54 protein-coding genes (1 of these 54 running past the window's edge) are annotated in these 57,671 nt (G+C 31.9%); 40 read left to right on the forward strand and 14 right to left on the reverse strand.

All coding sequences use genetic code 11. The features are described 5' to 3' along the window. Positions 1 to 282: 282 nt before the first annotated feature. Positions 283 to 972: a HisA/HisF family protein gene (locus Q4Q16_RS01445; RefSeq protein ID WP_303345664.1), complete on the forward strand. Its 690-nt coding sequence runs from the start codon at positions 283 to 285 to the stop codon at positions 970 to 972. Here the strand turns inward: Q4Q16_RS01445 and Q4Q16_RS01450 are convergent. Further along, positions 964 to 1,143 carry a hypothetical protein gene (locus Q4Q16_RS01450; RefSeq protein ID WP_303345665.1) on the reverse strand — a complete coding sequence of 60 codons (180 nt, stop codon included), beginning with the start codon at positions 1,141 to 1,143 and terminating at the stop codon, positions 964 to 966. The genes Q4Q16_RS01445 and Q4Q16_RS01450 overlap by 9 nt on opposite strands. Before the next feature lie 89 nt (positions 1,144 to 1,232). Between Q4Q16_RS01450 and Q4Q16_RS01455 the strand changes: the two genes are divergently transcribed. The 6 genes from Q4Q16_RS01455 to Q4Q16_RS01480 all read left to right on the forward strand — a co-directional run bounded on the left by Q4Q16_RS01455 (position 1,233) and on the right by Q4Q16_RS01480 (position 13,373). Further along, positions 1,233 to 2,081: a cation diffusion facilitator family transporter gene (locus Q4Q16_RS01455; RefSeq protein WP_303345666.1), complete on the forward strand. Its 849-nt coding sequence runs from the start codon at positions 1,233 to 1,235 to the stop codon at positions 2,079 to 2,081. A gap of 250 nt (positions 2,082 to 2,331) precedes the next feature. Further along, complete coding sequence (gene pdxS / locus Q4Q16_RS01460) at positions 2,332 to 3,216, forward strand: pyridoxal 5'-phosphate synthase lyase subunit PdxS (RefSeq protein WP_303345667.1); 885 nt, start codon at positions 2,332 to 2,334, stop codon at positions 3,214 to 3,216. 19 nt (positions 3,217 to 3,235) lie between these two features. Further along, positions 3,236 to 4,045, forward strand: a complete 810-nt coding sequence (locus tag Q4Q16_RS01465) for a PfkB family carbohydrate kinase (protein WP_303345668.1) — start codon at positions 3,236 to 3,238, stop codon at positions 4,043 to 4,045. Positions 4,046 to 4,181: 136 nt separating this feature from the next. Beyond that, entirely contained in the window at positions 4,182 to 10,973 is a 6,792-nt protein-coding gene (locus Q4Q16_RS01470) for a DUF3320 domain-containing protein (RefSeq protein WP_303345669.1), read from the forward strand. Between the two features lie 7 nt (positions 10,974 to 10,980). After that, complete coding sequence (gene uvrC / locus Q4Q16_RS01475; RefSeq protein WP_303345670.1) at positions 10,981 to 12,732, forward strand: excinuclease ABC subunit UvrC; 1,752 nt, start codon at positions 10,981 to 10,983, stop codon at positions 12,730 to 12,732. A gap of 101 nt (positions 12,733 to 12,833) precedes the next feature. After that, positions 12,834 to 13,373, forward strand: a complete 540-nt coding sequence (locus tag Q4Q16_RS01480) for a zinc ribbon domain-containing protein (protein ID WP_303345671.1) — start codon at positions 12,834 to 12,836, stop codon at positions 13,371 to 13,373. Here the strand turns inward: Q4Q16_RS01480 and Q4Q16_RS01485 are convergent. Continuing rightward, complete coding sequence (locus Q4Q16_RS01485; protein WP_303345672.1) at positions 13,370 to 13,669, reverse strand: hypothetical protein; 300 nt, start codon at positions 13,667 to 13,669, stop codon at positions 13,370 to 13,372. The two genes, Q4Q16_RS01480 and Q4Q16_RS01485, sit on opposite strands and share 4 nt — an antisense overlap. Positions 13,670 to 13,756: 87 nt before the next feature. On the opposite strand from Q4Q16_RS01485, the gene Q4Q16_RS01490 reads away from it, so the two are divergent. The 16 genes from Q4Q16_RS01490 to Q4Q16_RS01565 all read left to right on the forward strand — a co-directional run bounded on the left by Q4Q16_RS01490 (position 13,757) and on the right by Q4Q16_RS01565 (position 31,946). Next, positions 13,757 to 15,460, forward strand: a complete 1,704-nt coding sequence (locus tag Q4Q16_RS01490; protein ID WP_303345673.1) for an ATP-binding cassette domain-containing protein — start codon at positions 13,757 to 13,759, stop codon at positions 15,458 to 15,460. A 2-nt stretch (positions 15,461 to 15,462) separates the two neighbouring features. Beyond that, positions 15,463 to 15,888 (forward strand): universal stress protein, encoded by a 426-nt coding sequence (locus tag Q4Q16_RS01495; protein WP_303345674.1) that lies wholly within the window; start codon positions 15,463 to 15,465, stop codon positions 15,886 to 15,888. 122 nt (positions 15,889 to 16,010) lie between these two features. Further along, positions 16,011 to 16,178 (forward strand): 4Fe-4S binding protein, encoded by a 168-nt coding sequence (locus Q4Q16_RS01500; protein ID WP_303345675.1) that lies wholly within the window; start codon positions 16,011 to 16,013, stop codon positions 16,176 to 16,178. A gap of 4 nt (positions 16,179 to 16,182) precedes the next feature. Continuing rightward, a complete protein-coding gene (locus tag Q4Q16_RS01505; RefSeq protein ID WP_303345676.1) occupies positions 16,183 to 17,361 on the forward strand; it encodes an NAD(P)/FAD-dependent oxidoreductase in 1,179 nt (392 codons plus the stop codon). Between the two features lie 10 nt (positions 17,362 to 17,371). Continuing rightward, positions 17,372 to 18,340, forward strand: coding sequence for a UDP-glucose 4-epimerase GalE (galE, locus tag Q4Q16_RS01510; RefSeq protein ID WP_303345677.1), 969 nt, complete (start codon positions 17,372 to 17,374; stop codon positions 18,338 to 18,340). 174 nt (positions 18,341 to 18,514) lie between these two features. Further along, positions 18,515 to 19,936: an amidophosphoribosyltransferase gene (purF, locus tag Q4Q16_RS01515; protein WP_303345678.1), complete on the forward strand. Its 1,422-nt coding sequence runs from the start codon at positions 18,515 to 18,517 to the stop codon at positions 19,934 to 19,936. A gap of 6 nt (positions 19,937 to 19,942) precedes the next feature. Next, on the forward strand, positions 19,943 to 21,190 hold the full coding sequence (locus Q4Q16_RS01520; RefSeq protein ID WP_303345679.1) for a U32 family peptidase: 1,248 nt from the start codon (positions 19,943 to 19,945) through the stop codon (positions 21,188 to 21,190). After that, entirely contained in the window at positions 21,183 to 21,977 is a 795-nt protein-coding gene (cfbC, locus tag Q4Q16_RS01525) for a Ni-sirohydrochlorin a,c-diamide reductive cyclase ATP-dependent reductase subunit (RefSeq protein WP_303345680.1), read from the forward strand. Before Q4Q16_RS01520 ends, cfbC begins: the two co-directional genes overlap by 8 nt. Before the next feature lie 5 nt (positions 21,978 to 21,982). Then, complete coding sequence (locus Q4Q16_RS01530) at positions 21,983 to 22,462, forward strand: methylated-DNA--[protein]-cysteine S-methyltransferase (RefSeq protein WP_303345681.1); 480 nt, start codon at positions 21,983 to 21,985, stop codon at positions 22,460 to 22,462. Beyond that, positions 22,459 to 22,986, forward strand: coding sequence for a YgjV family protein (locus Q4Q16_RS01535; RefSeq protein ID WP_303345682.1), 528 nt, complete (start codon positions 22,459 to 22,461; stop codon positions 22,984 to 22,986). Before Q4Q16_RS01530 ends, Q4Q16_RS01535 begins: the two co-directional genes overlap by 4 nt. A gap of 57 nt (positions 22,987 to 23,043) precedes the next feature. After that, on the forward strand, positions 23,044 to 23,394 hold the full coding sequence (locus Q4Q16_RS01540; RefSeq protein ID WP_303345683.1) for an arsenate reductase family protein: 351 nt from the start codon (positions 23,044 to 23,046) through the stop codon (positions 23,392 to 23,394). 367 nt (positions 23,395 to 23,761) lie between these two features. Continuing rightward, entirely contained in the window at positions 23,762 to 24,133 is a 372-nt protein-coding gene (locus Q4Q16_RS01545; RefSeq protein WP_303345684.1) for a helix-turn-helix domain-containing protein, read from the forward strand. 565 nt (positions 24,134 to 24,698) lie between these two features. Then, positions 24,699 to 28,898 (forward strand): Ig-like domain repeat protein, encoded by a 4,200-nt coding sequence (locus Q4Q16_RS01550; RefSeq protein WP_303345685.1) that lies wholly within the window; start codon positions 24,699 to 24,701, stop codon positions 28,896 to 28,898. 180 nt (positions 28,899 to 29,078) lie between these two features. Continuing rightward, on the forward strand, positions 29,079 to 30,356 hold the full coding sequence (gene serS, locus Q4Q16_RS01555) for a serine--tRNA ligase (protein WP_303345686.1): 1,278 nt from the start codon (positions 29,079 to 29,081) through the stop codon (positions 30,354 to 30,356). Between the two features lie 69 nt (positions 30,357 to 30,425). Then, complete coding sequence (locus tag Q4Q16_RS01560; protein ID WP_303345687.1) at positions 30,426 to 31,058, forward strand: flavodoxin family protein; 633 nt, start codon at positions 30,426 to 30,428, stop codon at positions 31,056 to 31,058. Between the two features lie 129 nt (positions 31,059 to 31,187). Then, positions 31,188 to 31,946 carry a hypothetical protein gene (locus Q4Q16_RS01565; RefSeq protein WP_303345688.1) on the forward strand — a complete coding sequence of 253 codons (759 nt, stop codon included), beginning with the start codon at positions 31,188 to 31,190 and terminating at the stop codon, positions 31,944 to 31,946. Between the two features lie 70 nt (positions 31,947 to 32,016). Here Q4Q16_RS01565 and Q4Q16_RS01570 read toward each other — a convergent pair whose 3' ends face one another. Continuing rightward, positions 32,017 to 32,502 carry a DUF308 domain-containing protein gene (locus tag Q4Q16_RS01570; protein WP_303345689.1) on the reverse strand — a complete coding sequence of 162 codons (486 nt, stop codon included), beginning with the start codon at positions 32,500 to 32,502 and terminating at the stop codon, positions 32,017 to 32,019. A 59-nt stretch (positions 32,503 to 32,561) separates the two neighbouring features. Between Q4Q16_RS01570 and Q4Q16_RS01575 the strand changes: the two genes are divergently transcribed. Then, entirely contained in the window at positions 32,562 to 33,080 is a 519-nt protein-coding gene (locus Q4Q16_RS01575) for a nitroreductase family protein (RefSeq protein ID WP_368660203.1), read from the forward strand. After that, positions 33,067 to 34,245, forward strand: a complete 1,179-nt coding sequence (locus Q4Q16_RS01580; protein WP_303345691.1) for a MalY/PatB family protein — start codon at positions 33,067 to 33,069, stop codon at positions 34,243 to 34,245. The genes Q4Q16_RS01575 and Q4Q16_RS01580 overlap by 14 nt, the downstream gene beginning before the upstream one ends. On the opposite strand, the gene nudC is transcribed toward Q4Q16_RS01580, so the two are convergent. Beyond that, positions 34,216 to 35,010, reverse strand: a complete 795-nt coding sequence (gene nudC / locus Q4Q16_RS01585; protein WP_303345692.1) for an NAD(+) diphosphatase — start codon at positions 35,008 to 35,010, stop codon at positions 34,216 to 34,218. The genes Q4Q16_RS01580 and nudC overlap by 30 nt on opposite strands. Positions 35,011 to 35,082: 72 nt before the next feature. On the opposite strand from nudC, the gene Q4Q16_RS01590 reads away from it, so the two are divergent. Beyond that, on the forward strand, positions 35,083 to 35,586 hold the full coding sequence (locus tag Q4Q16_RS01590; protein WP_303345693.1) for a ferritin: 504 nt from the start codon (positions 35,083 to 35,085) through the stop codon (positions 35,584 to 35,586). A 168-nt stretch (positions 35,587 to 35,754) separates the two neighbouring features. Then, positions 35,755 to 36,738, forward strand: a complete 984-nt coding sequence (locus tag Q4Q16_RS01595; RefSeq protein ID WP_303345703.1) for a beta-ribofuranosylaminobenzene 5'-phosphate synthase — start codon at positions 35,755 to 35,757, stop codon at positions 36,736 to 36,738. A 178-nt stretch (positions 36,739 to 36,916) separates the two neighbouring features. On the opposite strand, the gene Q4Q16_RS01600 is transcribed toward Q4Q16_RS01595, so the two are convergent. Next, positions 36,917 to 37,357 carry an ACT domain-containing protein gene (locus Q4Q16_RS01600; RefSeq protein WP_303345704.1) on the reverse strand — a complete coding sequence of 147 codons (441 nt, stop codon included), beginning with the start codon at positions 37,355 to 37,357 and terminating at the stop codon, positions 36,917 to 36,919. Further along, complete coding sequence (locus Q4Q16_RS01605) at positions 37,358 to 38,659, reverse strand: phenylacetate--CoA ligase family protein (RefSeq protein ID WP_303345706.1); 1,302 nt, start codon at positions 38,657 to 38,659, stop codon at positions 37,358 to 37,360. It abuts the gene before it with no gap. A 212-nt stretch (positions 38,660 to 38,871) separates the two neighbouring features. On the opposite strand from Q4Q16_RS01605, the gene Q4Q16_RS01610 reads away from it, so the two are divergent. The 4 genes from Q4Q16_RS01610 (at position 38,872) to Q4Q16_RS01625 (ending at position 40,978) form a co-directional block, all read left to right on the forward strand. Beyond that, positions 38,872 to 39,582, forward strand: coding sequence for a DUF2162 domain-containing protein (locus Q4Q16_RS01610; protein ID WP_303345708.1), 711 nt, complete (start codon positions 38,872 to 38,874; stop codon positions 39,580 to 39,582). Positions 39,583 to 39,598: 16 nt separating this feature from the next. Further along, positions 39,599 to 40,243: a MotA/TolQ/ExbB proton channel family protein gene (locus Q4Q16_RS01615; RefSeq protein WP_303345710.1), complete on the forward strand. Its 645-nt coding sequence runs from the start codon at positions 39,599 to 39,601 to the stop codon at positions 40,241 to 40,243. A gap of 7 nt (positions 40,244 to 40,250) precedes the next feature. Then, complete coding sequence (locus Q4Q16_RS01620) at positions 40,251 to 40,571, forward strand: DUF2149 domain-containing protein (RefSeq protein ID WP_303345711.1); 321 nt, start codon at positions 40,251 to 40,253, stop codon at positions 40,569 to 40,571. A gap of 89 nt (positions 40,572 to 40,660) precedes the next feature. Continuing rightward, entirely contained in the window at positions 40,661 to 40,978 is a 318-nt protein-coding gene (locus Q4Q16_RS01625; RefSeq protein WP_303345716.1) for a transcription factor S, read from the forward strand. A 39-nt stretch (positions 40,979 to 41,017) separates the two neighbouring features. Here the strand turns inward: Q4Q16_RS01625 and Q4Q16_RS01630 are convergent, their stop codons facing one another. The 8 genes from Q4Q16_RS01630 to Q4Q16_RS01665 all read right to left on the reverse strand — a co-directional run bounded on the left by Q4Q16_RS01630 (position 41,018) and on the right by Q4Q16_RS01665 (position 48,519). Next, complete coding sequence (locus Q4Q16_RS01630; RefSeq protein WP_303345718.1) at positions 41,018 to 41,689, reverse strand: phosphate uptake regulator PhoU; 672 nt, start codon at positions 41,687 to 41,689, stop codon at positions 41,018 to 41,020. 22 nt (positions 41,690 to 41,711) lie between these two features. Further along, positions 41,712 to 42,464, reverse strand: coding sequence for a phosphate ABC transporter ATP-binding protein PstB (gene pstB / locus Q4Q16_RS01635; RefSeq protein WP_303345720.1), 753 nt, complete (start codon positions 42,462 to 42,464; stop codon positions 41,712 to 41,714). Positions 42,465 to 42,486: 22 nt separating this feature from the next. Beyond that, a complete protein-coding gene (gene pstA / locus Q4Q16_RS01640) occupies positions 42,487 to 43,338 on the reverse strand; it encodes a phosphate ABC transporter permease PstA (protein ID WP_303345721.1) in 852 nt (283 codons plus the stop codon). After that, positions 43,335 to 44,213 (reverse strand): phosphate ABC transporter permease subunit PstC, encoded by an 879-nt coding sequence (pstC, locus tag Q4Q16_RS01645; protein ID WP_303345723.1) that lies wholly within the window; start codon positions 44,211 to 44,213, stop codon positions 43,335 to 43,337. The genes pstA and pstC overlap by 4 nt, the downstream gene beginning before the upstream one ends. Positions 44,214 to 44,238: 25 nt before the next feature. Beyond that, on the reverse strand, positions 44,239 to 45,054 hold the full coding sequence (locus Q4Q16_RS01650) for a phosphate ABC transporter substrate-binding protein (protein ID WP_303345725.1): 816 nt from the start codon (positions 45,052 to 45,054) through the stop codon (positions 44,239 to 44,241). 317 nt (positions 45,055 to 45,371) lie between these two features. Further along, positions 45,372 to 46,259 carry a PhoU domain-containing protein gene (locus tag Q4Q16_RS01655; RefSeq protein ID WP_303345727.1) on the reverse strand — a complete coding sequence of 296 codons (888 nt, stop codon included), beginning with the start codon at positions 46,257 to 46,259 and terminating at the stop codon, positions 45,372 to 45,374. Positions 46,260 to 46,391: 132 nt separating this feature from the next. After that, entirely contained in the window at positions 46,392 to 47,552 is a 1,161-nt protein-coding gene (locus Q4Q16_RS01660) for an MFS transporter (RefSeq protein WP_303345729.1), read from the reverse strand. 10 nt (positions 47,553 to 47,562) lie between these two features. Then, positions 47,563 to 48,519, reverse strand: a complete 957-nt coding sequence (locus tag Q4Q16_RS01665) for a PLP-dependent cysteine synthase family protein (RefSeq protein ID WP_303345730.1) — start codon at positions 48,517 to 48,519, stop codon at positions 47,563 to 47,565. Positions 48,520 to 48,678: 159 nt separating this feature from the next. On the opposite strand from Q4Q16_RS01665, the gene Q4Q16_RS01670 reads away from it, so the two are divergent. From Q4Q16_RS01670 to Q4Q16_RS01710, 9 genes are all read left to right on the forward strand, one after another. Beyond that, complete coding sequence (locus Q4Q16_RS01670; RefSeq protein ID WP_303345732.1) at positions 48,679 to 50,238, forward strand: ClC family H(+)/Cl(-) exchange transporter; 1,560 nt, start codon at positions 48,679 to 48,681, stop codon at positions 50,236 to 50,238. A 107-nt stretch (positions 50,239 to 50,345) separates the two neighbouring features. Continuing rightward, positions 50,346 to 50,864, forward strand: coding sequence for a hypothetical protein (locus Q4Q16_RS01675; protein WP_303345734.1), 519 nt, complete (start codon positions 50,346 to 50,348; stop codon positions 50,862 to 50,864). A gap of 266 nt (positions 50,865 to 51,130) precedes the next feature. Beyond that, complete coding sequence (mch, locus tag Q4Q16_RS01680) at positions 51,131 to 52,102, forward strand: methenyltetrahydromethanopterin cyclohydrolase (protein ID WP_303345735.1); 972 nt, start codon at positions 51,131 to 51,133, stop codon at positions 52,100 to 52,102. 251 nt (positions 52,103 to 52,353) lie between these two features. Further along, complete coding sequence (locus Q4Q16_RS01685) at positions 52,354 to 53,187, forward strand: DUF4013 domain-containing protein (RefSeq protein WP_303345737.1); 834 nt, start codon at positions 52,354 to 52,356, stop codon at positions 53,185 to 53,187. Positions 53,188 to 53,291: 104 nt separating this feature from the next. Further along, a complete protein-coding gene (gene rbr, locus Q4Q16_RS01690) occupies positions 53,292 to 53,837 on the forward strand; it encodes a rubrerythrin (protein ID WP_303345739.1) in 546 nt (181 codons plus the stop codon). Positions 53,838 to 53,920: 83 nt separating this feature from the next. Next, on the forward strand, positions 53,921 to 54,466 hold the full coding sequence (gene rbr / locus Q4Q16_RS01695; protein WP_303345741.1) for a rubrerythrin: 546 nt from the start codon (positions 53,921 to 53,923) through the stop codon (positions 54,464 to 54,466). Between the two features lie 167 nt (positions 54,467 to 54,633). Beyond that, positions 54,634 to 56,049, forward strand: coding sequence for a nicotinate phosphoribosyltransferase (locus Q4Q16_RS01700; protein ID WP_303345744.1), 1,416 nt, complete (start codon positions 54,634 to 54,636; stop codon positions 56,047 to 56,049). Between the two features lie 4 nt (positions 56,050 to 56,053). Next, on the forward strand, positions 56,054 to 57,034 hold the full coding sequence (bsh, locus tag Q4Q16_RS01705) for a choloylglycine hydrolase (RefSeq protein WP_303345746.1): 981 nt from the start codon (positions 56,054 to 56,056) through the stop codon (positions 57,032 to 57,034). Between the two features lie 199 nt (positions 57,035 to 57,233). Beyond that, positions 57,234 to 57,671: the beginning of a C1 family peptidase gene (locus tag Q4Q16_RS01710; RefSeq protein WP_303345747.1), read on the forward strand. It continues 3,204 nt past the right edge of the window; only the first 438 of its 3,642 coding nucleotides appear in the window; its start codon is at positions 57,234 to 57,236; its stop codon lies beyond the right edge, outside the window.

Here is a 57,671-nt window from a genome sequence, read left to right on the forward strand (position 1 = left end):
TCTGTTTTCATTTATTAAAATTTGAAAATTATTGTATTTTATTCAATATTCGCCATTTATATTGAGAATTATTTATTCAAGTATACTTTAATTTTTATAAAATACAGTAACATTTATATACTATGTTGATTAACTTAATTAATAGAGACATGAACTGTTAGTTATTCTCTAAATTGATCATTATTTTTTATTGGAGATGAAGTTAAAAAACATTTAACTCATCTCACTTCCTTCATGTTTTTTTTTAAAATTATTAATACTTCTTTTACCTAATTATTATTCATGATTAAAAAAATTCCTGTTATAGATTTAAAACAGCACCAAGCAGTAAGCGGTAAATCTGGAAATAGAGATACATACCAATTATTAAAGACAGTTTTTGCATCATCTTCCAATCCCGTTGAAATAGCTCAGGGATTAAAATTAAACGGTGCAGACGAAATGTATATTGCAGATTTGGATTTGATAGAATCTGTTGGACATAATATCAATGATATTAAAATGGTTAACACGATTTTGCCTGTAATTTTCGATGGGGGAGTTAAGAATTGTGAAAGCTTTGACTTTTTCATTGATTATGCATATAAAATTATTGTCCCAACAGAAACACTTGAAAGTATTGACGAGATGAAAAAGATTTTTGAAAAATATCCCAAAGAAAGAATTGTAGTAAGTGTCGACATTAAAGATGATGAGCTGTATGCAAAAAATCTGGATTTGGGTTTAGTGGAATTTAAAGAGATTTTAAAAGAGATTAATCCTAATGAAATTATCCTTTTGGATATTTCTGGTGTAGGAACCGAAAAAGGATATAATAAAAAATTGCTTGAAGAATTCAAAGATTTTAAAGAAAAATTAATAATGGCCGGAGGGCTAAACAAAGAATCTTTAAATGAATTGGAGGCAATGGGAATAAAAAAAGTATTGATAGGAACTAGCCTACATTCTGGTGAAGTTAAATTGTTAGACTAGAACGCTTAAAACTACATAAGGGAATATACATGCTATAATAACTAAAACAACACCTAATATTAGTTTGGTATTGTCATTTTCTAATGATCCGGAAATAATCATTACAAATCCAAAAAATCCAAGGATTACCGGAAGAATATGGGAAAAAATTGTTGTTCCAATCATTGTCATTTTAAATCACTACTATAATTTTCATTTTTTAATTATATAAATATAACTTTAATAAGTTTTTTATTATTGGAATTTCAAATATTAAATATATGAGAATCGATGTACATCATCATCACAAAAATGCAAGCGAGAATCTGGCTTTTGTTTTCTTTATGAATCTGGCTTTTAATATTATCGTCATTGTTGGAGGTATTGCAACAAACAGTATGGCGATACTTGCTGATTGTATTCATGACATGTCCGATACTATTTCCATTGCTTTTTCATGGTTTTTGGAACATATTGCTCAAAAGGATTCCAGTGATAAATATTCCTACGGTTATCAGAGGTTTTCGATTCTTGGTGCAGTAATAGTTTCTGTTTTTGTTATTTTTATGGCATTCATCATTCTTTCTGAAGCAGTTCCTAGATTATTTGCACCTGAAAGCGTTGATGCAGGAGGTATGCTTGCTGTTGCAGTTATCGGAATAATATTTAAATCAATTTCTGTTCACAGATTACATGATGGCGAAACATTTAGCGAAAAAGCTATTTTATTTCATCAGCTTGGTGATGTTTTTGAATGGGTGGCCATTTTAATTTTGAGTCTGGTTTTGATGTTTTGGGATGGCGCATCTTATTTGGATCCTTTCATATCAATAGGCATTGCTTTGTGGCTGTTATTTAATCTCGGAAGGAACTTGTATAAGTCTTTTGAGGTTTTACTTCAAAAAACACCGAATCATTTTGATGTTGAGGAATTTAAACAGGGTGTTTTAAATATTGAAGGGGTAAAATCTTTTGATGATTTTCATGTATGGTCACTTGACGGCATTGATTCGGTTTTAACATTAAAAGTTTCAATTGAAAATTTTAATAATCAGGAAAAAATAAAAAAGGAAATTCATAATTTGTCATCTGAGTATCATATTGTTGATATTACTGTCGAATTTGATTAAATTTGTTATTTTTATATAAATTTTTAGATAAAAATCCATTTTTTTTAAACGATTAGTAGATAATCTATTAATTTTTTCCAATCAAAATTTGATAAAATATAAAAATAATAATATACTATTAAAAACAATTATTTACTTGGTGTAATTACATGATTGCCTTTAAAAAAGCAGGGTGTTTTGCACTTGTTAGACAAATTTTATAATATAAATTATATTGTTAATTTATTTGTTGAATTATGGTGAATTTTACATGGTAAAAAAAGGAACTGATGTATTAAAAGAAGGCTTCGCTAAAATGACAAAAGGCGGAGTTATTATGGATGTAGTAAATGCAGAACAAGCAGGAATTGCAGAAGATGCCGGTGCTGTAGCTGTAATGGCTCTTGAAAAAGTACCTGCAGATATCCGTGCTGCCGGAGGAGTGGCCAGAATGGCTGATCCGACTATTGTGGAAGAAGTTGTAGATGCAGTATCTATTCCTGTTATGGCAAAAGCTAGAATTGGTCATATTGCCGAGGCGCAAATCTTGGAGACTCTTGGTGTGGACATGATTGATGAAAGCGAAGTTCTCACACCAGCTGATGAAGAGTATCATATCAATAAAAAAGAATTCACTATTCCTTTTGTATGCGGTGCACGTAACTTGGGTGAAGCGTTAAGAAGAATCGATGAAGGTGCTGCAATGATTCGTACTAAAGGAGAACCTGGTACAGGAAATATTGTGGAAGCAGTACGTCACATGAGAATGGTAATGGGTGAAATAAGAACTATTCAGGGAATGGAAGAAGAGGAAATCTGGAAATATGCAAGAAAAATTGAAGCACCAATTGACCTTGTTAAACAAACTGCAGAACTTGGAAAATTGCCTGTTGTAAACTTTGCAGCAGGAGGTATTGCAACACCTGCAGATGCGTCTTTAATGATGCAGTTAGGTTCAGATGGAATCTTTGTAGGTTCAGGTATTTTCAAATCAAACAACCCTGAAGCGTTTGCAAAAGCTATCGTAGAAGCAACTGCTAATTATGATAAGCCTGAAGTATTGGCTGAAGTATCTAAAGGATTAGGTCAGGTAATGAAAGGTATTGAAATGTCAAATTTAACCGAAGCAGATAGAATGCAAGACAGAGGAATTTAAATTCCTCATATTTTTTTTCATGACTCTTGTTGTAATAGGACCGGTGACAAATGATTTGATTTGCATCGGAGAGAATAACTTTCGCAAAACCGGCGGGGCAACATATTATCAGTCATTTATCTTTGATGAGTTTTACAAAGATTACCTGGCTATTGTAAACTGCAGCGATGCGAAGATAGTCAATGATTTTCCAGATTCGGATAAGGTTAAAGTTGTCTTAAAAGATGACACTCATTTTTTTATAAATAATTATCCTGATATGGATAATCTTGATTACAGAGAGCAATTAAGCAATTTTGCCCAAATTCCAATTTTTCCAGGTGATTTGGAAGGATTTTTACCTGAAAAAATTGACGGATTTGTTATCAATCCTTTAAACAGATTTGATTTTCCACTAGAAACAATCGAATATTTGAAAAGTTTCAATGTTCCTGTTTTTATTTCAATACAGGGATTTTTAAGAGTTCCTGGCACTGAATCAAATAACAGTTACAGTATAAAATTAGATAACTATGGCATGTTAACCGATATTTTATCAGGAGTTAATGCAATATTTTTAGATGAGTCAGAAGCAAACATAATTGGCCTTGACCATGATGTGGATGAGATGGTAATAACTGATGCAAGCAAAGGCTCCAGAGTTATTTGCGATGAAGAGGTAAAAATCGAAGCTGTAAAATGCGATAATATTGTGGATTCCACAGGTTGTGGCGATACGTATATGGCATCTTATATTGTCAAAAGATTGAATAATTATTCAATTAAACAATCAGGGGAATTTGCTTCTTTAATTGCAAGTAAAAAATTAACAAAGTTTGGTCATTATTGAAGCGTTATTTTTCTTTTGTTAAGTGATTTTTAAGATAATATTTTAATCTTTTACTTAAATCATAAACTTTATTAATTAATATTTAAATACTTATATAATAGTTTTCTTAATTTTTTAAACACTACAAAGGGGCATCATGTTAAATAAATCATCAAATATAATTGAAAAGGAATTTAAGAATTTACGTAAGGAGCTATTGGACTTAACTTTAAGAAATCCTCTTCTTAACTTTAAAACAAGAGCTAAAACCATTACTATAGTAAATCAATCTCCCATTAATCTTTTTCAAACATTAGTTTTACAAAAGAATAAGATGTATTTTGTAGCTAATAAAAAAGACAAAAAGGAAGACAAGTCATCGGTTTGGGATCATATTCCATTTGATTTTTCGAAGTTTTCCGACGGAGATAAGAAGTTAGCTACTGATTTGACTCCAAAAGAGCTCCAAAAAAGATTATATTACATCAATAACCAAGCTAAAACAATGCTTCAGGAACAGGGTTATAATATCTTATATTTAGCAGTCGGTTTTTTGGAATGGAAAGATAAATCAAAACCAAGACAAAAAAACAGTGCTCCTTTGGTTTTAATTCCGGTTGCAATGGAAAGGAAAAAGGTTGGGGAATCATTTAACTTAGAATGGACAGGAGAAGATATTCAAACCAACATTTCACTTAAGGCCAAATTACTGGAAGCAGGTATTGACTTTCCGGATTTTGAGTTTAAAAAATACGGTGAAGTCATTGACCACTATATAGCCAGCGTCCGCCGTGCAGTTGGCAGAATGAATGGGTGGGAAGTTAACAGTAATGTTGCTTTAGGTTTCTTTAGCTTTACAAAATTTGTAATGTATAATGATTTAAACCCTGAAGCATGGGAATCCAATGTGGATTTGACTAAAAATGAATTAATTCAGGCTATTTTTAATCCTGCTAAAAATAATCAGGATGTTTTCAGAGAAGAGGATATTGATTCAAGTCTTGAATACAGGGATATGTATCAGGTTTTAGATGCTGATTCATCACAGATTGCAGCTATTCAGGATGTTAAAGCCGGAAACAATCTTGTTGTTGAAGGGCCTCCGGGAACAGGTAAATCACAGACAATTGTGAATTTGATTGCTGAGCTATTGGCTGAAGGCAAATCTGTTTTATTCGTATCAGAGAAGATGGCCGCACTTGATGTGGTGAAAGATAGGCTGGCTGCAGTTGGGCTCGGTAAATTTGTTTTGGAATTGCATTCACATAAAACAAGAAGGAAAAAATTCCTTAAAGATTTACAAAAGGCTACTAATGTAAGAAAACAGGAGCCGTTGAATATTGACCAGACAATTCGTAAGTTGGAAACTTTACGACGTCAGCTTGATGATTATTCCCAGATTATTCATAAGCCATTATTTGCCGTAAACTTCTCAGCATTTCAATTATATGGTATGAAAGAATCTGCTGATGATCATTTTGCAACTAAAGGTATGATAATGCCGTTGGTCAGATTTGAAAATCCGGATTCCATTACTTTAAAAGATTTGGATGACATGAAAATAGCTTTGGAAAACTTAGCAGAATTATATCAGACAATTTCTAAAGAAAACCCTTGGAGCAAATGCGCTCCAAAAAGTTTGCTTCCGGCCGATTTAAGAGAAATTGAAATGTTGATTGGAGATTCCTTGTTTTCTCTTGATAATTTCTTAGTGGAACGCGGAAGGGTTTATGATATTTATGGAATTAAAAAGCCGGACACTCTAAATGAATTTCAAAATTCACTTTCTGCTTTTGAAATAATTAAATCTCAAAATGCAGAACTAATTGACGGAAGCATACTGAAATCCGGAGCATGGAATAATAACAGTGATGATGCATTTAAATTAATCAAAGAACTACAAACATATCAAAAATATGCCAGAAATTTAACTAAATTTAATCAAAGCATTTTTCAAGCAGATATTGACGCATTGATATACGAGTTAAGAAATATTTCTAATAAAAAATTCAGGTTCTTTAATAACAAACAGCACATTGAACTTGTTGAAAGATATTATAAAAGCCCTGTTTCAGGAAATATTGATGAAATTATAAAAGATTTGCAGGAAGCAAAAGCAATTATTAAAATTAGAAAAAATCTTGAAGCTAATGAAGAGATAGGTCGAAAATACTATGGGGGATATTGGCATTTAAATGCAAATGTCAATGATTTAAAGGCTATTGCTAAATGGATGCATGAGTTTAATGCACTTGTTCGCGCTGGAACATTTTCCCAAAACACGATTGACTTATTGAGTAAGGATTTATTCGATATTAAACCTGAAAGAGACCTTGCTGATTATATTGATGCAGGTGAAGAATTTGTTAAAACATTATCCAAACTTAAAGACAAGTTAAATCCAAGAAGTAAATTAATCTTTAAAAGAGAAACAGGGGATGTTCCTTTTGAAGCATGGAAAGAACAGCTGTATAACTGGAGAGGTCAGCTTTCAAGCCTTCATTTATGGTCTCAATATCTAAATACTAAAAAAGCACTTAAAAGTTCCAATGCTAAAATGTTTGTAGATTCAATCGAAAAAAGAAACATTAAAAAAGAGGATATTGAAGCGTTAGTCGAGGGGAACTTTGCAGATTCACTTTTAAATATCTTATTTATTGAAAATCACGAATTGGCAACATTTGTTGGTGAACTTCATGAAAATAGAATTAGGGAATTTGAAGATTTGGATAAACGGATTTTAGTCCTAAACCGTAAAAGGATTTACCATAAACTAAACAATAATATTCCGAAAATATTCGGTGGAACAGAAAATCCGCAGGCTAAAATTTTAGCCGGAGAATTTACAAGAAAAAGCGGGCACATGCCGGTTAGAAAACTTTTGGAAAAAACAGGAGGATTGATAAAACAGATTAAACCTTGTTTTATGATGTCTCCGTTATCAATTGCACAATACCTGGATCCGACAAATGAGGAATTGCAGTTTGATGTTGTTATTTTCGATGAAGCAAGTCAGGTAAAACCTGAAGATGCATTGGGTGCATTTATGAGGGGAAAAACTGCTGTCGTCATGGGAGATACCCAACAATTGCCTCCAACTTCATTTTTCGACCAGATGTCAGATACAGAAAGTGATGAAGAAGAGGCAACATCAATCGACATGGAAAGTATTCTTCATCTATGTAAATTATCATTTCCTGTTAAAATGCTTAAATGGCACTATCGAAGTCGTCACGAATCATTAATTACAGTTTCAAACCGGGAATTTTATGATGATGATTTATTGGTTTACCCTTCACCTTCACATGATGACCCCGAACTTGGTTTAAAATTCCATTATAATCCAAATACAGTGTACCATAGAGGTTCATCTTCTGCAAACCCTCTGGAAGCGGAAGATGTAGTTGATGAAATATTCAATCACTTTGAAAAATATGGTGATACAAAAAGTTTGGGTGTTGGAACATTTTCCGTTGCTCAAAAAAATGCGATTCTGGAATCATTGGAAGTAAGACGTAAAGAAAGACCCGAATTCGAACCGCTGTTTTCTGATAATAAAGAAGAAAGATTCTTTGTTAAAAACCTTGAAACAATTCAGGGTGATGAAAGAGATGTTATTTTAATAAGTGTAGGTTACGGATATGATGAAGAGAGAAAAATGTCACTTAATTTTGGTCCTCTAAACCAAAATGGTGGTGAGAGAAGGCTTAACGTATTAATTACACGTGCAAGGGAAAAATGTGTCGTATTTTCAAACTTCAAGGCATATGATATGAAATTGACAGCAAATCCTCCATATGGTGTAAAATCTTTAAAAGAATTTTTGGAATATGCTGAAAACTTAACATTGGGAACCGCTAATCGGGATGAGTATAGTGAAGAGCCATTTGAAGATGCGATAGCTAGTTTTCTGGAAGAAAATGGTTATACAGTTGACAGACAAATTGGCTGTGCAGGTTTTAGAGTAAACCTTGCCATAGTGGATGACGAAAATCCCGGAAAATATATTTTAGGTATCACAACTGATGGAAAAATGTACTCATCAAGTAAAGTGGCACGTGACAGAGACAGGCTCCGTGAACAGGTATTGACCGGATTAGGTTGGAAACTTTATCATTTATGGTCTACTGACTGGTATCGAAACAGAGATTTGGGTCGTAAAAAACTTTTGGATTTTGTTCAAAAATCAATCCGTCAAACCCGTAAAGAGGAAAAACGCAAATCTGAAGAAGAAAAAAAATTGGTTGAAAAAAGAAGATTGGAAGCTGAAAAGAAAGCTGAAGAATTGCGTATTGCACGTAAAAGGGAAGAAGCTGAGAGAAAAGCCCAGGAAGAACAGCACTATGGGGATATTGGTCCTATCGATTTTGTTGAAGTTGAAAAGGTTGATGATAGGGATATTTTAGAAAAACCTATTGATGTTAGTTCCATTTCTCCTTCAGAATTCTTTGAAGATGAAAATTCACAAGATTTGATTAATGAAAATCGCACAACTGAAGATTATCCTTCTCAAGATTCATATAAAAAAGCCGATGCTGAAACATCTTCAAATTCGGCAGATAATGTTGAAAATGAATCTGTTAAAAATAAACGCATAAAAGAAGAAACATTTGATGAAGAAATCTGGGAATATAATGAAGGAATTTCACCGGAAGATAATGCTGAAGTTTGGGAAAATGATAAAGATTATTCAGATGAATCAAAAGGCGTTTCTCAAATAATTTCAGATAAGGTTAAGTCATTTCTGAAATCAGATGAGGAACAGAAGGATGAAGGTAAAAGTTCAATTTTCCCGTCTCTTAAATTTACGAAAAATATTGGTAATGATTCATCTTTTGATGAAAATATTGACAATACTGATTCAGAATTTGATAAAACTTCAAAAGAGGATGATTCTGGTAAATCTGTGAAAGTTTCAGATTCTGAAACTGATAAAACTTCAAAAGAGGATGATTCTGGTAAATCTGTGAAAGTTTCAGATTCAGAATTTGATAAAACTACAAAAGATGAGAAGTCCAATGTAAAAGCACCAACTTTCAGCAGTAAAGTCGATTTAAAGTCAGGTATGGATAATTCTAAAATTAGTTCTGGAAAAAAACCATCTGGAAAATCCAGTGATAATGAAGTTGATTTGGACTCTAAGATTGATGAAGATAAATCTATTGGAGATATTAATCCTAAAGATAAATCAGGTGATGGAAAAGTTGATTTAGGTTCTGATGAGGATTATATCTATGTTGACCACGGTCATGACCTGGAATATGAATCAGATAAGAAAATTGATGAAGAATTTAATTTCAAGTCTCATGATGGTGAAGAACAAGAAAAACCTCAAAGTCAAAAATATCCAAGGTCAAGCAGCAATTTTGTAAAATCAGTCATTTCCAATGTTGTTGCCGGAGAATCACGGCTTGAAAAAGAAGAAATTGAAACTGTTAAAGGCGAAATTGTTGAAGATAAGGATGCGCCTCTTCAAAAACCGTCTCCAAAAAAGGATTTTGTTGTAGAAGCGGAAATTGTTAATGACGGCAAGGATTTAAACATTTTCACTGATAGTTTTTCTAATGATGAAAACATTAATCTTGAAAGACCTGCTCATAAGATGGATTATACTGAAGGTGAAGAATTAAATATTTTCACTGATAAATTACCTGATGAGACTCGGGAAATAATCAACAGAAAAGCTAGTGATATTGTAGGCCGGGCAGTAGAAGAATTCCTTGATGATATGTTTGAAGATAAGGATATGATTGATGAAGATGACAATGAAACTGAAATCAAATTTAAAAACGGAATTGATGAAGAAGCTCTTGAAGATGATAAAGTAAACATCAAAGATAATGAAGAGACCCAACAGGAAAATGAGGAAATTCCTAAAGAGAATATGGGTGATGGTTTTACTTATTATAAAGGTTCAAATGATGTGACAAGTAAACTTAGGAAGAATAATTTCTATTATGAAGAGGAAAAGCCGAAATCTGTTAGAGATTCCATTAAAGGGATCAAAAAGGACATGAAATATATTAATAAATCATTAAAGGAAATTGAAAATCCAACTCAAATAGATTATGTCTCTGTTGTTGATAGAACCGAGGATTTTGACCCTATGGACTATTTAAATCGGCCAAGTGATGATGATTCTGATAAAATTATCGAAAGAGAAGAAAAATATGCATTCGCTGAAGAAGAGTTAAAAACTGAAAATGAAACTATTGAGGATGATTTTACAAATGAAACTCCTGAGGAGGAGGTTATTGTTCCAATTCATGAACAAGAACTTAAAGATCAAACTTTAGAGGATATTATTTCAAGTGCTAATGAAGACTATAAAGAAATAGAACGCGAAAGACGCCTTAAAAACAATCAATTAAAGTCATTTGACGATAATAAACTTCCGGGCAAAAGAAAAATGGAAGATGAAATTGTTGATTATGTTCAAATTGAAGATATTGGACTGCATTCATCTGATGAGTTATACAGGCAGTCAGTTGAGAAAGTTGCCAAATCTGTTAATAACATTGTAGATATTGAAGGTCCGATTCATGTTAGTGAAGTCATTAATAGAGTTAAAGTTTCATGCAATATTAAAAGAGCAAGTTCTAATTTGAAAAAACGGGTTAATGAAGCTATTGGCGAAGCAGAAAAATCAGGACATATCATTAAAATTGGAGACTTTTTATATGATGCTTCAAATAATAATATAGTTATTAGAAAACGGATTAAGCCGAATATTGATTTGATTTCAGATGAAGAAATTGCCAAAAATATCGAAACTGTATTGCTTCACAAACATGACATTACAATAAAGCAGGTTGCAAAAGAAACATCACGTAATTTCGGTTTCAAATCAACATCTAAAAAAACCGCAACAAGAATTAATAGTGTTTTGGATTTGATGATTGCCAATAATAAAGTTAAACTTGACAATGATATTGTCGAACTTAAATAGGTAGTTTATGTCAGCTAAAGTTAAATCTCCGGATAATTTGCCAAATAAACCCGGTGTCTATATAATGCGCGATAATACAGGCACCATAATTTATATTGGTAAGGCAAAAAGTCTCACAAAGAGAGTTAAATCCTATTTTCGAGAAAAACTTGACAGGCCAAAAACTCAAATCTTAATGAGTCATTTTGACAGTTTAGAATATATTGTAACTAATTCTGAAAAAGAAGCTTTAATTTTAGAAGCCACTTTAATTAAAAAACATCATCCAAGATACAATGTCCAGCTTAAAGATGATAAAAGATATCCTTATGTTAAAATTACCAATGAAAAATTTCCCCGTCTTGTAATCACAAGAAATGTAACAAAGGATGGAGTGTATTTCGGTCCGTTTACCGATGTGGGGTCTGTTAAACAAACTGTTAAGTTTTTAAAATCTTTATTTAAAATAAGGACTTGCAGGAATATGAATGGACCTTGCTTAAACTCACAAATTGATTTATGTCATGCTCCTTGTGATGGTGGAATTTCTAAAGAGGAATATAGTGAAATAATCAATAAAATTGATTTATTTTTCCAGGGAAAATATTCTGCTATTGTTAAGAATCTTAAAAAAGAAATGGCTGAAGCTGCAGCTAATGAGGAATTTGAAAAGGCTGCAGTCATAAGAGACCAGATTTCATCTATTGAAGAGATTATGGAAAAGCAATTTGTTGATTTGGTTGATGATGATTTGGATCAGGACGTAATAGCTATAGCTCCTGGCAAAAATGAGGTTGTAGTTATAATAATGCCTATTAGAAACGGGAAGATTGTTGGTCGTGATGACTTTTTAATGAGCGGTTCTCAATATGATTCTCCGTCTGAAATCATGTTTTCATTTATTCAACAATATTATGGCTATAATAGGCATATTCCGAAGCAAATTCTTTTGGATGAAGATATTGATGAAAAAGAGTTGCTTGAGGAATGGTTAAGTGATTTGAGAGGAAACAAAGTCAAAATTAAAGTTCCTCAAAAAGGTGTTAAACTAAGGCTTGTTAAAATGGCTAAGAAAAATGCCGAAATCATCAATCATCAAAAGAAAAAGATGGAAAATTCACTAATAGAGCTTAAAAAATATCTTAAGCTTGATAATGTTCCTCATGTCATTGAAGGGTATGATATCAGTAATATTTCAGGTAAATTTGCTGTTGGTTCAAAAGTGTCATTTAAAGATGCAAAACCTAATAAAAAAATGTATAAGTATTTTAAAATGGAAACTCCAGGACCTAACGATTTTGCAATGATGGAGGAGCTGCTGACTCGCAGATTAAAACTGATTGATTCAGACCCCGAACCTGACTTAATAGTAATTGATGGTGGTAAGGGACAACTTGGTATGGCTTGCAGTGTTTTGGAAAAATTAAATCTTACTCATATACCTATTATTGGCATTGCGAAGGAATTTGAAGAGATATATCTTCCTAATTCAAAACGTCCAATTATCATTCCGAAAAATAATAGGGCTCTACATTTACTTCAACAAATCCGTGACGAATCACATCGGTTTGCAATAACCTATCACAGAAAACTCAGAAGCAAGGCTATTCGAGCCTCTTCACTTGATGATATCGTTGGAATTGGTAAAAAAAGAAAAATGAACCTTTTAAAAGAATTTGGAAGTGTTGATAATATTAAAAAGGCTTCAGTTGAGGAATTAACTAAAATAAAAGGCATGAATTTAAAAATAGCTGAAAACGTCTATAATTATTATCACTAATCTAATATCAATTTTTATGAAAAATAACTAATTTTTACATAAGTTTAAATATAAGTTTTTTAATAAATTTTTTATAACAACTTAAAAGGATTTATATATTTATGGTGAAATGTCCGCGCTGTGGTTATGAAAATTCCTCCACGGCAATGTATTGTGATAATTGTGCTTATCTTTTAACTGATTATAAAGGCAACAGAATCAATAATTCGTCTCGTCTTGGCAGTTGGAATATAAGTATTGCAAAAAAGATTGTTATCGTTATAGGTATTGTTATTATAGCGCTGCTGCTTTTCTCTTTTATTCATGATAATACTCAGCCGTCACATAAAGAATCTTTAAATATAATTACTGATGATGGCAGTATTCAGAAATCTGCTTCTTACCCTTATCAGGCTGTTATTGAATATGAGGGCACTTGGGGAGCTGAAATGGGCAATCCGAATTATCTTGTAAAAAAGGAAGGATATGGTCATAAGAAAGTCACCCTTGATTGTGCAGCATGGGATAAGGTTGTAATTAATGCTAATAAATATGATTATGGTGAAGGGGAGTTAAAAGTTAAATTATTAAGAAATGGTGAAATTGTAGCTGAAAATTCAACTACAAATGTAACAGGTGGAGTAACTATCAATTATAATTAGTCTAATTGGTTGACTTTGGATTGTAACAATTCTATTAACTCGTCGGTTTTATATAATCTTATTTCGGTTTGATTTTTATCTCCGAAAATTTTAATAAACTCTATAAGATCATTGCATAATTGGTCGTATTGGATATTTAATGTGTTAAAGTTATTCATTAATGTAACTAGTTTTTCCTGTTCGATTTCATCTGGTTCTCTTAAAATCCTTTCGATATTTACAAAATGAGTTTCAATAAGCAGTTTTTCTTCTTCTAAGATGTTTTGGTATTCTTGAACTTTGCTTTCGTTAGCCATTTTTATCACTTATTTTTTTTAATTAAATATAAATATAAATACTTTCATTTATATAAATTTACATTAATGTAAATGGGGCAATAAAGAATGATTAAAGTTGAAAATATTAGTAAAGATTATGAATTAGCTGATGGAACTAAGGTTACCGCACTTAAAGATGTTAGTTTTGAAGTTAAAGAAGGGGAAATTTTAGGCGTCATTGGTAAAAGTGGTTCTGGTAAAACCACACTATTAAGGGCACTTAGAGGTGTTGAACATATTGATAGCGGCAGTATTGCCGTAGGCAGTGCAAAGGTCACTTCTGATTCATCTCAATTTTATTACAATAATCTGAAAAAGGAAACTGCAATTCATCTTCAAAGGTCTTTTGGTATTTGGCCTGATACTGTTCGTGAAAATGTTTTAAGAAAATTATATGCCAGACGCTATTTTGATGAGGGAGATACCAATTTTGAAATTGCGGAAAGCGAATTTGGCCAGGAAGCTGATGAACTTTTAGAACTTGTTTCATTAACAGATAAACAGAATCATTATGCTTCTGTATTAAGTGGTGGGGAAAAACAAAGACTCATTATGGCAAGACAGCTTGCTAAACAACCTAAAGCTTTATTGCTTGATGAACCTGCTACTATGGCATGCCCTAAAACTAAACAAGAAATATTGGATGCAGTTAAAAAAATCAACAAAGAATTAAATATAACAGTTATTATTGTATCTCACTTGCCGGATATCCAAAAATATTTGGCAGATAGGGTAATTCTGCTTGAAGATGGTGAAATTGTTGATGAAGGTTCTGCAGATGAAATCTGCGATAAATTCATGGAGGACATGGATGATATTGCTGAAATAGAAAATATTCCTGCTGACGAGGATGTTATTCAGGTCAATGATATTTACAAAAGATTTTATTTATTAACCGGCGGGGAAGTTTTACAGATTGAAGATGTTAACTTCACTATTCAAAAAGAAAACATATTAAGTATTATAGGTCCAAGTGGAGCCGGAAAAACAGTTCTTTTAAGAATGTTGGGCGGTCTGGAAGATCCCGATAAAGGAGAAGTATTGTTCAATGTTGACGGTGAATGGAATGATGTGGATATTCCAGGTATGGGCCGTATGAAAATCAGATCCAAATTAGGATTTATGCATCAGGAATTTGCATTAAACCATTATGCTACTGTTTTAAATCAATTGGCTACCAGACTGGGGTATAAAAATCAAAATATTGTTAAAGAAGCTCAAGAGAGAGCTAGAAAAATAGGCCTTAGTGAAGAATTATTGGATTCATTTTACCTCCTAACTGATCTGCCTGAAATTGAAGCAAGGGAAAGATTGAAAAAAATAGGTCTTGATTCTGATATTTTAGAAGATTTATTCCCAAGATTCCCTGAAACTGCAACTAAAGAAGCGGTTGCAGACATATTTGAAAGTCTTGATTTGGATATGGATATTTTACATAGGAAATCTTATGAATTGTCAGGCGGTCAGAAGGTTCGTGTAATGCTTGCATTAATTCTTGTTTCCAAACCAAAATTTTTACTTTTAGACGAACCGTTCGGTGATTTGGACCCGGTTACTTTAAGAGATGTGACAAATGCTCTTAAAAAAATCTCAAAAACTTACGGAATTACTATTATAATGATTTCTCACAATACTGACTTTATTAAAGAGTTAAGCAATAGGGCAGTATTTATGGATGATGGTAAAATCATCGATGATAGCGAAGATATTGATAAAATTGTTGATAATTTCATTGACTTCTGTCATGCCGATTATTTAAAGGGAGAATGAGCATGTTTGATGTTATAGCTGTTCCTGTTGACGGGTCTGATTATGGATACGAAGCGGCCGATGTAGCTATTGAAATTGCTCGGAAATTTAATTCCAAAATCGCTGCAGTATATGTTCTTGAAGAGTTTTCTTTTAATAGTTATGATTCAGAAGAAGACTCTGGAAATGAGATTTTAGCAAAAGTTACAAAAAAAGCTGATGATGCAGGAATTGAAGTTGTTGAACATTTGCTTACTGCTGACCCTTTAAGAGATATGAAGTTTATTATTGACCAAACACGCGCTGATTTAGTAGTTATTCATGCTCATGGTTCTAATAATAACCGATTTGTATCATTTGAGCAAAACAGTGTTTCCGATACTCAAATAGGTTCAGTTTCAGAAAGACTTTTGAGAACATCTGAAATACCTGTATTATTGGTAAAATGATATTTTAAAATTTATTTATTTTCTCTTTTTCCTTTAATTTTCCGTTTTTTACCAAACCTTTTATATAATAAATGACATAATAATTACAGTATAATTTTTTATGATTGGAGGAGATTTGTTTTATGATAGTTAAAGATTGGTGCTCATTTTGCGGTGAGTGTGCTGGAGTTTGTCCAAGAAATATAATTCAAGTAAGAGAATATTCATTAGTATTTAATGATGATGACTGTAAAGGTTGCGAAACATGTGTTAAAGCATGTCCAATTGACGCATTAGAAAAAGAGGATTGATTTTATGATTGAAACTGATGTAATTGTAGTAGGTTCTGGACCTGCAGGTTCAAGCGCAGCTAAACATGCTGCATTAGGCGGAGCAAAAGTTATTTTAATGGATAAAAAATCTGAAATTGGTTCACCAAAAAGATGTGCTGAAGGTGTTTCAATTCAGGGACTTGAAAAATTAGGAATTGAACCTTCTCCACGTTGGATTACTAAGGAAATTGAAGGTGTAAGAATACAAACTCCTGACGGAACAGATGTTTGGCTAACAAATGATGAAGTAAAAATTCCGGAAGCAGGTTACATTTTAGAGAGAAAAGTATTTGATAAGCACATGGCAATGGATGCTGCAAGAGCCGGAGCAGAAATTAGAATCAAGACTTTGGTAACCGACGTTGAAAAAATTGATGACGGTTATAAGGTTTTTACAGAATCCATGGGAAAAGAAGAAGTGTTCCAGTGCAAAATCTTAATCGCAGCTGACGGTCCTGAAGGTCACATTGCAAGATGGGCAGGTTTAAAACCTGCTGCTAAAGCAAAAGAAATGGAATCCGGTGTACAGTACGAAATGTGCAATGTTGAATTTGAAAAACCGGGCGTAATTGAATTTTATTTAGGATCATGCGCACCTGGCGGATATGTATGGATTTTCCCTAAAGGTGACGATATTGCAAACGTCGGTTTGGCAATTTTACCTCACAAAGCTGAAAAAACTGCTATTGAATACTTAGATGACTTTGTTGCTAACAGCCCTTACTTGAAAAATGCTCAGGCTGTTGAGCTTAATGTAGGCGGAGACCCTGTCGGAGGAATGTCTACTAAACTTTATGATGATAATATTTTAGTTTGTGGAGATGCTGCAGGTCAGGTTAACCCGTTAACCGGTGGAGGAATTATCAGCGGTATGACCGGTGGAATGTGTGCGGGTCAAGTAGCTGCTCAGGCTATTAAAGAGGATTGTTCTAAAAAATTCTTAAAACAGTACGACGAAATGGCTCATGCAGAATTAGACCATGAAATTGTAAGATATAAAAAAGTACAAGAATACTTACTTACTTTATCCGATGACGAGTTAAACACTATTGCTCATGCATTTGAAGGAGAAACATTTGAAAAAATTTCCACTACTGAAATTGTTAAAAAATTAATTAAATTATCTCCAAAAGCATTACTTAAATTAGGTAAATTTATCTAAAGGTGTTTTGATGATTCTAGTTACTGGTGGAGCAGGTTATATTGGTTCCCATACAAATAAAGCATTGCATGAGGCAGGTTATGATACTGTTGTAGTGGATAATCTGTCTAAGGGTTATGAAAACTTTGTTAAATGGGGACACTTTGAAAACTGTGATTTTGGAAGTAAAAATCTAAGGGAAGTTTTTGAAAAATATGATATAGATGGTGTTATTCACTTTGCTGCATTTTCATCAGTGGCAGAATCAGTTCAGCTACCTCAAAAATATTTTAAAAATAATTATAAAAACACTTTAAATCTTTTACAAATAATGAGAGAATTTGGTGTTGATAAATTTATTTTATCTTCAACTGCTGCTGTATACGGTAATCCTAAAAATGTTCCGATTACCGAAAATCAGGACTTAAAACCAATCAATCCTTATGGACACTCTAAATTTATCACTGAAAAAGCTCTTGAAAGGGAAGCTGAAAAAGGTGATTTTAATTTTGTATCATTAAGATACTTTAATGCGGCAGGTAGTGATTTTGACTGTGAGATTGGAGAATTGCATGACCCAGAAACTCATCTGATTCCGTTGATACTGGATGCAGCTATTGGAAAACGTGAAAGCATTTCTATTTTTGGTGATGATTATAATACTCCTGATGGAACTTGTATTCGCGATTATATTCATGTCAATGATTTGGCTGATGCTCACATCAAAGCATATGAATATTTATGCAAAGAAAATGAATCCAATATCTTCAATCTTGGAAATGGTAAGGGATATTCCGTTCTTGAAGTAATTGATATGTGCCGGAAAGTAACTGGCTGTGATTTTGAAGTTAAAATTGATAATCGTCGTGAAGGCGATCCGGATATACTGGTTGCTGATTCAACTAAAATTAAGGAAAAGTTAGGTTGGACTCCTAAATATAATTTAGAGGAAATTGTCGAGTCTGCTTGGAAATGGCATGAAAAAATGAATGGGATTTAACCAGTAATCATAAAATTTGCATATATCAGGTATTTAATTATAAAACTGTAATGGGCATTATTTTGATAATGCCAATAATTTAATTTTTTTTTGTGACTGATTTTATTAAAACAATTATTATTTTATACTAGTTAAAATATAATTATAAATATATTATTATTAAGGAGTTAGCAAATGCAAGGAGAGATGGAAGATAAGTGTGGTATTGTTGGAATCCATTGCAATGATGAATCCAGAAATGTCGCATCTTTTGTTTATTATTGTTTGTATGCTTTACAGCACAGAGGTCAAGAATCAGCAGGAATAGCTACTTTTAATCCAAATAAAGGATTAAATTATTATTGTGGTATGGGTTTAATAACTGATGTTTTTAAAGATTATGAAATTCAGAATCTTAAAGGAAACATGGCTATTGGGCATGTTAGATATTCAACAACCGGCCAATCAAGGCTTGAAAATTCACAACCATTTGTAACTGATTTTGATGATGGATTTATTGCAATGGCTCATAATGGGGATATAGTAAACTCTGATGTGTTAAGAAAAGAGTTAATAAAAGACGGTTATGAGTTCAAATCAGATACTGATTCTGAAGTGATTTGTTACATGCTTAAAAAAGAGCATCATGATAATAATAAAAATATTATTGATTCTATTGAATCTGTTTCTAAAAGGCTTGTAGGATCTTATGCTTTGACTATTTTAGTCAATGGTGATTTATATGCTGTTCGCGATCCTATGGGAATAAAACCTCTTGCACTTGCAAAAAGAGAAGATAAATTTATTCTTGCTTCTGAAACTGTTGCATTTGATGTGATTAATGCAAAATATATCCGGGATATTGAACCTGGTGAAATAGTATACTTTGAAGGTGATGAAGTAAAATCCTACATGTTGGAATCTGCAGGGACCTGTAAAATTTCACACTGTATGTTTGAATATGTGTACTTCGCAAGACCTGACAGTAATATTGATGGAATCAATGTTTATGAAAGTAGAGTTAATATTGGCCGTCAACTGCATGAATTATATCCTATTGATGCTGATGTTGTAATTCCAGTACCTGATTCTTCGATTCCTGCAGCTATTGGATACTCAAGAGCTTCCGGAATTCCATACGGTGAAGGATTAATTAAAAACAGGTATGTCGGACGTACATTTATCATGCCAACTCAGGAAGAACGTGAGTTAGCAGTCAGGCTTAAATTAAATCCAATTAAAGATGCTATTAAAGGCAAAAAGATTATTTTAATAGATGATAGTATTGTAAGAGGAACCACCTCTAAAAAATTATTGGACCTTGTAAAAGAAGCAGAACCTGCTGAAATCCACTTTTTGGTAGGTTGCCCTCCGGTAATTTCCCCTTGTTTTTATGGTGTGGCAATGGCGACAAAAAAAGAGTTAATTGCGGCTAATTATTCTATTGAAGAGATTAAAAATCAGCTTGAGATTGATACATTAGGTTATATTACTCTTGAAGCTTTAGTTGAAGCTATTGGAATGCCTAAAGAGGATTTGTGTTTGGGATGTATAAATGAGGAATATCCTACTGAGATTCCAGACGGTCTTGAAGCTGAAACTTACTACAAACCTTAGATATTTATGGTTGAACTATTAGCTCCTGCCGGAAATTTCATTTCGCTTCGTGCTGTTTTAGAAAATGGCGCTGATGCTGTTTACTTTGGCCTTGACGATTTTAATATGAGGGCCAATGCCAAAAATTTTGCACTGGACGATTTAAGTGATGTGTCCAAAACGGCTCAGGAATATGGGGCTAAAACCTATTTGTGCACCAACACAATTTTAAACGAGAAATCGGCTTGTAAGCTTGACAGCAATCTTGAGGTTATTTCATCATCTGAAATAGACGGACTTATTTTATCTGATATAGGATTGATTGAAAATACTGTTTCTCATGATCTTGAAGCACATATCAGTGTTCAGGAAAATGTTACCAATTCCTATACTTTGAAAACCCTTAAGAAATTAGGTGCCAAAAGGGCAATTCTTTCACGGGAACTTTCATTAAAAGAAATTGGTGAAATAACTGAAAAATCACCGATTGAAACAGAAATTTTTATTCATGGTGCTATCTGCATGGCGATTTCCGGGCGCTGCTTTTTAAGTTATGGTCTTTATGGTAGAAGCGCTAATTGTGGAGATTGCTTACAGCCATGTCGCAAGAATTGGACATTAACTTATGAGGATGGTGAAGATAGTGTTGTAAACTTTTCAGATGTTGAGGATGAAAGTTTTATTGTTGCCAAAAGTGATGATGAAAGTTATAGGACTAACTTTTTTTCACCTAAAGACATGTGCATGATTGAATATATTCCGGAACTTATGAAAAGTGGTGTTGCTTCATTTAAAATTGAAGGAAGATCTAGAAGTCCTGATTACGGCGCAAATGTTACTGGAATTTACAGACAAGCCATTGACAGTTATAATGATAATCCATTAAATTATAAAGTTAAGGATGAATGGATGGACGGGCTTAAAAGTGTTTTCAATCGTGGATTTGATACTAATTTTTATTTTTACACTCCATTCGAGACAAGCGAGGATAATCAATCTAAATATATTAAAAAAGATATTGGTCAGGTTGTAAATTATTATAATAAAGTTAATGCAGCAGAACTTAGAATCTGGGATGATTTAAAACTTGGTGATAAAATATTAATTCAGGGCAGAACTACCGGATCCATTGCCCATACAATAGATTCTATGCAAATTGAAGGCAAAACCGTTGAAAGCGTTAAGAAAGGTTCAAATGTAGCAATTGCAATTACAACAAAAGTAAGGGAGAATGATTTTGTTTATAAGTTAGTTGAGAGGAATGCCAATGATTAAAAAAATAGCTATTTATGGAAAGGGTGGAATCGGAAAAAGCACTACTGTAGCCAATCTATCTGCCATATGGGCTAATGATGATTTAAATTGCCTTGTAATCGGTTGTGATCCTAAGGCAGACACAACACGTACATTATATGGTTCAAGAATTCCGACTGTTGTTAATACTTTAAAGAATAATAGAAAACCTCAAATTGATGATTTGGTTTTTAAAGGATTTAAAGACATTTTATGCGTTGAAAGCGGAGGTCCGGAACCTGGTGTGGGTTGTGCCGGACGTGGTGTTATTGTTGCTATGAAACGCCTTGAAAACTTAGGTGTTTTTGACCAGGATCTTGATGTTGTAGTTTATGATGTATTGGGGGATGTAGTTTGCGGGGGTTTTTCAGTTCCTCTCCGTGAAAAATATGCTGATGAGGTAGTAATTGTGACTTCAGGTGAATATATGGCATTATATGCTGCAAATAATATTGTAAAGGGTGTTAAAAAACTTAAAGGCAACTTAAGCGGTATTGTTTGTAATTGCAGAAATGTTGAAAATGAGGAACGTATTGTCAATGACTTTGCCGAAAAGATTGGTACACAAGTTATTGGTACTATTCATAGAAGCAATTTAATTCAAGAGGCTGAATTAGATGCAAAAACCGTTGTAGAAAAATACCCGAACAGCAAGGAAGCACAAGAATACAGGAGTCTTGCTTCAAATATAATGTCTAATGAAAATGTGTCAACTCCAGAACCTATGGATGATGAGGAATTCGAAGCATTTTTTAAATCATACCTGTGATTAATATGTACTACTCAACTGATTATTCCTCTCCCCTTGGTGAAATGCTAATTGTAAGTGATGGTGAAGCTATTTGTGGGGTTTGGTTTTACAATCAAAAATTTTTTAAAAACGGCATAACTGATGCAATCGAAAATGATGATTTGCCTATTTTTAAAAAGGTTAAAAAATGGTTTGATGATTATTTCAATGGCAAAAATCCTGAAATTAACTTTAAACTAAACCCCCTGGGCAGTGAATTTAGACTTGAAGTTTGGAAAATCTTGTCTCAGATTCCTTACGGTGAGACATTGACCTATGGGGAGATTGCATCTGAAATTTCAAATACAATGTCTGCTCAGGCTGTTGGAGGAGCAGTTGGACAGAATCCAATTTCTATTTTAATTCCATGTCATCGCGTTTTAGGTGCAGATGGAAAACTTACAGGTTATGCCGGTGGCTTGGATAAAAAGATTGAATTGTTAAGATTAGAAAAGATAATATGAATTTGCCGCTTAATATCCTCATAGGTAATGCAGTATCATTAATTGCAGGTATTTTCATTATACTTAGCATGTGTGTTAACGATGAGAAAGATGTATACAAGTATCAGTTTTTCAATGCTTTCATTTTAATAATTTCATCAGTATTTTTCTTATCATGGACAGGTGTTGTAACTATGGCTATTGCAGCGTCAAGAAATGCAATGGTTTACTATGACAGATTGACCTTTAAATGGACAATCTTTTTTATCATTATTTCGGTTTCTCTTGGCTGGCTGGTAAATACAATGGGTATTGTTGGTTTATTGCCCATTGTTGCAATTGTCCAGATTACATTATGCAATTACTATCTAAAAACCATAAAACCGATTAAAACAAGTTTTATTGTAAATAGTGCGATTTATGTAATTTATTTTTTGGCTATTTTAGATTTTTCATCAGCAGTTATTGAATTCATTACAGCATTAATCGGTGTTGTTTCATTATTTAGATTAATTTTTGCTGATTTAAATTTAGTTAGTCATTAACTATTTTTATCATGATGGATATATTTTGATTTGATAAAATAAAAGGTAGGGGTAACGGTGTTATTTGTACAATATCCAAAATGTTCCACATCAAGAAAAGCTATGAAATGGTTAGACGAACACAATATAGAATACGAATTAAGGCATATTGTAGAAGATAATCCTAAAGAGGATGAACTTGAAGAATGGTATAATAAATCTGATCTGCCTTTAAAAAGATTTTTCAACACCAGCGGCAAGATATACAGAGAAAATAAAATAAAAGATAAACTTCCTGAAATGTCTCAAAAAGATCAGTTCAAACTTTTAGCCACAGATGGAATGCTTGTTAAAAGGCCAATTGTTGTAGATGATGATTTTGTGTTGGTTGGATTTAAAGTTAAAGAATGGGAAGAAAAACTGTTATAATCTTTTAAATTAAAAAAAATAGAATAATGGCAATGATAATTATATCATGCCGAAAATGAGAGATGGCTTTTTGTATTAATTCTTTAGGGAATATTTTGGGATTGGTATTTTAAGCTCAACGCTTTTTTCAAAAAAGTCTTGAAATCACATGATTATATTTTTTTTATTTGCTTTATTTTCTATTGGGAGGAAAATGGAGGGTCATGTTCATTCACAGGTTTTTTGATTTATCACCATCTCTTCAATACATCTATTGGACAAATCATATTTAAATGCTTTTGGTAACCATTTGCTCACCATAATCATTAACTTTAAATATTTAAAAAATAATTATTTATTAAATAATAAATTTATTGGAGGGTTTATTGTGAATGCAAATGCTCAATTAAATAGTTTCCCAATAGATAATGTTATTCAATTAATTCGAAAAAAATGGGTTGTGCAAATCATAAACGATTTATTTTTTGGCAAATCCCGTTTCCATGAATTTAAAGAAGATAAACCTAAATTATCCAATAGAGTTTTAAGCAGTTGTCTTAAAGATATGGAGGATAATGGTTTAATTAAGCGCATAGCTGACAAATATGATAAAAAGAATGTTAGATATTATCTGACTGAAAAGGGTCGGTCATTAAATAAGATAATGTATGAAATGGCAATATTCAGTGTTGACCGTGAAAACTATACTGATAAAACTAAAACAGAACTTAAGTCTGTTTTTAGGGAAAAATTATTATAATCTGTTGTAGTGATTGGACCTTCAATAATGTAAAATTAATTTAATTTTACATTTTTTTTCTATTTTTTTTAGACTTATTTTTTATAACTTTTTAAATGTTTTTGTCCATGTTTTATACACAAAATCCGGTTCAAAAATTGTTTTATTTTGGATTTTTAATATTTTTATAGCTTTTTGATTATTTGACCTTATTTTTAAATGTTAGTGATTATATGTATTGTTTTTTACTATAACTTAAATGAAATCAATGATTTTAGATTAAATAGCTTATAATCACATGTTATTTTATATAATGGGTCTTGTACTTACTGTTTGTAATTTGATATAATCTGTTATCTTAATATTTCATTTCATATACTTTAAAATTTTTATAGCTAGATTCATATTCATTTGTTCTTAATATCTTATTTTTATTATATTTTAACCTTATTTTTAAAAATTAGACTCATTTAAAGTGTTTTAAGGAATAAAAAGCTTTATATAAGATATTTGACTAAACGTATTCTTGAAGTGAGACGGATGTCTCATGGATGAAATAAAAAAATTGTTATGGAGGTAAAATATTTTGAACAAACAAATGTTACTTGCATTATTGGTTGCAATGGCTGCTGTATTATCAGCGGGTGCAGTCTCAGCAGGTGATGTAAATGTTACAGATTCATATTCTGCAAACTTACTTGATAACTCATCTGATATTTCAACCCAAATAGATGATGATGCTGACTCATCTGTGAGTTCTGCATCTGAAGGGACAAATGTTGATAATGATTTGTCTGTAGGTGAAGGAGTTTTGGAATCTGGAGAATCAAATAATTTATCGACTAACGCTGAAAATAACTCTTTAAGTGATGGTGCTGATGAAGATGATTCATCAAATTTAGAAAACAATAGTTCTCAAACTATTGATGCATCTAATACTGTTACTTCAAAAGATCTTACTAAATATTACAAAGGAAGCAACCAATACTATGCAACATTCCTGGATAAGTATGGTAATCCGCTGGTTAATAGTGAAGTTAATATTACTGTTAATGGAGTTACTTATACTAGAATGACTGATGAGTTTGGGGTTGCTTTTTTAGAAATAAATCTTTACCCAGGATTATACAATATTACATCTGAAAATCCTATTACTGGTTTTAAGCTTATTAATGTCATTAAAGTTTTATCTACTGTTAGTTCAAAAGATCTTACTAAGTATTATAAAGGAAGTAATCAATACCAGGCAACTTTTTTAGATGGAAATGGAAATCCATTAGCAAATACTAATGTTAAAATTTCTGTTAATGGAGTTACATATACTAAAAAGACTAATTCGAAAGGTGTTGCTTCCCTAACCATTAATCTTAATCCTGGAACATATACGATTACATCTCAAGATCCTGTTTCCGGTTATAAACTTAAAAATACAATTAAGGTTTTATCCACTATCACTGCAAGTGATATTTCCAAAGTTTACACTGACGGAAGGCTGTTTTATGCAACATTCTTAAACAGTGAAGGTAAACCTTTAACTAATAAAAATGTTAAGTTTAAGATTAACGGAAAAACATACACTAAGAAAACTAATGGTAAAGGTGTTGCTAGTCTTTCAATGACCAGTCTCAAGACAGGTACATACAAAATCATTTCTTATAACGTTGACGGTTTAACAAAAACCAACACAGTTAAAGTAATCAGTAAGACTAGTTCTAAACTTATTTCCAGTAGTTACACATTCTTTGAAAGTGATAAGAAGGTTATTAAAGTTACATTGCATAACGGTTTAGGTTATGCTCCGGGCAGCGGAAAAGTAATTAAATTCACAATTAACGGTAAAACATATTCTGCAAAGAGTAATAGTGCAGGGGTAGCTTCACTTACATTGCCTTATTTAAAGGAAGGCACTTATACAGTAAAATACAGTTTTGCAGGAAATATTTTCTATACAGCATCCAGTGCTTCTAATAAAGTATATATATTTTCCAGTAAAACGCCTAAATTCACTGTTAAAAGTGGAACTACTTTTGGTAAAGGTGCTGATTTACCATTTAAAGTTGCATTAACTTCAGGTAATACGCCTTTAGCGAAAAAAACTGTTATTTTCACTGTTAATGGTGTGTCATATACTAAAACCACTGATGAGAAGGGAATAGTTTCATTGCCTATTGGTCTAAATCCGGGCAAATACACTATAACCTACAAATTTAATGGCGATTCAATATTTAACGCCAAAACTGGATCTTCAACTATCACAACTAAAGAAAGAGTTCCTGTTAATCTTGTTTGGAAAAGCGGAAATTCCTTCAGCCAGGGTGCACAAACTTACAAAATTTTACTACAGGATAACTCCGGTAAGGCTTTAGGCGGTAAAGTAATTAAACTGACTGTTAATTCCAAAACCTATCAGGCTACTACAGCTTCAAATGGATATGCAACATTTAATGTAAATCTTGCAGCTGGAAATTATTCAGTTTCACTTAATTATCTTGCAACTGGTGATAATGATTATGCACCTAGTTCTGGTAAGGTTAATATTTCTGTTGATAAAAAACCAAATGATGCTTATGGATATTGGGTTTATGGACAAGATATGAAGAGTGTAAGCCTTAATAACTTAGCTTCACAGGGAACTACTGATTTATTCTTAAACTTTAAAGCGATTGAAACTCATGGTCAATCTGTGGTGGAATCATGGATAGATAATGCTAAAAAGTTAGGAATGAGGGTTCATATTTGGATGCAGGTATTTATGGAAGGTGGAACTTGGACAAATCCTGTTAAGGACGGTAAGCCTAATACAGCATTTTTTGAGAAAAAAATAACTGAAGCTCAAAAATATGCAAAAATTAAAGGTATTGCAGGAGTACACCTGGATTATTTAAGATATCCAGGCAATGCTAATGAGACTGTTGGCGGTACTGAAGCTATAAATACTTTTGTTAAAGATATCGTTGGAGCTATTCATAATATTGATTCTAATATTATCGTTTCATGTGCATTGATGCCTGAAACTACAAGCAGTGCATATTACTACGGTCAGGATTATTCTGTGATCAGTAAATACATGGATGTAGTTGTTCCAATGATTTATAAAGGAAACTACGGCAAAACTTCAGCATGGATTACAACCACTGCAAAATGGTATATTGACAATTCCAAAGGAGCTCAGGTATGGGCAGGTATACAGGGATATGTATCTGATTCAAATCCTACCAAACTATCAGCTTCTGCCATTAAAACTGATGCACAGGCTGCATTTAATAGTAAAGCTCCAGGAATAATCATATTCAGATGGGGTACAACTAACTTTGTGGATTTCAATTCATTATCTCAAACATCCTCAAGTGTTAGTGGGTACGTATCAATTGAAGAGATTATAGCTACTGCAATTAACTTAAAGAATACTATTGATTCAAAAAAAGAAATTCCAAAAACAGTTACTGTTGCAGGAGTAAGTTATTCAATTTCCCAGTTCTTGTATCTGATGAGTGAAGCTGTCAAGCAGATTAATGCAGGCAAAGCTTCATCACAAATTAAACCAGTTTCATCAGGCAATCCTGCTGATCCTTCCGGTTCATTTAAAGGTACTTTAACAACTGCACAATATGTTGATGTGGCAAAAAGAGTAAGTTCTTATATTGTAAGTAACGGTCGTGCTCCAAACTATGCGAGTTTAGGTAATAGTGAAATTAAGTACGAGTCTTTAATAGAATTGTTTGCTAAAGTTTTAGCAGATTATTATGATAATCAAAAATTGCCAAGCAGTGAATCTGTGGGTGTTAGTACAAATACGAATACAAATCCGCAGCCTATAACTAAAACAATATCTGTTAAGAATATTGTTCTTGGCGCTTCTAATTTGAAATCATACTATGAAAAAAATAAGGTATTGCCGTCCACTGTTACTGTGGCGGGAATTAAATTTTCATTACATGATTTCATGTATTTGATGAGTCAGGCCATTTATCAATTAGGTAACTCCAATACTAAGGACATTACTATAGTTGAAGGCATATCTGCTCCAAGCAATCCTTCCGGAGATACTATCAAATCAAAGGATTTGGATAAAGCCAACTTTATTAAAGTAGCTCAAAATACTGCAAGCTATATGAAAACTAATAAAAAAGCTCCTAATTACTCTGGTTCTGCAGTAGGTAATATTATTTACTCTGAACTAGTTGATGCATTTTCACGTATCTTGGCTTTCTATAGTACTAATAATCGTTTACCTAATACTGTAACCATTAGTCATTCCGCTTCCGGATCTAGTTCTGAATCTGGAGTTGGGGCTACTGGTACCGGGTTAAATGAGAAAAATACTATCAAAGACTTAACAGCATATCTTAAAGCTTCTACTAACTGTCAGGTGAATAATGCTAAAATCAAAGCTCTGGTTGATTCATTAACTAAAGGTTTAACTTCTGATGAAGCCAAGGCTAAAAAGATATTTGAATATGTAAGGGATACTTTATCTTATAGTTTCTATTACAACACCAAATATGGTGCAGTAGGCACTTTAAATGCCAAAGCAGGAAACTGTGTAGATCACTCACACTTATTAGTTGCCATGTACAGAAATGCAGGACTCGCAGCCAGATATGTCCACGGAACATGTAAATTTACCAGTGGAAGCACATACGGTCACGTATGGGTTCAAGTGTTAGTTGGTGACACATGGCGTGTTGTTGACGCAACAAGCTCAAGAAATTCATTTGGAAAAGTAGCAAATTGGAATACAAACTCCTTTACCTTAAAAGGAATATATTCTAGTCTTTCATTCTAATTTCCTACTTCTTTTTTTATTTTTTTCAATCTTGTATAAATCCTCAAATTAATACACCCAGATTTACTATTTTTTGCTGTTTTTAATAATTTTTTAAAATCTTTTTTTATGAATTAATCATTACATTTAAAAAATAAAAAAATCATATTATATAATGATTAAAAAATCAGGGGACAAAAATTGTTAGATATAAAATTATTCAGAGAAAATCCTCAATTAATTATTGACTCTGAAAAGAAGAGATTTAGAGACACAGTAAATGTCGAAAAAGTAATTGAATATGATAATTTATGGAGAGACGGTGAGAAAAAACTTAACTTGCTCAGGTCTGAAAAGAATAAATTGTCTAAATCATTTAAAAAAGCAAAAGAAGAAGGTAATTTTGAAGAGGTTATCGCCAAATCCAAACAGGTGGCTAATGATATTAAGGAATTAAGTGCTAAAAATGCAGACTTTCTTAAACTTAGAGATGATTACAGATATAAAGTTGGAAACATTATTGATGAGGATGTGCCGATTTCAGATACCGAAGACGATAATGTGGTGATTACAACCTACGGTGAAATTCCAGAGTATGATTTTGAACTTTTAAACCATGTAGATTTAATTAAAAAAATCGATGGAGCCGACCTTGAAACTGCTGCTGAAATTTCAGGGGCTCGTTTCTACTACTTAAAAAGGGATATTTTGCATCTGAACCTGGCATTAATCCAATTTGCATTATCAGAACTTGAAGCCGAAGGATATATTCCGATGCAGACACCATTTTTTGTCAAAGGTGAAGTTGCAGCCGAAACCTCTGAACTTGGTGAATTTGAAGAAACATTATACAAAGTGGAAAATGAAGATTTGTATCTGATTGCAACTGCTGAGCAGACATTAGCGGCGCTTCACAGAAATGAAATAATTTCACCGGAAGACCTGCCATTGAGATACTGTGCACTTTCAACCTGTTTTAGAAAAGAAGCAGGATCTCACGGAAAGGATACCTTAGGAATATTTAGGGTTCACCAATTTGAAAAAATTGAACAGTTCATTTATTCAACACCTGATGATTCAAGAAATCAGCATAATCATTTAATGGAAGTAACTGAGAGGATTTATCAGAAATTAGGTCTTCCATATCAGATAATAGCTATTGTTTCATCTGCTTTAAATGATAATGCAGCTATCAAATATGATTTGGAAGCATGGTTTCCGGGTTCCGGAGCATTTAGAGAATTAGTTTCCTGCACTAACTGTAAAGATTATCAGGCACGTAAAACTAAAACACGTTATGGAAAAGCCGGTTCCGGAGATGCTCAGGTATTGCACACTTTAAACAGTACTGCTATTGCTACTGAGAGAACCATGTGCTGTATTTTAGAAAATTACCAACAGGCCGACGGCAGTGTCAAGATTCCTGAAGTGTTAGTCCCTTACATGAACGGAAAAACTATTATTGAAGTTAAAAAATAATATTTTATTTAAAAGTGTGTATTTTCACACATTTTACTATTTTTTTAATTAAGTTTTTAATGTGATTAAATGAAAACAATTGTAATTAATGCAAGTCCGAGGAAAAAATGGAATACGGCTGAAATAATGCAGTCTGCTCAAAAGGGAGCTGAATCTGTTGGTGCTGAAACCGAATATTTTAATTTATATGATTTGGTTTTTACAGGTTGCAGGAGCTGTCTTGCTTGTAAATTAAAAGAAAAAACTAAAGGCATATGTTACTGGAGAGATGATTTATCACCTTTAATTGAAAAAATATTGGATGCTGATGCTTTACTTATTGGGTCTCCGATTTATTTTGGCCAACCTACAAGTGAATTCAGAGCTTTGGTTGAAAGATTGATATTCTGCATTCTTTCTTATGATGATGGATCAAGCTATTATACCGGTAAAGTTGATGTTGGAATATTTTATACTATGAATGCTCCTTTGGATTATTATGAAAATTCTATGAAAGAAAGTTTGGCAAGCACCGAATTTTTATTCTCATTTTTAAACGGTAAAATTGTTTCATATCCTGTTTGCGATACAATTCAGGTAAGTGATTATTCTAAATTTAATATGGCTGGTTTTTCACAAGAGGCTAAAGAAAAACAATGGATTTTACAATTTCCAAAGGATTTGGAAAAAGCTTTTGAGATTGGTGCTGAATTAAGCAAATAATCTGGCCATTATTTTTTTTAAAATTTTTCCACGTATACATTTTTTTAAAATGAATACATTTATATACTTCCTTATCGCAATATATTATTGTATACAAAATTTAATTTTGTAATACAAATAGGTGATACAATGACAAACCAAAAAAGAACTAGAAAATTCGAATTCGGAAATGAAAGATTTGGAGGTTCATATACTCCAGGTGAATTTGAATTTAATTTTCCCGAAGATATGACACGTGAAGAGTTCGAAAAAATGTTTACCTCAAAAATGCAGGCTCTTCACAAAAGAAGTAATGATTTTGCAGAAGAAATATTCGATTACAAATCAAGAAAGGAAAACTTGAAACCTTTAAGTATACGTGTAAAACAGCATACAAAAGATTTCTTTAAGGACCAGTCAATTTTGTCTCCAAGAGATGTGCTTGAAATGTATGAAGAATTCAATAACGGAAGTGAAGCATTTATCAATTCATTAATTGAAGAAGAAAAAGAACTTAAAAATGAATTAAATCACATTCAGGAAAAATTACACAATGCAAAGCTATTTAAAGAAAAATTATGCGAAATGGAACCTCAAAATGAAGTATTGACTGATGAAGACAACATGATTAATCTTCAGAATTCATATGAAAATAGTGAAATTAAATCAATTGGAAATGAAACACCGTCTAAAAAAGCTCAAAATGATATTATAAATGAAATTCAAACATATAATACGCTGAAAGTCAGTTTCATTAATAACCAGTATTTGGTGATTACTGTTTATAATGATGTTCAGCCGGTTGTATATTATTTCAAAAATGAATATCAAAATGAGGATATCTGCGATATAATTAATCAAATTGAAGAGTTCTGCAAAAATAATAGTATTGATTTTAAAAAAAATTAAATAGTTAAAAGTGTGAGAATTTACTTTTCACACTTAAAAAATTTTTATCTGTTTTTATATTAACCGAGTTTCAATCATCCAATAAAAAGTTTAAGCCTTCAATAATTAAAACAATACCAATAATTATTGATATGTATATCGGCTGGTTAAGTGCAAATACTGCAAGTGCAATAACTACAATACCCATTAGTAAAACGAGTACTGATGTGAATGAGGATATACGATTCATTTTAGACAATAATCCAGTTATTCCAAATGCAATCATTATAAATCCAACAATATAGAACTGGAATGCAACTATAAATGAAATGGCATTGATAAAGAATATAAATGCAATTCCAAGAATAACTGATATGATTCCGATTATCATTACGGCAGTAGAGAATCTGTTTCTATAATTTCTCATATTATATCCCATGAGTATTGCTGAAATACCAAAGAACAATAAACTTAATCCAACAATTATTGAAATTAGTCCTGATGAAAACATAGGGAATAAAATGAATATTAAACCAAGAATAAAGCAGAATATTCCTGAGGGGTTTTCAATTTCCATTTAATTTTACCTCCATTATAAAAATAATTATTTATATGATAGTCATGTTATTTATAAATATGTTTGACTTTGATGAAGTAATTAACACAAGAAGAAGTATCCGCGAATATCAGGACAGGGACGTTGGCGATGATTTGATATTAAAAATATTAAAAGCGGGAATGCAAGCACCCGGATCAAGACTTGGTTGTGAACCTTGGGAATTTATTGTAATTAAAAACAAAGAAACTTTATCCTGCCTTGGTGAGATTAAACCTCGCGTGAAAAATGCACCTGTGGCAATTGTACTTGTTGCCAATATTAAAAGAGCATTTTATAAAACTGTTTGGCAACAGGATATGAGTGCTGCTGCTGAAAATATGTTGCTTGAAGCGGTCAATCTTGGCTTGGGCGGACTTTGGAATGGTGTTGCACCTGATGAGGAAAAAATGGTTAATGTTGCTGAAATTATTGGAATTGATGATATTGCTGATTTAAAACCGTTTTGTATAATTACAGTGGGTTATCCTGCTAAAGGCTGGCAGAATAAATTTATGGACAAATTTGATGAGGGAAGGATTCACTATGAAAAATATTAAATATGATTTTAAAACCGTAATAGACCGACGAAACACCAATTCAATGAAATGGGATTATTTTGGTGATGAACTGCCTATGTGGGTAGCAGATATGGATTTTAAAGTAGCGCCTGCCATACAGGAAGCAATTTTAAAAAGAATAAATCATCCTGTATACGGTTATACAATTGTTCCAGATGAATTATTTGATTCCTATATTGGATGGTGGGATAGAAGATATGGCTTTAAAATGTCTAAGGAGAACATGTTATATTCAATAGGGATAATGCCTTCCATATCATCAATAATAAGATGTTTGACCGATGATGGTGATGAAATATTAATCCAGTCTCCGGTTTATCATGTATTTTTCCATGTTATTGAAGAGAATAACCGTAAAGTCGTTGAAAATCAATTAGTATATGAAAATGGAAAATATTCAATTGATTTTAATGATTTGGAGGATAAATTATCAAAGGTTAAAATGATGATTCTCTGCAATCCCCACAATCCGATTGGTAAACTTTGGTCAAAAGAAGATTTGGCAAGAATAGGTGATTTATGCTCAAAGCATGATGTTATTTTAGTATCTGATGAAATTCACTGTGATTTAACAGATAATGGTCTTAAATATAATCCTTTTGAATTATCTTCAAATAATAAAAATACAATAACCTGCCTGTCCCCTTCAAAATCATTTAATATAGCCGGCTTTAAAAGTTCTATAGTTCACACTAAAAATAAAGAATTTTTAGAAAGTATTGAAACTCAGATGCATATTGATAATTCGGATTCATGTAATGTATTTGCTTCAATAGCGGTTATTGCAGCTTATAATGAATCGGAAGAATGGCTGGATGGGCTTAAGTATGTGCTGTTTGAAAACAGATCCTTTGTTAAAAAATATTTGGAAGAGGAATTGCCGATGATTAAATTGGTTGAAAGTGATGCAACTTATTTATTATGGCTTGACTGTTCAGGTTTAAAAATGCCTTCAAGAGAGTTATCTGACTTTTTAAGAAAAAAACAGGGGTTATTCCTATCTCCCGGTGTTGAATTTGGTCAAAATGGTGATGATTTCTTAAGGATGAATATAGCATGCCCTGAAAAATTGTTAAAAGATGGGCTTAAAAGGTTAAAAGACGGAATAAACGATTTAAACACTGTCAATAAAGTTCTGCATTAACCAGTCAGATATGCTGATGTCTGAGTCATATCTTATGATTTCATCTTTTTTAAACCATTTTGCCTTTAGGATTTCATCTCCGTCAACTTTAATGTCGCCAGATTCATATTCGCCACTAAAACCAAGCATTAGAGAGTTTGGAAATGGCCAGGATTGACTTTTTTCATATTTCAGATTTTTAATTTTAATTCCAACTTCTTCTAAAACTTCTCTGTGCACTGCTTCTTCAATGGATTCCCCAGGTTCAACAAAACCTGCTATTAAAGCATATTTTATTGTTTCATGATAGCTGTGTTTTGCCATGAGCAGTTCATCACCTTTTCTTATGGCTACAATAATTGCAGGGGCAATACGGGGATAATGGTTTTGACCGCACTCTGGGCATTTTAACATCATGTCTTTTTCATCTATTTGGGTCTTAGTGCCGCATTTTCCGCAAAATTGATGTGATATATACCAGTCGTTAACAAGAACGGCCTTTCCACTGATTAAATATAAATCTTTATCAAATTCGTAAATATCTTTAAGAGAGTAAAACGAGTCTTCTGTATTAACATTTGCAATAAATGCTTTTTTATTTTCATATTTTCCTATATATAAACAAAAATTGGTATCAAAGCCGTCAAGTGTATTAGGTAATTTATTATTTTCGTCCAGATATAATTCCCGTTTGCTGTTAAAAATAAAAATGTAATCGTTTTTTGTTGGTGTTATCTTATCATCAAAATCGATTGTGTAGTTTTCATAAAGTGACTTTTCAATCATATTATCAATTATGTCCTTCATTTATCTTAAAATTTATATGAAATTAACAACAAAAATTACAATGGTGATATAATGGTATCTGAAAATATGGAAAAAGCATTAAATGCTCAATTAAACGCTGAAATGTACTCAGGATATTTATACTTATCAATGGCAGCTTATTTTGAAGATGAAGACTTATCTGGTTTTGCTAATTGGATGAGAGTACAGGCAAATGAAGAATTAGATCACGGATTAAAATTCTATGACTACATTATTAGAAGAGGAGCTTCTGTTACATTGACTGAAATTGAAGCACCTCAAACTGAATGGGATGGTCCCCTTGCCGCATTTGAACATGTTTTAGAACATGAAAAAAAAGTAACTGGCCTTATTAATGATTTGGTAAACATTGCTATTGAAGAAAAAGATCACGCAACTAACAATTTCCTTCAATGGTTTGTTGAAGAGCAAGTTGAAGAAGAAGAAAATGCAATGGAACTGGTTGCTAAAGTTAAATTAGCTGATGGCGATAACAGATTAATTTACGAATTAAACAAAGAGTTGGCTACTCGCGTACCTTCTACCCAAGACTAGATTTTTTCTAGTCTAACTTTTTTTCTTTTATAATCATATAAATCTTTATTCTAGACCATTACAAAACCGCCATCAATCAGATGTTTAATTTTACTGATTTTTTTATGCAAAACTTTATAAAACTTCATATACATAAATATATAAGATAAATTTATATATGGTGAAAAAATGATTATTAGAGCACCTTCAAGAATACATATGTCTCTTATTGATTTAAATGGGTCATATAGAAGAGTCGATGGTGGAATTGGTCTTGCTTTACAGGACCCTCAATTTGTGTTAGAAGTTAAACAGATAGACAGCGGAATAGAACTCGAATTTGCAGATACCGTAGATGATGAAGAAGCAATTATGGAATGTAGTGAAAAAATTCCAAATGCTGCTAAAAGAACTGTTGAGCACTTCGGTATTGATTCCGGTTTTAAATTTATTGTTCATCAGACATATCCTCCACATTCAGGATTTGGAAGTGGAACTCAAATTGCCATATCAACCGCTCACCTAATAACTGAGACTATGGGTATTGAAGTAGAAAGCAGAACCCTTAGTAGTGTTGTTGGAAGGGGAGGAACTTCTGGAATAGGAACATATACTCATGATTTGGGAGGATTTATTGTAGACGGTGGTCACAGTAAAGAGGAAAAACCTTTATTTTTACCTTCAGGAGCTTCTAAAGCAAAGCCTGCAACATTGATTGCAAGATATGATTTTCCGGAAGAATGGAACATATTAATAGCCATTCCTAAAATAGAAAAACACATGGAAGGTGATGATGAAGTAGATGTTTTCCAAACTTATTGCCCTATTCCAAAAGAAGAAGTGGAGCAGGTATCTCACTTAATTTTAATGAATCTTATTCCATTCATGCTTGAAAAAGATATTAAAAACTTCGGATGGGCTGTAAGCCAACTTCAAAAAGTTGGATTCAACAAATTAGAACATTCCCTTGACGATAACTATTTGCCAATTATGAAAGCAATTGAAAATGCAGGTGCATATGGTGTAGGTATTTCTTCATTCGGCCCTGTTTTATACACTGTTTTTGATGAATCAAACGAGGAGATTGTTGAAAAAACTAAAGAGATTATTGGTGATAAGGGCACTGTCTTTGTAACTAAAGCGCAAAACCACGGATTCACCATAGAAAAATAAAATAAAATTACTGTTGTTCCTCTTTTCATGTTTACAAAAGTAAAACCATTATATGATTTGGAATGGCAATGATTTACTCAACCATTCGCCAAAAAACCTAAATCAATTAAAATTATTATTGATACTGAATTGAGATATTTTCTCAAGGTTAAAAAAAGAATAGATAATTAAAAATTATCTATAAATTGTATGCTTCACTGCTTGGAACAAGGGGTATGTTGTTTTCCTGTAATGCAGAAATCAATCCTTCAAGATTGTCAGTGTGAAGTAATAAAATAGCTTTATTTGTTTTATCATGTGTAAATGCATAAAGGTATTCTAAATCGATTTCATTATCTTTTAAGACTTTTAAAACTTCTGTAAGGCCGCCCGGTGCATCATTCATTTCAACACCGATGATGTCTGTAACCTTAACGAGGAAATTATTTTCCTCTAAAATTTCCTTTCCTTTTAACGGGTCATTTACAACAAGTCTTAAAATGCAGAATTCAGAAGTATCTGCCATGGACATTGCCCTAATATTTATATTGTTGTTGGAAAGTAATTCTAAAGGTTTTGATAAGCTGCCTTTTCTGTTTTCTAAAAATACTGATAACTGTTTGATTTTCATTTTCATCACCTAGTGCAAGTTTCTCTCATCAATTACTCTTTTAGCTTTTCCTTCGAATCTTGGTAATGTTTTTGGTTCAACGAGAGTTACTTTTACACGAATTCCAGTTTCATTTTCAATGGATTTACCAATTTTTTCTTGGATTGCTATCATTTCTTTTACACCATCAAAGAAAATATCCTGTGATGCTTCTACTTTCACTTCAATTTCATCTAAAGTTCCAGGCCTAGTAACTATAATCATGTAATGAGGCTCTACATCACCAACTTTAAGTAATGCTTTTTCGATTTGTGACGGGAAAATAGCTACTCCTTTTACTTTAATCATATCATCAGATCTGCCTGTTATTCTACTCATTCTTGCATGGGTTCTGCCGCAGCTGCATTTTTCATAGGTAAGTGTGGTTAAATCTTTTGTTCTAAATCTTATAACTGGCATTCCTTCTCTTTCCAAATTGGTTAAAACCAATTCTCCAGATTTTTCGCTGCCAATTACCTTTCCGGTATTAGGGTCAATAATTTCCGGATAGTAAATGTCTTCTGCTATGTGTAATCCGTTTTGTTCTCCGCATTCTACACCTATGCCCGGTCCCATAAGTTCTGTTAATCCATAGATGTTGTATGCTTTTGCTCCGAAAAGTTCTTCAACTCTTTGTCTGATTTCTTCAGTCCACATTTCGGCTCCAAAACCGATAGCTTTAATTCCTAAATCTTTTGGATTGATTCCGTCTTCAAGAGCAACTTCTCCAATATGGATTCCATATGATGGAGTAAATATTAATCCTGTAGTGCCGAAATCGCTCATGATTTCAATCTGTCTTCTAGTTTGGCCGGTGGAAATGGGGATAATTGTTGCACCTATTTTGTGACATCCGTAGTGAACTCCAAAACCCCCAGTAAACATTCCATATCCATGAGTGTTTTGCAATATATCTGCTTTACCGAGTCCCATCATTTTCAATCCTCGAGCAGTGGTTTCTGCCCAGGTATCTAAGTCTTTTTCAGTATATCCTGATACAACAGGTTTTCCTGTGGTTCCTGATGATGAATGTAATTCTTTAATTTCTTCAATATCTACTGCAAAAAGTCCAAAGGGATAACTTTCTCTCAGGTCATCTTTTGTGATAAATGGAAGTTTTTCAATATCTTTTAAAGTTTCTATATCTTCTGGATAAACTTCAGCTTGAGTATATCTTTTATTATAATAAGGTATTTTATTAAACGCTCTTTTTACTGTTGCTTGAAGTTTTTTTAATTGTAATTCCTCAAGGTCTTGCCTTGGCATTGTTTCAATTTCTTCATTCCAAAACATTTTTTGCCTCATTTTTTTATTAATACAATAAGTATATTTTTTCAATACCTTAAAAGTTACTGATTTTTATCTGTTTATTATTTAAATGATGAAATTTAATATATTAATGATAGTATTTAAGCTACACATCGATTTTAAAAAGTTTATATACTTAGTTTAACTAATATGTAAATGTAATTTATTAAATTAAGATTGATTTTGAGGAAATTAATATGGATATGATGAGTGTTTTATGGCAAGTTGGTATTTTTGCTTCGGTTCTTGTTTTTGGAATGAAAATTGGATTAGCTTCAGGTCTAGCTAATTTACCTAAAAAACTTTTTGCAGTAATCTGTCTGTCTTATGGTGGTGGAGTAATTCTTATTTCTTATATTGCTTCTTTTTTCGCAGAACAGCTAGTTCAGGCAATTTTTAGTTATAATACAATATTTTATATTATTATGGCTTCAATTATGATTGGTGCCGGTTTATTTACAATAAGAGAATGGAAAATACATGACAAGAATACGTCTACTGCAACTTCTCTTGCTATTATTGCTCCCTGTCCGTGCTGTTTTGGTTCGATTATTGCAAGTGTTTTAATTGTTGCACCGACTATCGGTGTAAGTTCACTTAATTTAAGCTGGTATGCAGCTATAGCATTAGTTGTTGTAATGATTGTAACTTACTTCGCGTCAAATATGATTGTTAGATTCATTAACAAACCATATCCTGTTGTTTTAGGTAATTTCATGCTTTTGATTGGAGCATATTTCTTACTTTCAGCAATTGTAATTCCAAATATTGCATCAGTTTTGTCAAAAACTGTAACTCCTATTGCAATTAGTTCTCCTCAAGATTTGCTTTTGATTATAATAACCTTCGTTATTTTAATTTTTGGCGGTATAATTTTAAATAAAAATAGTGGAAATATCTTAGAATAAAATTTAGGTGAAAATTATGGTTTTAAACATTCCTGGAGGAGAATTTTTAACAGGTTCTCTTGATGTAATATCTCAAAGTTTAACAATTCCTGTATTGGTTATTTTACTTGTTATTGTTATTATTTCAATTGTTACATTGGGAGGAGTTATAGCAGAGTATACTTCAAGAAAGAAAGTTCCAATCGGAACTATTAGAGATTTAATTTATGATATTAATGCTGCAGAATCTGTTGATGGATTAAAGGATGTAATTTCAAAATCTGAAATTCCAAAATCACAGAAAAAAGTTTTAAATGAAATTGCATTATCCGAATCTTTAGGCGTTTCTTCTAGAGAAGCTTTAGCCAGTAAGTTATTTGAATTTGAAGAAGAAAAAACTGTAGATTCATTACAAAAAACTGATATAATTACTCGTATCGGACCGACTTTAGGATTGATGGGTACTTTAATTCCGATGGGTCCTGGTCTTGCTGCTTTAGGTGCTGGAGATATTAATACTCTTGCAAATTCATTAACTGTTGCATTTAACACTACTATTGTAGGTATTGGTTCTGGTGCTTTATGTTACATTATCGGTAAAGTCAGAGCTTCATGGTATGACAGATATTTGTCAGATTTAGATGCTTTAATTGATGCTGTTTTAGATTATATGAATAAATAGTGGTTTTATGGTAAGGAAAAATTCAAGACGCAGGTCTAAAAGAGTTGAAGAAGACCCTATGGCAGGTACTACTAACCTTGTAGATGCGATGCTTGTGATTGCTGTCGGTTTTCTTGTTTTTGTTATTATAAGCTGGAATATGCAAGTAATGGTTGATCCAAATCAAAGTATACAGGATGCACTGCAAAAACAGACAACTGAAGTTGATCAGGGCAGTCAATTAAATGAAACACCAGATACTTCAAATAGTTCTGGTCAAGGTTATACTGAACTGGGTAAAGTATACAAAGACCCTGTTACCGGTAAGCTGATAATGGTGGAAGGTTAAACCTTCCACATCTAAACTTTTTTTTCGAATATTTTATAAACAACTTTTACTAAACTAATACTTACGAATTTTTAATGGTGTTTAATAATATGGAATTCTGTCCTGATTGTGGTGCAATGTTAATGCCTGAAAACGGCAGCATTAAATGCACATGCGGCTATGAAAAATCATTAAGTGATGAAGATTTAAAAGAACAATATCATATGGAAGGGGAAACCAATCCTGAGACAAAAGTGATTGTAACTGATAGGAATGATGTAGCACTGCCAACAACAAGAATTACTTGCTATAAATGCGGTGGAACAAAAGGATACTGGTGGACTGTGCAGACCCGTTCTGCTGATGAAGCGCCGACTAATTTTATTAGATGTGCTAAATGCGGAAACACTTGGAGAAGTTCAAATTAGCTTAAATTAAAAAAATAAAATAATAAAATTGTTTAAATTTTATTCTGATTCGATATCTGGCCTTTTGAAAGTTTGCATGAATATTATTCTTGAACCGATATTGACAGTTTTATCTGCAATTCTCTCAAAGTTCCTTGCAAGCAGGATTAGATCCATGAAATGTGAAATTATCTCTTTATTTTCAATCATTAACATTGTTTGGGCTAAAATTGAATCATATATCTCATCAACTTCATCATCATCAATAGCCAGTTGCCTTGCTTTTTGCATGTCCTGATTTAAAAAAGCGTAAACTGATTTTTCAAGCATGTCCTGAACATAATTTCCCATACATATTAATTCTTTGATTATTTTATCTGAAATTTCAATTTTCTGAATATTTTTTATGGATTCGGCGGTTTTCATTAATAAACGGCCAATTCTTTTAATGTGGCTTATTACTCTTGTTGCAGATTCAATAAATATCAGGTCATGTGCTACTGGCTGTTCTGTTGCCATGAATGTAATGCACTCTCTTTCTAAATCAACTGCTTTAATATCAATTTCTTTAGAACGGTTTAATATGTTATTATATAATTTTTCATCATAACAATCAAATAAAGAAATAACCTCTTTGTTGGATTTGATAGCTAAATTGCCTAATTCTTCTATATTATATTTAATTTTTGTAATTCTGTTTTCAAATGAAATGCTTGGGTACTCTTTATCCATATTTTCACCTTTTTTTAGTTGATTATCCGAATCTTCCTGTAATGTATTCTTCTGTTTTTTCTTCTTTCGGCTTAATGAAAAGTTCTTCTGTTTTTCCGGTTTCTATGATTTCACCATTTAAGAAAAATGAGGTATAGTCTGAAACTCTTGAAGCCTGCTGCATATTGTGTGTTACAATAATAATTGTATACTCTTTTTTAAGGCGGTGTATTAGATCTTCAATTTTAAGAGTTGAAATTGGATCCAGAGCAGAACAAGGTTCATCCATTAAAATGATTTTTGGATTATTGGCTATTGTTCTTGCAATGCATAATCTTTGCTGTTGGCCTCCAGACAATCCCATTGCGGACTGGTCAAGCTTGTCTTTAACTTCATCCCAAATAGCGGCTGCTTTTAAAGACTCAATCACTCTTTTTTTTATAAAATCCTCATCATCAATTCCATGAATCCTCAATCCATATGCCACATTCTCAAATATGGATTTTGGAAATGGATTTGCTTTTTGAAAGACCATGCCTATTTTTTTTCTTAATTCTACAACATCAACATCTCCGTCATAAATATTTTTATCATCCATGTAGATGTCTCCTTTATAATTAAAAGAAGGTATTAAATCGTTCATCCGGTTAATGGATCTTAAGAATGTCGATTTTCCGCAGCCGGAAGGGCCTATTAAGGCTGTTACCGTATTTTCCTGAATTTTAGTATTGATGTTTTTGAGAATATGGGTATCGTCAAAGTAGGTATTGAAATTTTTAACTGTAATTTTATCCATGATATAAACCTCTGTTTTTATTTTATTTTCCCATCATTTTTTTCTGATATCTGTTTACATAGTAGTTTGTAAGAAATGTTATTACTAAAACAATAATTACAAGAACTGTTGCAGTTCCGTATGCATTGGGAAGGGAAACTCCTTCTGTTGCCAGGACATATAGATGTAGAGGCAATGGTCTTCCAGGATCAAACATTGAAATTGGAATTGAAGTAGCAGAACCTACAGCATACATAACAGCTGCTGCTTCTGAAATAACTCTTGTTATTGCTAAAATAACTCCTGTAACAATTCCAGGAATTGCTGCAGGTAGAATCACTCTGGCAATTGTCTGCCATTTTGTAGCACCTAGACCAAAACTTCCTTCCTTATATGCACTTGGAACTGAAGCTAGTGAAACTTCCGCAACTTGGAAAATTGTTGGAATTGCCATAATGGCCAGTACCAATCCTGCTGAAAGAACAGACCATCCTAATCCTAAAAAGATTACAAAGAATGATAATCCGAACAGACCAAATACAATGGAAGGGATTGAAGCTAATGTTTCAGCACCAAAGCGGATTAATTTTGTTAATAATCCGTTTTGAGCATATTCGGCCATATAAATTGCAGCGCCGACACCTAAGGGAGTAGCTATTAAAACTGCAATAAATGTAACATATAGGCTTGATATTATCATTGGAAATATTCCGCCGGATTTTCCTGAATCGGCTACATCTCCAAAAATGAACTCAGGGCTACATACTGGAAGTCCGTTTACAAGAATATATCCTAAGATAATAATTAGAATGGATAATGTTAAAACTCCTGATAAAATGAAAACATTATTCATTATTTTTTGAGAGGTTTTAGGTGTAATAAAATTAAACTTCATAATGAACCTCCTCCAATGTCCATTTTATATTTACGTTTTATATAATTTGCAATAACTAATAACAATACAATAATAAAGAACAGTATTACTGCAGTTGCAAATAATGAATTATAATGAATGCCAGTTGCATAATTCATTTCCAAAGCAATATTTGAAGTTAAGGTTCTAACTGGATCAAATATGGAATGAGGTATTTCTGCAACGTTACCTGCAACCATAATTACAGCTAATGTCTCACCTACTGCCCTTCCCATACCTAATATGACGGCTGTTACAATGCCTGGTAGTGCTGCTGGAAATATTACTTTGCTTATGGTTTGCCAGCTTGTGGCACCTAATCCTAAAGATGCCTCTTTATACTCATGAGGAACGCCTGATAAAGCATCAAATGATACTGAAATGATTGTAGGTAAAATCATCACTGCTAAAATGATTCCTGCAGTGAGAATGCTAAAACCGGTACCTCCAAAATAATGTCTTACTAATGGAACAAGAACTATAAGGCCGAAAAATCCATAAACTACTGATGGAATTCCAGATAAAGTTTGAATAACAGGTTTTAAGAAATTTTTAATCTTTTCATCTGCTACTTCTGCCATAAATATGGCACATAAAACTGACAGCGGAACTGCTATAATCAGGGAAATTATAGTAACGCAAAGTGTTCCGATAATCATTGGAAATACTCCGTAGTTTCCATCACTTGGAGACCAATCCATACCTAATAAAAATTGAATAAATCCATTTTCCTGAAATGCCGGCAGCCCTTCAATGAAAATAAATCCTAATATAACCAATATCGTAATAATAGAAAACATTGCTGTTAGAAGTAACCCTTTTTCTATAAAAAATTCTGATAAATTCTTTTTGTTCATTTTAACCTCTTTAAATTTTTTCTAATCAATTTGTATTTTTAATTATTTTCTCTTCTTCTAGAATCTTTTGACCTTCAGGACCATTTACCCAATCGATAAACTCTTTTAATTCAGGTGATGGTGTTCCTTTAACAAGGAATAAAAATGGCCTTTGTAATTCATATGAACCGTCGGCAATTGTCTCAACTGTCGGGTTTACTCCATCAATTGTAAGTGATTTTACATCACTTGACATATGGGCAAATGATACAAATCCGATTTCATTTTCATCTTGTTTTACAGATTTTTTTACAGATTCAGTTGAACTTTGTACAATTGCATTATCCTTGATATCAGTGTCTTTTCCTAAAACGATATTTTTAAATGCATTTAATGTACCTGATCCTTCTTCACGAGTAATAACATTAATCTCTCCGTCATTTCCTCCAACCTGATTCCAATTTGTAATTTTTCCTGAAAATATGTCTTTTAATTGTTCTTTTGATAAATCGGTTACTGTATTTTTATTGTTAACTGCAATTACAATTCCTTCCTGACCGATATTGTATTCTGTAAGTCCTGCCTTTTCATCTTCTTTTAATTCTCTAGAACTTGTTCCAATATCTCCAATACCTTCGTGAACGCTTTTAATTCCTACGCTTGAACCTCCACCTTGAACATTAAAATTAACATCGGGATGTGTTTCTTTGTATGCTTCAACAAGTTTTTCAGCTACTGGCTGTACTGATGATGATCCTACAATATTAAATTGAGTTGAACTTCCAAAAAATGAAACCAATGTAATTCCAACAATAATAATGATAATTGCTGCCATTATTGCAATAGCTTTTTTATTTTTCATTTAGATATCACCATAATTTTATTTTAGAATGTAACTTTTTATTGTGTACACAATTAAAAAATTATTTTTTGCATATTTAAAGGTTACTAAATAAGAATTATTATTCACATATTGTGAATATAATTAAATTAAATAATGCGCCTCAAAATAATATATGTCCTAAAATGAGAATAAAAAATCATCAATTGCACAATTTTGAAGAAAAATCAAAAAATAAGAAGAATTTCATATATAAAATCAGATTAAAGAAATTAAAAGAAATAAAAAAAGAAAACAAAAACAAATAATGGAATGATTATGTCATGAATAACTGAATGTTATTCTCTAAATGTACGGGGAATTGTTGGTCTTGGGATGTCTCTGTGAAATTCAGCAGCCAGTTCCATAATTTCAACTGAAATGTCACCCATTCTTTCAAATGATTTAACTACTCGGGAGATATACAGGTAGTAATTAGATCTTTCAACATCATCAAAAGAAGTTTCAGCCATCTGATTGGCAATTTTAGTCATGGCTTTTTGCTGATATTCATGCATTTTTTCTTCTGAATCCATTAAATCTCCACGTAAGGATAATTTTTCATTAATAAATGCGTCAGTTGCACATGAAATGGATTGTTGTGCGTATTTATGCATTTTTTTTAGAATATTTAAAAGCTCATCATCAACAGTGGACTCATCATTTATGACAAATTTGGCAACATGGCCTGAATAATCGCCGATACGTTCATAATTATAGGCGGCTTCATTGAATAATATTATTTTAGAAAGTTTAAAGTGAGGATTTATGTTAACAATTGTTTCAACAGAAGAGCGAACCTTTTCAAACATATTGTTGGTGGTAAAATCTAATTCCAATGCCTCTTCAGCAAGCTTTTTGTCATTTTTTAAAACAGATTCAAAGGACAGTTCAACCTGTTTTTTGACATGTTCCGCCATGTTGTTCAACATATTTTCAATTAAATAATAAGCGGAATTCTGCTTTGAGCTAAAAGTGGAATCCTGAGAACCATAAACTTCGTCATATTTTTTTAAATCGATTACATATGACCTTTTAACAATGTCTTCATCAATTAACGGTTTAAGCAGCTGAGTAACGTATCTGCGGCTAAGCCCCAGTTTAGCAGCAATTTCTTCCTGAGTAGAGGGATTATCATATAAAATGACATCTAAAATATCTTCCAATGTTTTATTGCGTCTTGCCAATGAAATTCCTCCGTTTAATGTTTAATAGTAAACATATTATAATCTTAACATTTAAGTATTAATAATTATGTTATTTTCAAATAATAATCTTAAAACCGCTAATTACTTTTAAGGATAGCTGCCCATTAGCCATCAACTGTATTTTAATTTAATCAGGTTTTTATCAATAATGTAATATAGCACTATAAACGCTCCTGCCAATGGAATAATTGCACCTATAAATATTGACATTATGCCAAAGCCATTTACTAAAAATCCTCCGATTGCTGATCCGATGGCTATTCCTCCATTTAAAATGCTTACGAAAATTCCGTTTGCAAGCTCTGGAGTGTCGGGTAGGGAACATGCTTCGACATATTGAATGAAATTATAACCCATTCCATCTAAAACCCCTAAAATAAGAACTAAAATCACTGCAAGAATTGTAATTGAACCGAGGAAATACAATGCACTAATCATTATAATGCAGACCAGCTGAAATCCTATTAAAGTCAATTTATCTTTTTTTATTAGGATTTTCCCGCCAATCCATGTGCCGAAAACTGAAACCAAACCATAAATAAATAAAAGGGCGCTTAATTTGTATGTGTAAATGTGTGTCACTGCTTGCAGGTAATAGCTCAGATAACTATAAACAATACAAAATCCGATTGGCATAAGTATAATTCCGAGGGTAGGCAATAAGAAATTCTTTGATTTTAGAGAAGATAGTGAAGCTTCATATTTTTTCTCTTTTCCCTTTAGTGTAGGGAAGAATATTGCCACCAGGATTAATGATAAAAAGTTTATGGCGAAAATCCATAAAATTGTAGCCTGATATCCGACGGTTGTACCTATAAATGTTGTAATTGGCAGTCCTAAAATACTTCCAATTGAAATTCCAAGTAAAATTAATGTTATATAATCTTGTGATTTGTCTGAAGGCGCTATTTCCTCTGTAAATGTAAGGGCAGTAGCTAAAAATCCAGGATATATGATTGCAGGTATTACCCTTAAAGCCAGCGCAAAATAAAAATTATGAACAAATATGCTTATGAAGTTGCAGACTGAAAAAACTGATAAAATAAAGATAAATGTCTTTTTCCTTTCATACTTTGAAAAGAAAACAGGTATGAATAATCCGCAAATGGCTATTGTAAAAGTAAATGAGCTGATGAAAAGTCCCACTGTAGCTATTGAAATATTAAAATAAAGTGATATTTCTTTTACAATGCCCACAAGACTTAATGGTGTGTTAATTGCAAGGGTGGATATCACCAGTATATAAACAAGTATTTTCGGATTGATTTTCATTTGAATCCTGTTATATTACTTCAAAACCAAGAAGCTTTACTTTATTGGAAAGCAGTTCCGGATTGTCATCGATTTTTTCGGATAATTTGGTTGTGATATATTTTTTATTGTCATCAGCAAATACTGTTGCTATTTTAAAGTCATCATTATCCATTAAAACACTGGCTAAAAAATTCGCTCCACTGGATATGCCAATACCTAAACCGAATTCTTTGGCTATCCTTTTGGACATATTTATAGCATCTAAATCATCGATTAAAATGATGTCGTCAATTAAATCTTGCTCAATGATTCCTGGAATGAAATCGTCCCCAATTCCTTCAATCATGTGGCTTCCCTCTTCCATTCCCATTTTAAGAATGGAAAGTGTACTTGGTTCTAATGCAAAAATCTTGGAATAGGGATTATATTCTTTTAATTTCTTACCAATTCCCATAAGTGTTCCTCCAGTTCCAATGCCTGAAACAAAAGCATTGATATCTGGAATCGCATCAATAATTTCCTGGCCTGTTTTAAATTGAGCTTCTACATTTAATTTATTATCAAATTGGAGTGGTCTATATGCACCATTTTCTTTTGCAAATTTTTCTGCAAGTTCAAGACCTCTTTTAAATCCGCCTTCTTCTTTAGATATAAGATGAACATGAGCCCCATACATTTCAATAAGCTTTCTTCTCTCAATAGATACCCAGTCAGGCATGAAAATATGAACATCATGACCATATAATGCGCCGATGGCGCTAAAGGCAATGCCTGTATTTCCACTTGTAACCTCTACAATGGCCTGACCATCCTTTAAATTACCATTTCTTCTTTCTGTTTCAATAATGTATAATGCAATTCTATCTTTTATACTCCCGGAGTAGTTGTAATACTCAAGTTTAGCATATATGTCACCTGTTTTTCCCTCATATTCATAATTAATCTTTATCATCGGCGTATTGCCAACTAATTTTTTAACATTCATAATATTCAATCCAATTTAATAATAAATAACATTATAAACTATATATTTATCTTTTAAAATACTTTTTTAAAATAAATGCCGTTTTGTAATCATTTTTTCAATTTTCATTCAATGATGATTGTAAATAATTTATATGATATATTATAATATTATTAAGTAATGAAAAATCTTGAAAAAACATTAAGGTCTATTTTCACCAATCCCAAGTATATTTTCCGTTTGACTATTCAGGGTTTGATGGTAGGTGTCTTTGCCGGATTGATGGTATGTTTATATCGTTTTTTGCTTTACGGTTCAGAAAATATATTGAGAAATTATTTATCTATAATCAATGGAAATCTGTTTTATATAATTTTATTTTTCATTGCATTGGTTATCATGGGTCTTTTAGTCGATTGGTTAACAAAATGGGAAGTTGACTCTGCAGGAAGTGGAATACCTCAAGTTTATGCTGAAGTGAAAGGGCATATGGAAGCTAATTGGATAAAAGTATTGTTTTCTAAAATCGTATCGGGAGTTTTAACAGCTCTTGGCGGTTTATCACTTGGTCCTGAAGGTCCATCAGTTCAAATTGGTGGTATGGCAGGAAAAGGGGTTGCCAAATTATTTAAAGGATCAAAGAATGATGAGTTAAGATTGATTTTAGTAGGTTCTGCAGTTGGTATTACGGCAGCATTTAATGCTCCGTTAGCAGGAGTATTATTTGTTTTTGAAGAAATCAATCATGGATTCGATAAAAATTTAGTATTTATTGCACTTGTATCTGCCATTTCATCTGATTTTATATCAAAACTTATATTTGGTCAATCAACTGCTTTAACATTCCCTATTCCAAATATTCCATTGGAGTATTATTGGTTGTTGATTATTTTAGGAATTCTGATTGGAATTTTTGGTTATCTGTATAATATCGGAATGGTAATGTCAAGTGATTTGGTAAATAAACTTAAAATTCCATCTTCGATTAAATTTGTATTGGTGTTTGTAGTATCTGGTGTTGTTGCTCTGTCAATACCTGAAATAAGTGATGGCGGACACTTCATGTTGGATATGTTAGATGTAGCCATACCTTCTTTCGGTGTTTTAGTTTTACTTTTAGTTTTAAAATACTTGTTTTCAATGTTTTCATTTTCATCCGGTGCTCCGGGAGGCATATTTTTGCCGATTTTAGTATTGGGGGCTTACATTGGAGCGGCTTTTGGTTCGGTAATAGTTCCGATTTTTGGTTTTGAACATGATTTGATTTATAAATTCATTGTTATTTCAATGGCGGGATTTTTTGCAGCAACAATCAGATCCCCCATTACAGGGGTTGTTTTAATCGCTGAGATGTGTGGGTCTACTGAATCTTTAATTGCTATGATTATTGTGTCACTGTTGGCTTATATAGTTCCGACTATTTTAGGCAATGAACCTATTTACGAATCCTTGTATGACAGGCTGCTTTTAAAGAAAAATAAGGACTTTATTAAAAAACCTTCAAAACATATTTTATCAGAATATGTAGTTCCTCTTGATTGTAATTACATTAATTTTAAAATTAAAGACATACCATTCCCGAAAAATGCGATTGTAGTTTCTGTTATTCGCAATGGTAAATATGTAATTCCTACAGAAGATTTTAATCTTCTATATGGTGACCAAATCCATATATTGTCTGACGTTAATGACTATCCTTTTGTTCGTGAAGAAATTGAAAATTTATTCAAAAGTGCATAAAAAAAAGCCATAATTGATAAAGAAAAGTAATAATTTATAAAAAAGATATTCAAATGATTAGTAAAGTATAAATATCTGTAAACATATATTACTTTTGAGGTGATTTTATGTATAAAAAGATATTAGCATTATTGCTTTTTGTATTCTTTTTAGTAGGTACTGTAAGTGCTATTTCTGCAGAGCCTATTAATCAAGATATTGAAAATATAGCTGATGAATTTAATTATCTAAATGATAATCAAGATATTGATGATTTGGATGATGATATTTCTGATGTTGAACTTGGTGAGGACATTCTTTTAATGGAAACCGATAATCTAAATGATACTCAGGATACTGATGATTCAGATAATAATGAAAACGTTTCTGATGATGACCTTGGAAATGACACTGTTTTAGATGACGATATGAATGAAACAGATGATTCAACAAACTCTACAGATGATGATGTAATTCCAATTTCTGATGATGAAATTGACGATAACAAAGCAGATGAACACGCTGATAAAGATATGAACAATAACATGGGCAAAACCAAATTAAAAGAGACTGGTATTCCAGCAGTTATTTTAGTATTGGTCATGATTGTCGCAGCTGTCGTTCCATTATCACACAGGAAAAAATAAATAAAAAATGATGATGAATATTCATCATCATATTCTTTTTTTTTAAAACTCGAAAATTAACTTTTGAATATGTTCAGTTTATTCAGTTGTAAACTAAAAAAAAATTTGCATATAAGAATTTACTTTTATCGGCACTCGAAAAGAATGTCTCTAATTATTTAATTACTTATTTTAAAATTCATTTAGGCAAATATAAATATTAATTGCAATAAAAATCTATTCAATAACTTAACATTTTAAGTTACTATTTAATATGAGGTTAAACTATGGTAAGTGTAAACATAGAAGCTAAAAAAACCGTAGATGTAATGATTGAAAAAGCAGATGAATTAAACATCGCTGTTGAAACTTTAAACAACGGTGCTACTATTTTAGATTGTGGTGTAAATGTAGATGGAAGTTTTAAAGCTGGTGAACTTTATACTAAAGTTTGTCTTGGCGGACTTGCAGATGTTGGAATTTCAATTCCAGGAGATTTATCTGAAAAATTTGCTCTTCCTTCAGTAAAGATTAAAACCGACTCACCTTCTATTTCAACCTTAGGTTCTCAGAAAGCAGGTTGGTCTGTATCTGTAGGGGATTTCTTTGCATTAGGTTCTGGTCCTGCAAGAGCTATTGCATTAAAACCGGCTGAAACTTATGAAGAAATAGGATATGAAGACAAAGATGCTGATTTGGCAATCTTAACTTTAGAAGCTGATGTATTGCCTGGAGAAGATGTTGCTCAGTATATTGCAGATGAATGTAATGTTGATGTTAAAAATGTTTATTTGCTTGTAGCTCCTACCTCTTCCCTTGTTGGATCTATTCAAATTTCCGGTAGGGTAGTTGAAAACGGAACCTACAAAATGTTGGAAGCTATAAAATTTGATGTAACTAAAGTAAAACACGCTGCAGGTATTGCACCTATTGCACCTATTGACCCTGATGGACTTAAAGCAATGGGTAAAACCAATGATGCAGTATTGTTCGGTGGAAGAACTTATTACTATGTAGAATCTGATGAAAATGATGATATTGCTGATGTAGCAGCTAAATTACCATCTTCTGCAGCTGACGGATATGGAAAACCATTTTTCGATGTATTTAAAGAAGCAGAATTTGATTTCTACAAGATTGATAAAGGAATGTTCGCTCCTGCTGAAGTAGTAATCAATGATTTAACTTCAGGTAAACTTTACAAAGAAGGATTTGTAAACGTAGATTTACTTAAAAAATCCTTTGGTTTAGATGAATAATTATATTCATCTCTTTTCTTTTTTAAATATTCTTTAAAATTAATCAGTTTTCAAGTTTTGTTATTCTATAATGCTGGATGCAATAACTGAATAATTTTCAAATAATTATACTTTTTTTTATTTTATCAAAAATCGATTTTAACCAATATTTTTAATTAAATTTTTCAGTTTCACATAAATTTTAAATATTATCAAATTTAAATTATATTACATACTCTATTGGGTATTTTATTTAAAAAAGGTGTTTTAAAATGGAAATTACTGATATAATTAAAGAATCATTTATTTTCCCATCAAATAATATGGATAAACTTGCAATTTTCATTGTTTTATCTTTTGTTATGGGTTTATTACTTGTTGGAGGAATTTTTTTAATAATATATGGTATTGATTCGTATTTATACTTAATTTTAGGAATAATTCTCTTTATTCTTTCATTAATTGTAGCATTTATCACTTCAGGTTATCAGATTAACATTATAAAATCAGGTATTGACTTGGAAGATAATGCTCCTGATTTTGACTGGAAAAATAATGCAATATTAGGCATTAAGAATTTTGTTCTTTCTATTGTTTACTTGATTATTCCTACAATTGTTACAGTAATCATGGCATTTATAACAAATATTCCGGGTAATTTTACAAAAGCGGCACAAGAATATGCAATATATTATTATAGTCCATATATGGCATCTAATTCAACTTCAGCTATTGTTCCTGGTGTGTCTGATGCAACTATGTCAGCATTATTATCTTCAATGGTTATAACTGCAATTGTTGCAATTATTGTATTTATTATATTTTTGTTCATTCAAACTATTGCTGAGGCAAGATTAGCAAATACAAACAGTTTAACTGAAGGAATTAACATTCCAGAAGTTCTCAAAGACATTCCAAGAATAGGTGTAAGTAAAACTATTGCAGTTATTCTTTTATTGATAATTGTATCTGGTGTTATTCAAGCTATTTTAGGTTATTTATCTGGTGTAATACAGCCATTAGCTATTTTATCAATAATTGTAACTCCTTACTTAGCGTTTTTCCTAAAAAGAGGAGTTGGATTGTTATATTCCGATATTGCATAGGAAATTATTATTAATTTCCTTTTAATTTTTTAATTTTTTTTTTTTTTTTGAAAAGCTTTTTATTTGATAAAAAGTATATCCATTAATTAAGGGAGATGTATATTATGGTTGATTTAAAAGGTAGTAAAACTGAAGAAAATTTAAAAACAGCATTTGCCGGTGAATCTCAGGCACATACTAAATATAAATACTTCGCAGCTAAAGCTAAAGAAGAAGGATATGTGCAAATTCATGATATTTTCATGGAAACTTCTAAAAACGAAAGAGAACACGCTAAAATCTGGTTTAAATTTTTGCATGACGAAGATATTCCAGATACAATAGCCAATCTTAATGAAGCAGCTTCCGGTGAAAATTATGAATGGACTGAAATGTATAAGGAATTTGCCGAAACCGCACGTGAAGAAGGCTTTAATAAAATCGCATTTTTATTTGAAAAAGTAGGTGCAATTGAAAAAGAACATGAAAACAGGTACAGAACATTACTTGCCAATGTTGAAAACGGCACCGTATTTAACAAAGAAGAAGATATTGAATGGAAATGTGAAAACTGCGGATTTGTATTTTCAGGATCTGATGCTCCTGAAAGATGTCCTGTATGCGGATTTCCTAAAGCATACTTTGAAGAAAGAGCTACTAACTTTAAATAGCCTTTAATTTTTATTTTTTTTTATTTTTAAGTTAGTAATTCATTTCTAAATTTCATATAATTATTTTTTGGAGAGGATAAAAAATGGTAAATTTAAAAGGAACTAAAACTGAAGAAAACTTAAAAATAGCAATTGCCGGTGAATCTCAAGCACGTGTAAAATATGAATTTTATTCATCTCAGGCTAAAAAAGATGGTTATGTTGAATTTAAAGAAATTTTCAAAGAATCATCTGACAATGAAAAAGAACACGCAAAAGTATGGTTTAAACTTTTACATGGAGGTAAAGTACCTGATACTGAGACTAACCTTATAGATGCGGCTGCTGGCGAACATTATGAATGGACTGAAATGTATAAGGAATTTGCCGAAACCGCACGTGAAGAAGGTTTAGATGATGTTGCTGTTTTATTTGATGCAGCTGCAGCTACTGAAAAAGCCCATGAAGAAAGATACAATGCTTTATTAGAGAAACTCAAAACAGGCAAAGTATTTAAAAAAGATGAAGAAATTGCATGGAAATGCAATAACTGTGGATACATTCATCATGGAAAAGAAGCTCCGGAAGTTTGTCCTTTATGTAATCATCCACAAGCTCATTTTAGAAAACAAGATACTAGCTATATCTAAATTAATTAGGAATGGAGTTTTTATTACTCCTTCCTTTTTTATATGGTGTATCTGCAGGTAAATTCTTCTATGCAAAATTTTATTTATTTTTCAATTGAATCTGTATTTTTTTCAATTATTGATTTTTGGCAAAGACATTATATAATTAATATCAGGTAAGTGATATTATGATTGAAAATAACATATGTTTATTAACAGACAGTTATAAATTGACTCATCATTATTTTTACCCTAAAGGAACAGAAAAAATCTATTCTTATCTTGAAAGCAGAGTAGGTGCTGAATTCAATAAAACTATTTTTTATGGATTGCAGTATATTATAAAAAAATATTTGGAAGGTCCTGTTGTAAACCCGCAAAAAATAGAAGAGGCAAGTGAACTTATTTCAAGTCATATAGGCGAGGATATTTTCAATGAGGAAGGTTGGTATTATATTTTAGATAAGTATGAAGGATATCTTCCAATTGAAATAAAATCAGTTGCTGAGGGAACTCCTGTTAATGTGGGAAATGTGTTGATGACTGTGGAAAACACAGATAAAAAGTCATTTTGGTTAGTTAATTACTTGGAATCTCTTCTTCTGCAGGTCTGGTATCCGTCAACAGTTGCAACATTGTCAGCTGAAGTAAGAAAGTTGGCAAACTTTTATCTTGATGTTACTGGGTCCTGTAAGGACAATATGGATTTTATGTTGCATGATTTCGGATATCGTGGTTCCAGCTCAACAGAATCTTCAATGTTGTCAGGTTCTGCTCATTTGCTTAGTTTTTCTGGAACTGACACTATTGCTGCATTAACTATTCCTAAAAACTATTATAATGATTCAAATTTATATGGTTTTTCAGTTCAGGCCACAGAACATAGTATAATGACTTCATTAGGTAATGATGGTGAATTTGAACAGATTTTGAATGTTATTAATAATGCAAAAAACGGAATATTGTCTGTTGTTATAGACTCCTATAACTACAGAAACTTCTTAACCGAAGCTGGAAAATCCAATACTCATTTAAATAAAGCCATTAATGATTTCTTGGATATTGATGGAAATAAAATCGTATTTAGGCCGGACAGTGGTGATCCGGTATCAACTACTATTGATTGTTTGAATATCCTGGAGGAGGGTTTTGGATCTTATCTGACAGACAAGGGATATAAGGTGTTTGATTCAAATATTGGCCTTTTATGGGGTGATGGTCTAAACTATCATAAGATTAGGGATATACTATTTGCAATGAAGTCAAATGGATGGGCAGCTGAAAATATTGTATTTGGTATGGGTGGAGGTCTTCATACCTCTGTAAACCGTGACACTCAAAGAAATGCATTTAAATGTTCAGCTCAATTGCGCAATAATAAATGGTTTGATATTTATAAAAATCCTCTAGATTCAAGTAAAAAATCCAAAACAGGGAGATTTAAATTAATTAAAGAAGATAATTCCTTTAAAACAGTAGCTATTGATTCATATGGGGAAGATTATCTCAGACCAGTATTTAGAAATGGTGAACTGTTAATTGAAGATACATTTGGTGATATTAAATCAAGAACATTAAAATATTCAAATTTTTTGGTAAGGTGATAAAATGTGCACATCACTCAGTTATATGACAGAAAAAAATTATTTTGGACGTAACTTTGATTATGAGATTTCTTATAATGAAAGAGTTATAATAACTCCTAGAAACTATGAATTTAAATTTAGGGAAATTGATGATATTAAATCTCATTATGCAATAATCGGAATTGCAGCAGGTATAGATGAATATCCTCTATATTATGATGCATGTAATGAAAAAGGATTGGCTATTGCCGGTTTGAACTTTCCAGAAAATGCAGTCTATAATGAAATTAAAGAGGATATGGTAAATATCGCTCAGTTTGAATTGATTCCATATATACTTGGCTGTGCAGGAAGCATTGATGAGGCTTGTAATTTATTAGATGAAATTAATTTGGCAAATATTAATTTTTCAGATAAATTGCCTGTATCTCAACTTCACTGGATGCTTTCTGATTCAAGCGGGAAATCTATTGTAGTTGAATCATTAGAGGACGGTTTGAAAATATATGATAATCCTGCTGGTGTTTTAACTAATAATCCTCCTTTTGATAAACAGTTATTTTATTTAAATAATTTTAGGAGCTTGTCTAGTAAAAACCCTAAAAATACTTTCTCAAAGGAATTTGATTTAGAAGAGTATTCAAGAGGAATGGGTGCAATCGGACTTCCTGGGGATTTATCTTCATCATCCAGATTTGCAAAAGTTGCATTTACACGTGCAAACTCTTTGTCTGATTCAGATGAAAACAGCAGTGTTGGCCAATTTTTCCATATTTTAGGTTCTGTTGAACAGCAGAAGGGCTGTACTTTCATAGCTGATCCTGATTTATATGAATATACTATTTATTCATCCTGTTATAATACTGATGAAGGAATATTGTATTATAAAACATATAATAATGCTCAGATTACAGCTGTAAACTTAAATAATGAAGATTTGGATTCCAATAATTTGATTAATTATCCATTAATCAATGAAGAACAAATTAACCTTATTAATTAATTCTTTTTTTATTTTTTTTACAATATTTTAAATAAATTTCACAATTTACACACAAAATTAAATAAAAATAGTATTTTTATATATCAATTTTAATATTTTCATCTAAATTTAAAATATTATTTATATTATGAGCTGTTTAAATAATAATGATGATTGTTAATTTTCACTATTCGCCATATCTTAAAAAGGAGGAACTGTTTTGCATAAACTTAAAAAATCTGCCGTAATATTTTTAATAGCTTTAATTTTTATTATTCCAACTGCATATGCCAGTGATAATCAAACGGAACTGAGTTTAAATGGTGATGAGGGTGTTTTATCCGATTCATATTATTTTGATGCAGGTGTTGCTGATGATATGGGAAACGGATCAATCGATAATCCTTATAAAAGATTAACAAAAAATAGGATTAAGGATGACTCCACTATTTATTTAAATAATGGAGTATATGATAATGGAGTTTACAAACAGGTTTCTAATTTAACCCTCATTGGTAAAAGTTGTGAAAACACGGTTATTGGGAATTTAAATTTAGAGATTAACGGTTATTTATTGGTTTATAATGTAACTTTTATTGATTGTAAAATTACCAGTTATGGAAATGTTTCATTGTTCAATTCAATTTTTAAAGATTCT

It is taken from the genome of Methanobrevibacter sp. (assembly GCF_030539875.1).
In the GTDB taxonomy this organism is placed as follows: domain Archaea; phylum Methanobacteriota; class Methanobacteria; order Methanobacteriales; family Methanobacteriaceae; genus Methanocatella.

Bases quoted from the DNA above. Each gene is read 5' to 3' on its own strand.
- Q4Q16_RS01575 (WP_368660203.1), top strand. From the start codon at position 32,562: ATGTTTGACTTTGATGAAGTAATTAACACAAGAAGAAGTATCCGCGAA.
- Q4Q16_RS01670 (WP_303345732.1), top strand. From the start codon at position 48,679: ATGAAAAATCTTGAAAAAACATTAAGGTCTATTTTCACCAATCCCAAG.
- Q4Q16_RS01615 (WP_303345710.1), top strand. From the start codon at position 39,599: ATGGTTTTAAACATTCCTGGAGGAGAATTTTTAACAGGTTCTCTTGAT.
- Q4Q16_RS01535 (WP_303345682.1), top strand. From the start codon at position 22,459: ATGAATTTGCCGCTTAATATCCTCATAGGTAATGCAGTATCATTAATT.
- Q4Q16_RS01630 (WP_303345718.1), bottom strand. From the start codon at position 41,689: ATGGATAAAGAGTACCCAAGCATTTCATTTGAAAACAGAATTACAAAA.
- Q4Q16_RS01465 (WP_303345668.1), top strand. From the start codon at position 3,236: ATGACTCTTGTTGTAATAGGACCGGTGACAAATGATTTGATTTGCATC.
- Q4Q16_RS01595 (WP_303345703.1), top strand. From the start codon at position 35,755: ATGATTATTAGAGCACCTTCAAGAATACATATGTCTCTTATTGATTTA.
- purF (WP_303345678.1), top strand. From the start codon at position 18,515: ATGCAAGGAGAGATGGAAGATAAGTGTGGTATTGTTGGAATCCATTGC.
- Q4Q16_RS01620 (WP_303345711.1), top strand. From the start codon at position 40,251: ATGGTAAGGAAAAATTCAAGACGCAGGTCTAAAAGAGTTGAAGAAGAC.
- pstC (WP_303345723.1), bottom strand. From the start codon at position 44,213: ATGAACAAAAAGAATTTATCAGAATTTTTTATAGAAAAAGGGTTACTT.
- Q4Q16_RS01450 (WP_303345665.1), bottom strand. From the start codon at position 1,143: ATGACAATGATTGGAACAACAATTTTTTCCCATATTCTTCCGGTAATC.
- Q4Q16_RS01590 (WP_303345693.1), top strand. From the start codon at position 35,083: ATGGTATCTGAAAATATGGAAAAAGCATTAAATGCTCAATTAAACGCT.
- Q4Q16_RS01530 (WP_303345681.1), top strand. From the start codon at position 21,983: ATGTACTACTCAACTGATTATTCCTCTCCCCTTGGTGAAATGCTAATT.
- galE (WP_303345677.1), top strand. From the start codon at position 17,372: ATGATTCTAGTTACTGGTGGAGCAGGTTATATTGGTTCCCATACAAAT.
- pstB (WP_303345720.1), bottom strand. From the start codon at position 42,464: ATGGATAAAATTACAGTTAAAAATTTCAATACCTACTTTGACGATACC.
- Q4Q16_RS01560 (WP_303345687.1), top strand. From the start codon at position 30,426: ATGAAAACAATTGTAATTAATGCAAGTCCGAGGAAAAAATGGAATACG.
- pdxS (WP_303345667.1), top strand. From the start codon at position 2,332: ATGGTAAAAAAAGGAACTGATGTATTAAAAGAAGGCTTCGCTAAAATG.
- Q4Q16_RS01485 (WP_303345672.1), bottom strand. From the start codon at position 13,669: ATGGCTAACGAAAGCAAAGTTCAAGAATACCAAAACATCTTAGAAGAA.
- Q4Q16_RS01665 (WP_303345730.1), bottom strand. From the start codon at position 48,519: ATGAATGTTAAAAAATTAGTTGGCAATACGCCGATGATAAAGATTAAT.
- rbr (WP_303345741.1), top strand. From the start codon at position 53,921: ATGGTAAATTTAAAAGGAACTAAAACTGAAGAAAACTTAAAAATAGCA.
- rbr (WP_303345739.1), top strand. From the start codon at position 53,292: ATGGTTGATTTAAAAGGTAGTAAAACTGAAGAAAATTTAAAAACAGCA.
- Q4Q16_RS01470 (WP_303345669.1), top strand. From the start codon at position 4,182: ATGTTAAATAAATCATCAAATATAATTGAAAAGGAATTTAAGAATTTA.
- Q4Q16_RS01565 (WP_303345688.1), top strand. From the start codon at position 31,188: ATGACAAACCAAAAAAGAACTAGAAAATTCGAATTCGGAAATGAAAGA.
- Q4Q16_RS01610 (WP_303345708.1), top strand. From the start codon at position 38,872: ATGGATATGATGAGTGTTTTATGGCAAGTTGGTATTTTTGCTTCGGTT.
- uvrC (WP_303345670.1), top strand. From the start codon at position 10,981: ATGTCAGCTAAAGTTAAATCTCCGGATAATTTGCCAAATAAACCCGGT.
- Q4Q16_RS01505 (WP_303345676.1), top strand. From the start codon at position 16,183: ATGATTGAAACTGATGTAATTGTAGTAGGTTCTGGACCTGCAGGTTCA.
- Q4Q16_RS01455 (WP_303345666.1), top strand. From the start codon at position 1,233: ATGAGAATCGATGTACATCATCATCACAAAAATGCAAGCGAGAATCTG.
- Q4Q16_RS01445 (WP_303345664.1), top strand. From the start codon at position 283: ATGATTAAAAAAATTCCTGTTATAGATTTAAAACAGCACCAAGCAGTA.
- mch (WP_303345735.1), top strand. From the start codon at position 51,131: ATGGTAAGTGTAAACATAGAAGCTAAAAAAACCGTAGATGTAATGATT.
- Q4Q16_RS01480 (WP_303345671.1), top strand. From the start codon at position 12,834: ATGGTGAAATGTCCGCGCTGTGGTTATGAAAATTCCTCCACGGCAATG.
- Q4Q16_RS01650 (WP_303345725.1), bottom strand. From the start codon at position 45,054: ATGAAAAATAAAAAAGCTATTGCAATAATGGCAGCAATTATCATTATT.
- Q4Q16_RS01700 (WP_303345744.1), top strand. From the start codon at position 54,634: ATGATTGAAAATAACATATGTTTATTAACAGACAGTTATAAATTGACT.
- Q4Q16_RS01660 (WP_303345729.1), bottom strand. From the start codon at position 47,552: ATGAAAATCAATCCGAAAATACTTGTTTATATACTGGTGATATCCACC.
- Q4Q16_RS01625 (WP_303345716.1), top strand. From the start codon at position 40,661: ATGGAATTCTGTCCTGATTGTGGTGCAATGTTAATGCCTGAAAACGGC.
- Q4Q16_RS01490 (WP_303345673.1), top strand. From the start codon at position 13,757: ATGATTAAAGTTGAAAATATTAGTAAAGATTATGAATTAGCTGATGGA.
- cfbC (WP_303345680.1), top strand. From the start codon at position 21,183: ATGATTAAAAAAATAGCTATTTATGGAAAGGGTGGAATCGGAAAAAGC.
- pstA (WP_303345721.1), bottom strand. From the start codon at position 43,338: ATGAAGTTTAATTTTATTACACCTAAAACCTCTCAAAAAATAATGAAT.
- Q4Q16_RS01500 (WP_303345675.1), top strand. From the start codon at position 16,011: ATGATAGTTAAAGATTGGTGCTCATTTTGCGGTGAGTGTGCTGGAGTT.
- nudC (WP_303345692.1), bottom strand. From the start codon at position 35,010: ATGATTGAAAAGTCACTTTATGAAAACTACACAATCGATTTTGATGAT.
- Q4Q16_RS01685 (WP_303345737.1), top strand. From the start codon at position 52,354: ATGGAAATTACTGATATAATTAAAGAATCATTTATTTTCCCATCAAAT.
- Q4Q16_RS01605 (WP_303345706.1), bottom strand. From the start codon at position 38,659: ATGTTTTGGAATGAAGAAATTGAAACAATGCCAAGGCAAGACCTTGAG.
- bsh (WP_303345746.1), top strand. From the start codon at position 56,054: ATGTGCACATCACTCAGTTATATGACAGAAAAAAATTATTTTGGACGT.
- Q4Q16_RS01495 (WP_303345674.1), top strand. From the start codon at position 15,463: ATGTTTGATGTTATAGCTGTTCCTGTTGACGGGTCTGATTATGGATAC.
- Q4Q16_RS01520 (WP_303345679.1), top strand. From the start codon at position 19,943: ATGGTTGAACTATTAGCTCCTGCCGGAAATTTCATTTCGCTTCGTGCT.
- Q4Q16_RS01675 (WP_303345734.1), top strand. From the start codon at position 50,346: ATGTATAAAAAGATATTAGCATTATTGCTTTTTGTATTCTTTTTAGTA.
- Q4Q16_RS01570 (WP_303345689.1), bottom strand. From the start codon at position 32,502: ATGGAAATTGAAAACCCCTCAGGAATATTCTGCTTTATTCTTGGTTTA.
- Q4Q16_RS01580 (WP_303345691.1), top strand. From the start codon at position 33,067: ATGAAAAATATTAAATATGATTTTAAAACCGTAATAGACCGACGAAAC.